The 56,392-nt window shown below is 59.8% G+C and carries 53 protein-coding genes, 3 tRNA genes and 1 riboswitch (2 of these 57 cut by a window edge); of the genes, 39 read left to right on the top strand and 17 right to left on the bottom strand.

The features are described 5' to 3' along the window. Together IP76_RS15240 and IP76_RS15235 are read right to left on the bottom strand one after the other, a co-directional pair. On the bottom strand, window positions 1-422 hold the 5' end (the start) of the coding sequence (locus tag IP76_RS15240) for a glycosyltransferase family 4 protein (RefSeq protein WP_054159075.1). Its footprint begins 718 nt before the window's first position; 422 of the gene's 1,140 nt are visible here — the first part of the coding sequence; its start codon is at window positions 420-422; its stop codon lies beyond the left edge, outside the window. A gap of 3 nt (window positions 423-425) precedes the next feature. Then, window positions 426-1,001, bottom strand: coding sequence for a polysaccharide biosynthesis/export family protein (locus IP76_RS15235; protein ID WP_054159074.1), 576 nt, complete (start codon window positions 999-1,001; stop codon window positions 426-428). Window positions 1,002-1,198: 197 nt separating this feature from the next. Here IP76_RS15235 and IP76_RS15230 point away from each other — a divergent pair, with 197 nt between their 5' ends. Next, window positions 1,199-3,370, top strand: coding sequence for an exopolysaccharide transport family protein (locus tag IP76_RS15230; protein ID WP_054159073.1), 2,172 nt, complete (start codon window positions 1,199-1,201; stop codon window positions 3,368-3,370). Window positions 3,371-3,376: 6 nt separating this feature from the next. On the opposite strand, the gene IP76_RS15225 is transcribed toward IP76_RS15230, so the two are convergent. Together IP76_RS15225 and IP76_RS15220 are read right to left on the bottom strand one after the other, a co-directional pair. Further along, window positions 3,377-4,483, bottom strand: coding sequence for a GNAT family N-acetyltransferase (locus IP76_RS15225; protein ID WP_245281476.1), 1,107 nt, complete (start codon window positions 4,481-4,483; stop codon window positions 3,377-3,379). A 248-nt stretch (window positions 4,484-4,731) separates the two neighbouring features. Continuing rightward, a complete protein-coding gene (locus IP76_RS15220; RefSeq protein WP_054159116.1) occupies window positions 4,732-4,956 on the bottom strand; it encodes a DUF2842 domain-containing protein in 225 nt (74 codons plus the stop codon). 121 nt (window positions 4,957-5,077) lie between these two features. Here IP76_RS15220 and IP76_RS15215 point away from each other — a divergent pair, with 121 nt between their 5' ends. Beyond that, the gene (locus IP76_RS15215; RefSeq protein WP_054159072.1) at window positions 5,078-6,181 is read left to right on the top strand and encodes a COX15/CtaA family protein; all 1,104 of its coding nucleotides are present in this window, start codon (window positions 5,078-5,080) and stop codon (window positions 6,179-6,181) included. A 109-nt stretch (window positions 6,182-6,290) separates the two neighbouring features. Here IP76_RS15215 and argC read toward each other — a convergent pair whose 3' ends face one another. The 6 genes from argC to rplM all read right to left on the bottom strand — a co-directional run bounded on the left by argC (window position 6,291) and on the right by rplM (window position 12,680). Next, entirely contained in the window at window positions 6,291-7,223 is a 933-nt protein-coding gene (gene argC / locus IP76_RS15210; protein WP_054159071.1) for an N-acetyl-gamma-glutamyl-phosphate reductase, read from the bottom strand. A gap of 69 nt (window positions 7,224-7,292) precedes the next feature. Next, window positions 7,293-8,246: an agmatinase gene (speB, locus tag IP76_RS15205; protein WP_054159070.1), complete on the bottom strand. Its 954-nt coding sequence runs from the start codon at window positions 8,244-8,246 to the stop codon at window positions 7,293-7,295. 86 nt (window positions 8,247-8,332) lie between these two features. Further along, entirely contained in the window at window positions 8,333-9,523 is a 1,191-nt protein-coding gene (locus IP76_RS15200; protein WP_054159069.1) for a hypothetical protein, read from the bottom strand. 80 nt (window positions 9,524-9,603) lie between these two features. Further along, entirely contained in the window at window positions 9,604-11,574 is a 1,971-nt protein-coding gene (locus IP76_RS15195) for an acyltransferase family protein (protein WP_197278354.1), read from the bottom strand. Between the two features lie 174 nt (window positions 11,575-11,748). Continuing rightward, window positions 11,749-12,213, bottom strand: coding sequence for a 30S ribosomal protein S9 (rpsI, locus tag IP76_RS15190; RefSeq protein WP_054159067.1), 465 nt, complete (start codon window positions 12,211-12,213; stop codon window positions 11,749-11,751). Window positions 12,214-12,215: 2 nt separating this feature from the next. Next, on the bottom strand, window positions 12,216-12,680 hold the full coding sequence (gene rplM / locus IP76_RS15185) for a 50S ribosomal protein L13 (protein WP_054159066.1): 465 nt from the start codon (window positions 12,678-12,680) through the stop codon (window positions 12,216-12,218). A gap of 498 nt (window positions 12,681-13,178) precedes the next feature. Between rplM and IP76_RS15180 the strand changes: the two genes are divergently transcribed. After that, on the top strand, window positions 13,179-13,610 hold the full coding sequence (locus IP76_RS15180) for a VOC family protein (protein WP_054159065.1): 432 nt from the start codon (window positions 13,179-13,181) through the stop codon (window positions 13,608-13,610). Window positions 13,611-13,719: 109 nt separating this feature from the next. Then, window positions 13,720-14,190, top strand: coding sequence for a CoA-binding protein (locus IP76_RS15175; protein WP_054159064.1), 471 nt, complete (start codon window positions 13,720-13,722; stop codon window positions 14,188-14,190). Window positions 14,191-14,195: 5 nt separating this feature from the next. Here the strand turns inward: IP76_RS15175 and IP76_RS15170 are convergent, their stop codons facing one another. After that, a complete protein-coding gene (locus IP76_RS15170) occupies window positions 14,196-14,531 on the bottom strand; it encodes a hypothetical protein (protein WP_054159063.1) in 336 nt (111 codons plus the stop codon). Window positions 14,532-14,673: 142 nt separating this feature from the next. On the opposite strand from IP76_RS15170, the gene IP76_RS15165 reads away from it, so the two are divergent. After that, window positions 14,674-15,105 (top strand): CoA-binding protein, encoded by a 432-nt coding sequence (locus IP76_RS15165; RefSeq protein WP_054159062.1) that lies wholly within the window; start codon window positions 14,674-14,676, stop codon window positions 15,103-15,105. Between the two features lie 6 nt (window positions 15,106-15,111). On the opposite strand, the gene IP76_RS15160 is transcribed toward IP76_RS15165, so the two are convergent. Then, window positions 15,112-15,543 carry a DUF6455 family protein gene (locus tag IP76_RS15160; RefSeq protein WP_054159115.1) on the bottom strand — a complete coding sequence of 144 codons (432 nt, stop codon included), beginning with the start codon at window positions 15,541-15,543 and terminating at the stop codon, window positions 15,112-15,114. Between the two features lie 172 nt (window positions 15,544-15,715). Here IP76_RS15160 and IP76_RS15155 point away from each other — a divergent pair, with 172 nt between their 5' ends. Continuing rightward, window positions 15,716-17,002 carry an O-acetylhomoserine aminocarboxypropyltransferase gene (locus tag IP76_RS15155; protein WP_054159061.1) on the top strand — a complete coding sequence of 429 codons (1,287 nt, stop codon included), beginning with the start codon at window positions 15,716-15,718 and terminating at the stop codon, window positions 17,000-17,002. A 59-nt stretch (window positions 17,003-17,061) separates the two neighbouring features. Next, window positions 17,062-17,406 (top strand): cupin domain-containing protein, encoded by a 345-nt coding sequence (locus IP76_RS15150; protein WP_054159060.1) that lies wholly within the window; start codon window positions 17,062-17,064, stop codon window positions 17,404-17,406. Here IP76_RS15150 and IP76_RS15145 read toward each other — a convergent pair. Continuing rightward, window positions 17,403-18,062 carry a glutathione S-transferase family protein gene (locus tag IP76_RS15145; RefSeq protein WP_054159059.1) on the bottom strand — a complete coding sequence of 220 codons (660 nt, stop codon included), beginning with the start codon at window positions 18,060-18,062 and terminating at the stop codon, window positions 17,403-17,405. The genes IP76_RS15150 and IP76_RS15145 overlap by 4 nt on opposite strands. A gap of 116 nt (window positions 18,063-18,178) precedes the next feature. On the opposite strand from IP76_RS15145, the gene IP76_RS15140 reads away from it, so the two are divergent. Beyond that, window positions 18,179-19,204 carry a YafY family protein gene (locus tag IP76_RS15140; RefSeq protein ID WP_054159058.1) on the top strand — a complete coding sequence of 342 codons (1,026 nt, stop codon included), beginning with the start codon at window positions 18,179-18,181 and terminating at the stop codon, window positions 19,202-19,204. Here the strand turns inward: IP76_RS15140 and IP76_RS15135 are convergent. After that, a complete protein-coding gene (locus tag IP76_RS15135) occupies window positions 19,152-20,396 on the bottom strand; it encodes a cytochrome P450 (RefSeq protein ID WP_054159057.1) in 1,245 nt (414 codons plus the stop codon). The two genes, IP76_RS15140 and IP76_RS15135, sit on opposite strands and share 53 nt — an antisense overlap. Window positions 20,397-20,473: 77 nt before the next feature. Next, window positions 20,474-21,718: a GGDEF domain-containing protein gene (locus IP76_RS15130; protein ID WP_054159114.1), complete on the bottom strand. Its 1,245-nt coding sequence runs from the start codon at window positions 21,716-21,718 to the stop codon at window positions 20,474-20,476. 355 nt (window positions 21,719-22,073) lie between these two features. Between IP76_RS15130 and IP76_RS15125 the strand changes: the two genes are divergently transcribed. The 6 genes from IP76_RS15125 (at window position 22,074) to IP76_RS15100 (ending at window position 31,229) form a co-directional block, all read left to right on the top strand. After that, window positions 22,074-22,709, top strand: a complete 636-nt coding sequence (locus IP76_RS15125) for an ATP-dependent Clp protease proteolytic subunit (protein ID WP_054159056.1) — start codon at window positions 22,074-22,076, stop codon at window positions 22,707-22,709. A gap of 288 nt (window positions 22,710-22,997) precedes the next feature. Beyond that, a complete protein-coding gene (clpX, locus tag IP76_RS15120; protein WP_054159055.1) occupies window positions 22,998-24,275 on the top strand; it encodes an ATP-dependent Clp protease ATP-binding subunit ClpX in 1,278 nt (425 codons plus the stop codon). Window positions 24,276-24,719: 444 nt separating this feature from the next. Next, a complete protein-coding gene (lon, locus tag IP76_RS15115) occupies window positions 24,720-27,137 on the top strand; it encodes an endopeptidase La (protein ID WP_054159054.1) in 2,418 nt (805 codons plus the stop codon). Window positions 27,138-27,343: 206 nt separating this feature from the next. After that, window positions 27,344-27,619: a DNA-binding protein HupB gene (gene hupB, locus IP76_RS15110; protein WP_006727558.1), complete on the top strand. Its 276-nt coding sequence runs from the start codon at window positions 27,344-27,346 to the stop codon at window positions 27,617-27,619. Window positions 27,620-27,757: 138 nt separating this feature from the next. Further along, window positions 27,758-27,909: riboswitch (FMN riboswitch) on the top strand. Between the two features lie 123 nt (window positions 27,910-28,032). Beyond that, window positions 28,033-28,932 carry a DMT family transporter gene (locus IP76_RS15105; RefSeq protein WP_054159053.1) on the top strand — a complete coding sequence of 300 codons (900 nt, stop codon included), beginning with the start codon at window positions 28,033-28,035 and terminating at the stop codon, window positions 28,930-28,932. Window positions 28,933-29,030: 98 nt separating this feature from the next. Beyond that, window positions 29,031-31,229, top strand: a complete 2,199-nt coding sequence (locus tag IP76_RS15100) for an esterase-like activity of phytase family protein (protein ID WP_054159052.1) — start codon at window positions 29,031-29,033, stop codon at window positions 31,227-31,229. Window positions 31,230-31,310: 81 nt separating this feature from the next. On the opposite strand, the gene IP76_RS15095 is transcribed toward IP76_RS15100, so the two are convergent. Continuing rightward, window positions 31,311-32,297 (bottom strand): aldo/keto reductase, encoded by a 987-nt coding sequence (locus tag IP76_RS15095; protein ID WP_054159051.1) that lies wholly within the window; start codon window positions 32,295-32,297, stop codon window positions 31,311-31,313. Between the two features lie 122 nt (window positions 32,298-32,419). Between IP76_RS15095 and IP76_RS22855 the strand changes: the two genes are divergently transcribed. The 7 genes from IP76_RS22855 to IP76_RS15065 all read left to right on the top strand — a co-directional run bounded on the left by IP76_RS22855 (window position 32,420) and on the right by IP76_RS15065 (window position 40,517). Further along, window positions 32,420-32,584 carry a DUF2256 domain-containing protein gene (locus tag IP76_RS22855; RefSeq protein WP_082352555.1) on the top strand — a complete coding sequence of 55 codons (165 nt, stop codon included), beginning with the start codon at window positions 32,420-32,422 and terminating at the stop codon, window positions 32,582-32,584. A gap of 40 nt (window positions 32,585-32,624) precedes the next feature. After that, window positions 32,625-33,944, top strand: a complete 1,320-nt coding sequence (locus tag IP76_RS15090; RefSeq protein WP_054159050.1) for an MFS transporter — start codon at window positions 32,625-32,627, stop codon at window positions 33,942-33,944. A gap of 189 nt (window positions 33,945-34,133) precedes the next feature. After that, window positions 34,134-35,450: a UDP-glucose/GDP-mannose dehydrogenase family protein gene (locus IP76_RS15085; protein WP_054159049.1), complete on the top strand. Its 1,317-nt coding sequence runs from the start codon at window positions 34,134-34,136 to the stop codon at window positions 35,448-35,450. Window positions 35,451-35,452: 2 nt separating this feature from the next. Further along, window positions 35,453-36,472: an NAD-dependent epimerase/dehydratase family protein gene (locus tag IP76_RS15080; RefSeq protein WP_054159048.1), complete on the top strand. Its 1,020-nt coding sequence runs from the start codon at window positions 35,453-35,455 to the stop codon at window positions 36,470-36,472. A gap of 118 nt (window positions 36,473-36,590) precedes the next feature. Continuing rightward, entirely contained in the window at window positions 36,591-37,358 is a 768-nt protein-coding gene (locus tag IP76_RS15075) for a GntR family transcriptional regulator (RefSeq protein ID WP_082352554.1), read from the top strand. A 121-nt stretch (window positions 37,359-37,479) separates the two neighbouring features. Continuing rightward, on the top strand, window positions 37,480-38,382 hold the full coding sequence (locus tag IP76_RS15070; RefSeq protein ID WP_054159047.1) for a dihydrodipicolinate synthase family protein: 903 nt from the start codon (window positions 37,480-37,482) through the stop codon (window positions 38,380-38,382). Window positions 38,383-38,615: 233 nt separating this feature from the next. Then, window positions 38,616-40,517 (top strand): hypothetical protein, encoded by a 1,902-nt coding sequence (locus tag IP76_RS15065; RefSeq protein ID WP_054159046.1) that lies wholly within the window; start codon window positions 38,616-38,618, stop codon window positions 40,515-40,517. A 150-nt stretch (window positions 40,518-40,667) separates the two neighbouring features. On the opposite strand, the gene IP76_RS15060 is transcribed toward IP76_RS15065, so the two are convergent. Continuing rightward, window positions 40,668-40,743, bottom strand: a tRNA-Val gene (locus IP76_RS15060). A 372-nt stretch (window positions 40,744-41,115) separates the two neighbouring features. On the opposite strand from IP76_RS15060, the gene IP76_RS15055 reads away from it, so the two are divergent. The 18 genes from IP76_RS15055 to nuoN all read left to right on the top strand — a co-directional run. Further along, window positions 41,116-41,192, top strand: a tRNA-Asp gene (locus IP76_RS15055). Between the two features lie 63 nt (window positions 41,193-41,255). Continuing rightward, a tRNA-Asp gene (locus IP76_RS15050) sits at window positions 41,256-41,332 on the top strand. A 231-nt stretch (window positions 41,333-41,563) separates the two neighbouring features. Further along, entirely contained in the window at window positions 41,564-41,929 is a 366-nt protein-coding gene (locus IP76_RS15045; RefSeq protein WP_054159112.1) for an NADH-quinone oxidoreductase subunit A, read from the top strand. Next, a complete protein-coding gene (locus IP76_RS15040) occupies window positions 41,920-42,501 on the top strand; it encodes an NADH-quinone oxidoreductase subunit B family protein (RefSeq protein WP_054159045.1) in 582 nt (193 codons plus the stop codon). The genes IP76_RS15045 and IP76_RS15040 overlap by 10 nt, the downstream gene beginning before the upstream one ends. A 15-nt stretch (window positions 42,502-42,516) precedes the next feature. After that, window positions 42,517-43,119 (top strand): NADH-quinone oxidoreductase subunit C, encoded by a 603-nt coding sequence (locus tag IP76_RS15035; protein ID WP_054159044.1) that lies wholly within the window; start codon window positions 42,517-42,519, stop codon window positions 43,117-43,119. 17 nt (window positions 43,120-43,136) lie between these two features. Further along, on the top strand, window positions 43,137-44,327 hold the full coding sequence (locus tag IP76_RS15030) for an NADH-quinone oxidoreductase subunit D (protein ID WP_054159043.1): 1,191 nt from the start codon (window positions 43,137-43,139) through the stop codon (window positions 44,325-44,327). Next, the gene (locus tag IP76_RS15025; protein WP_054159042.1) at window positions 44,327-44,572 is read left to right on the top strand and encodes a hypothetical protein; all 246 of its coding nucleotides are present in this window, start codon (window positions 44,327-44,329) and stop codon (window positions 44,570-44,572) included. Before IP76_RS15030 ends, IP76_RS15025 begins: the two co-directional genes overlap by 1 nt. Before the next feature lie 18 nt (window positions 44,573-44,590). After that, window positions 44,591-45,697 carry an NADH-quinone oxidoreductase subunit E gene (locus IP76_RS15020; RefSeq protein WP_054159041.1) on the top strand — a complete coding sequence of 369 codons (1,107 nt, stop codon included), beginning with the start codon at window positions 44,591-44,593 and terminating at the stop codon, window positions 45,695-45,697. Between the two features lie 13 nt (window positions 45,698-45,710). Then, window positions 45,711-47,015 carry an NADH-quinone oxidoreductase subunit NuoF gene (gene nuoF, locus IP76_RS15015; RefSeq protein ID WP_054159040.1) on the top strand — a complete coding sequence of 435 codons (1,305 nt, stop codon included), beginning with the start codon at window positions 45,711-45,713 and terminating at the stop codon, window positions 47,013-47,015. 13 nt (window positions 47,016-47,028) lie between these two features. Beyond that, window positions 47,029-47,739: a hypothetical protein gene (locus IP76_RS15010; protein WP_054159039.1), complete on the top strand. Its 711-nt coding sequence runs from the start codon at window positions 47,029-47,031 to the stop codon at window positions 47,737-47,739. Window positions 47,740-47,884: 145 nt separating this feature from the next. After that, window positions 47,885-49,966 (top strand): NADH-quinone oxidoreductase subunit NuoG, encoded by a 2,082-nt coding sequence (nuoG, locus tag IP76_RS15005; RefSeq protein ID WP_054159038.1) that lies wholly within the window; start codon window positions 47,885-47,887, stop codon window positions 49,964-49,966. Between the two features lie 12 nt (window positions 49,967-49,978). Then, a complete protein-coding gene (gene nuoH / locus IP76_RS15000; RefSeq protein ID WP_054159037.1) occupies window positions 49,979-51,022 on the top strand; it encodes an NADH-quinone oxidoreductase subunit NuoH in 1,044 nt (347 codons plus the stop codon). A gap of 36 nt (window positions 51,023-51,058) precedes the next feature. Further along, complete coding sequence (nuoI, locus tag IP76_RS14995; protein ID WP_054159036.1) at window positions 51,059-51,547, top strand: NADH-quinone oxidoreductase subunit NuoI; 489 nt, start codon at window positions 51,059-51,061, stop codon at window positions 51,545-51,547. A 147-nt stretch (window positions 51,548-51,694) separates the two neighbouring features. Further along, a complete protein-coding gene (locus tag IP76_RS14990) occupies window positions 51,695-52,309 on the top strand; it encodes an NADH-quinone oxidoreductase subunit J (protein ID WP_054159035.1) in 615 nt (204 codons plus the stop codon). Between the two features lie 29 nt (window positions 52,310-52,338). Next, window positions 52,339-52,647: an NADH-quinone oxidoreductase subunit NuoK gene (gene nuoK / locus IP76_RS14985; protein WP_054159034.1), complete on the top strand. Its 309-nt coding sequence runs from the start codon at window positions 52,339-52,341 to the stop codon at window positions 52,645-52,647. 7 nt (window positions 52,648-52,654) lie between these two features. Then, window positions 52,655-54,652, top strand: a complete 1,998-nt coding sequence (nuoL, locus tag IP76_RS14980) for an NADH-quinone oxidoreductase subunit L (protein WP_054159033.1) — start codon at window positions 52,655-52,657, stop codon at window positions 54,650-54,652. Beyond that, a complete protein-coding gene (locus IP76_RS14975; protein WP_054159032.1) occupies window positions 54,652-56,163 on the top strand; it encodes an NADH-quinone oxidoreductase subunit M in 1,512 nt (503 codons plus the stop codon). Before nuoL ends, IP76_RS14975 begins: the two co-directional genes overlap by 1 nt. Before the next feature lie 18 nt (window positions 56,164-56,181). Next, on the top strand, window positions 56,182-56,392 hold the 5' end (the start) of the coding sequence (gene nuoN, locus IP76_RS14970) for an NADH-quinone oxidoreductase subunit NuoN (RefSeq protein ID WP_054159031.1). Its footprint extends 1,235 nt past the window's final position; only the first 211 of its 1,446 coding nucleotides appear in the window; the start codon lies at window positions 56,182-56,184; the stop codon falls past the right edge of the window.

The following is a 56,392-nucleotide window of genomic DNA, read 5'->3' as shown; positions in this document are numbered from 1 at the left end:
GAAGCCGACCCTCTGGAGAAGTGCAGGCTGCCGCCATGCGGGGAATAAAAGCGGGCAACGCGATACCTTTTCGCCCGCAGAAGTGAGCCGATCACCCGCGCGACGACGCCACCTTTGGCGCCATGTCCATGCAGGATGTCCGGCTGCAATGCCTTGATTTGTTTGTAACTGTTGGAGAGAGCCACTAGGTCTCCGGGTGTCACGCCCCGGCGAATCGGTAGCCTTGTCAGGCCGAGCTCCAGATAGGGCATGATCTGTTCGAACAGCCTGTCTTCATGCGCGCTGCCCGTCGTGCTGTCACAGAGGATACCCACTTTGTGACCCGCCTTGCTGTGCTGTTCGGCAAGGTCGCGCACATGGCGGAAAATCCCGCCGATGGGCGACCGAAAGCAATGAACGATGCGCAAGGGGGGCTGGTTCATGGATCAGAACAGGCGCTCGCGGACATAAACCGTGTCGCCGGCAAGGATCGGATCGGTGATCGGCACGCGTCCGGTGATGATCTGCCCGTTGATCTTACGGGTCACGTCGACATCGCGCTGATTGGCGCGACCATTAAAGCCGCCCGAAACCGCAATGGCGTTGAGGATTGTCATGCCGGGCACATAGGCATACTGGCCGGGCTGGCCGACTTGGCCCATGACGAAGATCGAACGATAGCGATCGATTTCGATCGTGACGTCCGGATCGCGCAGATAACCTTGTTTGAGCTTCTGGGCGAGGGTGCCTTCAAGCTGCGTCAAGGTCGCGCCACGGGCAGCGACTTGTCCGACGAGCGGGAAAGCGATGTAGCCAGCCTGGTCGACGGTATAGGTATTGCTGAGATTGGTCTGGTCGAACACGGTAACGCGCAGACGGTCGCCGCTGTCGAGGCGATAGGGCTGGATCGTCGCCTCGTGAAAGACCTTGGGCGCCGGGCGATAGCTGGCGCAACCGGAGACCGTGATCGACATGATCGCCATTGCGATCAAGGTTATCGCGTTTTTGCCCGTCATTGCCATGCGCCAAAGCGCCCCCGAAAGAACTGAAGTTATGATCCCGTTATCATTCGGTTAGGGTTAATGCCGCGTAAACGGCGCGTGGCATCATTGGATATGCTTGGCATTCCTCTACGGAAACTGCGCCGGGGAGGGGGTTAACCTCTGAGTTACCATGCTGGTTTACGATTGCGCGGGCACACAGACCCCGGGAGTAGGCGATGCCGAGCTTGGACCGCGACCAAAACGATGTCGATATCGACCTGGCACAGCTTTTTCGCGCCATCTGGCAGCGAAAGGGCCTGGTGCTCGGCGCGACCGTGCTCGCCGGTGGATTGGCCTTCGTCGGCGCCAATGCGATTGCCCCCAGTTACAAGAGCGATGCGAAACTGCTGATCGAGTCCGGTCAGCCGAATTTCTCCGCTTCGGGCACGGCGTCGCTTGCCAGCGAACCCTTGCCGGATGAACTCAATATTGCAAGCCAGGTGCAGCTCCTGCAATCGACCGACCTGATGAAGCAGGTTGCCCGCGATCTGAAGCTTTATGAGCTTGCCGAATTCGATCCGGACTCGCGCGCCTCGGCGCTCACCGATTTCCTTGTGCTTTTCGGCCTGCAGAAGAACCCCTTGGAGCTCGCACCGGAAGAGCGCGTCCTGAAGACCTTTCGGCAGAACCTCGCCGTCTATCAGCTCGACAAATCCCGCGTGATCGCCGTGGAGTTTACCTCCAAGGACCCGAAGCTTGCGGCCGCCGTGCCCAATGCAATCATCGGCGTCTACAGGTCGCTGCAAAGCGGGGCCAAGCTCGACAGTAACAGCGAGGCGGTTCGCTGGATGGAGACGGAGATCGCCAACCTCAGAGGCAAGGTTCGGGAGGCGGAGCAATCCGTCGCCGAGTACCGGTCGTCGGTTGGCCTCATGCCGCTCGGTTCCGACCAGACATCCTTCACCAGCAAGCAGCTTGCCGATATTTCGACGGAGCTTGCCCGGGTGCGTGGTGAGCGCGCTGCCGCGGAAGCAACTGCGGAAAATCTGAGGGCCACGATTAAGGCCGGAAAGCCGACCGACACGCTCGAGGCCGTCGCCGGGTCGGAATCGATCCGCCGTCTCAATACGACGGAATCGCAGATCCGGGCGCAGATTGCCGATGCATCGACACGATTGCTTGACGGTCACCCGCAGATGAAAGCCCTGCGGTCCCAGCTGTCCGGCATCCGCCAGCAGATCCAAGCCGAACTCCTCAAGGTTGCCGCAGGTCTTGAAAACCAGGCAGCCGTCGCCCGCGAGCAGGAAACCCAGCTTGTCGCACAGCTCAACACCGTCAAGGCTGACACGGCCCGCGCCGGAGAAGACGAAGTCGAGCTGAAATCCCTCGAGCGGGAAGCCGCCGCCCAGCGCCAACTGCTGGAAACGTATCTCGCCCGATACCGTGAGGCCTCATCGCGTTTGGACAAGGATGCAAGCCCCGCCGATGCGCGCTTGATATCCGCTGCCATCGAACCGGCCGATCCGAGCTTCCCGAAAGTTCTGCCGATTACCATCGTGACGACCCTGGCCACTCTGATCCTGCTGTCGATCATCGTCATGCTGATTGAGCTTTTCAGCGGCCGCGCCGTTCGCCAGCGGGGCTACCACGTTGCCGGTCCGCTGGACGTCGAGGACGTGCCTGTTGCAGCCGAGCCGCGCAGCGTGGCGCGCGGCAATCTCGACGTTTCCGCCGGTCTCGTTGAGGAAGAGCCTGTTGCGCGCCATGCAGTCGATGACATGGCGGATCTCGTCGTCCCGGATGATCGCACGGAGGAAGACGACCAATTCTCGGCGGCGGCCGTTGCCGACTACCTTGTCGAGGAAGCAACCTCGATTGCCTTTGCCATCTCGCCATCTGGCGACGAGGGCTCCGAGGGCACGGTGGCGCTGACCCGCGAGCTGGCACGCAGAGGCCGGCGCGTCGTTCTCGTCGATATGACGGGTTCCGGTTGGCCAACCCAGTTGATGACACATGGATCAGAGCTCTCGGGTATCACCGATCTCCTGACTGGAGATGCAGCCTTTGCCGATTGCATCCACCCGGACCGCCTGTCCGCGGCCGATATCGTGCCGCAGGGCAATGCTGATATCCGTCAGGCGATGCGTGGTGCAGATCGGTTGACGATGATCGTCGACGCGCTGGCCGATGCCTATGACCTGGTCATTGTTGAATGTGGACCTGCCCAGGCCGAAGGTGTTGCGCGACTGAGCCGCAACGGGACGCACGAGATCATCCTCTCGGCACCGGAACCGGATGAGCGGGAGCTGGCAGAGATCATGGCGGCGTTCGAAGCGGTGGGATATTCCGACCTCGTCTTGATGTCGGCCCGGCTGCCACAGTCTGATCGCGATCGCGACGCGGCCTGAGGTCCTTTAGGTCGCGCTGCGGGCGCGCAGCCTCTGCAGGAATGCGTAGATCGCCGGACGCGCCTTGATCAATGCCTTGGCGCGGGTTGTGCCCGTGCCGGCGAGAGCAGCCAGTCGCCCGATCCCCGTCAGGGGCACCCGAATGTCGAAGTGCTCCGTTTCCTTCTTGCACCAGCGTCGCTTGTATTCCTGGTCGCCAATGCCGAAATCGAAAATGCTGGCTCCCGTGACGGCGCTGTGTTCGATCACCAGCCAGAACAGCAATTCTCCTGGGCTCGCCTCCGGAAAGAGCCGGTCGTCTATCGAGCCGAACTGGCAGATGACATGATCGCCCTTGCGTGAGAGCCCGGTGATCGAGGCTATCGCCCCTTCATGCTGGCCCTTCAGTCGGATGGCGTGAAGCTCCAGCGGGACATCGTTGCCACCCCTGTCGAGATCGAGCAGCATGCGGAAGAAGGCCTGCGTTTCAGGGGCGCGGAACACGTTCGGAAGCCCTGCGGCTTCGAAGCGCGTGGCCTTCTGGCGGAAAAAGCAGTCGAGCAGAGCGTGTTTTTCGTCCGATGTCAGGGCGCGTACATGCTCGAAACCGCCGACCTCGTCCAGGCGTCGGATCTGTGTCCTGTACTTCTTCCGGCGTGCCTTGGCATTGAGCGGCGCAAGTGTCGTTTCCATGTCGGGGCCGAGGGCCAGCTGAAACGCACTGTTCTGGTTTCGCACGGATGTCAGAGCGCTGAGTGGGTTCGTCTCGCCACGCCAGACGATCGGAATATTGCTCAGGCTGACTAGATCCACCTCAAGAGCAAGCGCCTCGCGAAAAAGATCGGACCACATGTCGTCGTGGAACTCGTGGCTCCGTTGGCGAAACGCAGCACTAAACAGACCACTGTTGAAATTGGTAAAGCTGGTAGCGATGAACCGGGCAACGCGCACAAGGCTGTGGCGCTCGATCTGCAGGGGCAGGATGAAAGCAGGCTCGCCATCAAGTCTAGCCTCGATGATGACAACCGAAACGTCATGGGTCTTGATCCAGGCGCTGCACCAGTCGAATCCCTGGTGAAGGGAATTCCAACGGTCCATCTCGAGACGGCGCCATTCTCGCTCGACGGTGTCCATCGACCTGTGCACACGGACTGAAATCGGTCCAACACTGAAGGTGCGCTTCAGAGAACTGGCCGGCGCAGTTGTTGGGAGAGCGCCCTCAGATCCAGAGCTTTCTGCTCTGTGTGATGTCATGCTGTGCATAGCCTTGCCGCCTCTCGTCCCAGGCTTTGGAACACAGCGAAGCTACCGGGGGCGCGACAACAAAGGGTTAGCAGGCCCCGATAGCTTGGGGCGGCGATCCGATTGCGGTTAGCACCGTGTTAACGGCCGCCGTCCTGCTTTTTTCGCGATCCCGCCATCCACTTGATCACCAGCATGGCCGGAACGACCCACAAGAGGCCGGTCAGCAGGAAGTAAAGGAGGTGGGCCCACCAGGGCGCGGTTGCCAGTGTTGCGGTGGCAATAGTGGTCGCCAGCAAGGCATAAAGCGAGACGATGACGATGATCAGGATCGTCCCGATGAAGGAGCGAAGGGTAGGGCGCATGTTGGGCCTCTCGTTTGCCATGGCCGATGGTCTCTCACGACGCGACCGCTTGCCGCAAAGCAGCGGGCTTGTTTTGCACGCGCGGCTGATGCAAATCAACGGTCCAGAAGAGGATTGACGAATGACAGCTGTGACAACCGGAACCGAATTTCAAGTCCGCAAGGAGATTGCGCGTCTGGATTCAGACAGGCGCGCCATCCGCATCTGGCTCGGCGTGGTGATTTTCACGCTGTTCTGTCTGGTTCTGGTGGGCGGCGCAACGCGGCTCACGGATTCAGGCCTGTCAATCACGCAATGGAAGCCGATCCATGGCGTCATTCCGCCGCTGAGCGTCGCGGAATGGGAAGAAGAGCTCCAACTCTATCGCCAGATCCCCGAATACCAGCAGATCAACAAGGGAATGACCCTGGACGAATTCAAGTTCATCTTCTGGTGGGAATGGGCGCATCGCCTGCTGGCGCGCATGATCGGCATGATCTTCGCTTTGCCGCTCCTTTATTTCTGGGTGCGGGGACGAATCGAGCCCAGCCTGCGCCTGCCGCTGGTCGGCCTCCTGTGTCTGGGCGGCCTGCAGGGTTTCATCGGCTGGTGGATGGTCTCCTCAGGCCTGAGCGAGCGTGTCGATGTCAGCCAGTATCGCCTGGCCGTGCATCTGATGATGGCTTGCTTCATCTTCGCCAGTTGCGTCTGGATCATGCGCAGCCTTTCGCCCCATAGCGAGGAAGCAGCGCCAAGCGCGCATTCACGGATGTTCGCTGGTATCCTGCTCGTGTTGACCTTCGTGCAGATCTATCTTGGAGCCCTCGTGGCCGGACTGGACGCCGGCTACAGCTACAACACCTGGCCGCTCATGGATGGCGCGCTCGTGCCCGGCGGTCTGTTTGTCCAGCAGCCGGCTTGGATCAATCTTTTCGAGAACCCGAAGACGGTTCAGTTCATCCACCGCATTGGCGCTTATGTGCTCTTCGCCGCGGTCTTCCTGCACATGGTCCAGTCCCTGCGCGGCAATGCGAACTCGACCCATGCGCGCCGCAGTATGGTGCTGTTCGGTCTTGTCACGATCCAGGCGGCAATCGGCGTTCTCACCCTCGTCACGCAGGTTCCGCTGCATGCAGGCCTGACCCATCAGGGCATGGCGCTGGTGCTGCTCGCCTTTACCGTTGCGCATCTGCGGGGGTTTTACGGCGAGCGGGCCCGCCCGGTGACGGTCGAAATCAGGGACTGATGGCGGCCTGCCGCGGATGGGTTTAACGACTTAGAACCAAGCGTCGAAGACAAACAAAAAGGCGGCTGCGAGATCTCGTAGCCGCCTTTCTGTTGGATAGGCCGCCGGTTCAAGCCGAGAGCATAAGGTCCATATTCTGCACGGCCGCTCCAGAAGCGCCCTTACCGAGATTGTCGAGCACGGCGACCAGATTGACATGCGGCATACCCGCTGTGCCAAAGACGTAAAGCTTCATCGTGTCCTTGCCGACCAGTTCTTCGGCATCGATGCGGCTAAGACCCGCACTCTCCGTCAGCGGGACGACCGAGACGATGTCCTGACCGGCATAGTGCTGCACCAGCGCGGCATGGACGCTATCGATCGTCGTACCGTCCGCCAGGTCCTCCAGGAACAGCGGCACCTGGACGATCATGCCTTGCGCGAACCGGCCAACGGATGGTGCAAACAGAGGCGCCCGGTCGAGCAGGCCGTGGGTCTTCATTTCCGGCACATGCTTATGCTTCATGTTCAGGCCATAGAGGAAGTTATTGGCCGAGATTGCGTCGTCACGTGTTGGGTCTTCCATCTGCGCGATCATCTGCTTGCCACCGCCGGAGTAACCGGAGACGGCATTGACCGAGACCGGATATCCATCCGGCAGGATGCCCGCGGCCCGCAGCGGCCGGATGAGGCCAATGGCGCCGGTTGGATAGCATCCGGGATTGGAGACATGCCGCGACGTGCGGATCTTTTCCCGCTGCGCCCTGTCCATCTCGGCAAAGCCATAGGCCCAATCAGGATGGATACGGAATGCAGTCGACGCATCGAGCAGCCGGACATTGTTGTTGGCCGCAGTCATCTCATAGGCCTGCTTCGACGCGTCGTCAGGCAGGCAGAGGATCGCGATATCGGCGGTGTTGAGCAGGTCTTCCCGCATCGCTTCATTGCGCCGCTCGGCTTCCGGAATGGAGAGAAGCTCGATGTCGCGGCGTTCGGCCAGACGCGTGCGGATCTGCAAGCCTGTCGTGCCGTGTTCGCCGTCGATAAAGATCTTCGCTGCCATTTCTCTATTCCTGTCAGTCGCTTGGAGCGGTTTCTGGATTCATCTTGATAAACGGTTCACGCATCGTGTTCATCGGTTTGCCGCGAGCTTCTCCGCTTTCAGCCCGAGCATATACATGGCGACGGTCGCACCGGCAATTGCGGTGATGTCGGCATGGTCATAGGCAGGTGCCACTTCGACGATATCGGATCCGCGGATATCGAGGGGGCCGAGCTTGCGCAGGACCGACAGGATTTTCGCAGAAGACGGTCCGCCGGCGACTGGCGTGCCCGTACCCGGCGCATAGGCGGGGTCAAGGCAGTCGATATCGAAGGTGAGATAACAGGGGCGGTTGCCGACATGGGCGAGGATCGCGTCTGCGATGGCCTGCGCATTCATGTCCTCGACCTCCCACCCATGCAGGATCCGGATGCCAAAATCTTCAGGCGCATGGGTGCGAATGCCGATCTGGATCGAATGCTCCGGGTCTATGACACCTTCGCGGACAGCGCGGCAGACGAAGGAGCCATGATCGATTCGCTGGCCGTCATCGTCCCATGTGTCCTGATGCGCATCGAAATGGACAAGCGCCAAGGGACCATGCTTCGCGGCATGCGCCTTCAAAAGCGGCCAGGTGACGAAGTGGTCGCCGCCGAGACCGAGCAGGTAGGCGCCGGATGCGATGATCGCCGCCGCCTGCGCTTCGATACGGGCGGGCGTCTCCTGGTGATTGCCATAGTCCAGCAGGACATCGCCGTAGTCGATCACCGACATCTGTTCGAACAGATCCCGCGAAAAGGGGTATTGCGGGTCATTGTCGAAGATCGCCGAGGCGCGCCGGATCGCCTGTGGTCCAAAACGCGCTCCAGGACGGTTTGACACGGCCGCATCGAAGGGAATGCCGAGCACGACTGCATCCACATCCGCCAGATCCTTGGAATAGAGGCGGCGCATGAAGGAGAGCGCGCCTGCATAGGTCGGGTCGGTAGCAGCCGCGCGCAATGCAGGCGCTGTAAACGCGTTGTCGATTGTCTTGCTGGCCATGTCCTGTTCGGTTCCTATTGTCTTTCGGCCCACCCTAACCAGCCTCTGTGGAGAGAGCAATTCTGTGGGGCTTTGGGGGTGGCGGATTATATTCCGAGCAGCCAGTAGGTCAGTGCAACAACCCGGCGCACGACACCGCCGATGACGAGGCCGGTCTCATGGTTCGGCGTCAGCAGGACTGCGGCGAGTGTGAAGATTATGATGCCAGCGTCAGATATCCGTTTTGTGATGGCAAGGCGCCCTGTCAGTCCGAGGGCAGTCAGGATGAAGACTGCGGACGTGATATGAAGGCTGATCCACCGTCCCCAATCGACCGCGACGATATAAAGAGGGAGGATGGGTAGGGCCGTGAGCATGAGTGCCAGCGCGGGCAATCCCGGACGCGCAAGGCGGCTGATGAAGAAGACGATCGGCAGCAATGCGGCAAGGTAGCCGGCTGCAAAGAAGCCGACGATAGATCCCGTCGACATCTTTTCAGATGCAAGCGCTGTCGCCGCGTCGGTACCCTGATTCAGAAACCCAATTGCGCCCTTGCAGATTTCTGCAGAAAGTCCGCGCTCCAGCAGTGGCGCACAGATTGTTGCAACGTCCGCGACGCGGGAGAAAGTGATCGCGTAACCAAGTGCAGCAACACTGCCGATGGACACAAGGAGACCGCAGACCACGAAGAACCGTCTGGATTTGGCTCCTGTCCCGATGATCGCCGTCACGGCAACAAAGGCTGGATATAGCAGAACATTGAGTTCGTGCCCGATGGCTGCGATGACAAACAGGAGACAGCCGAGCAACACCACCACCTTCGAGCGGTAGAGGGGATAGGTAAGGACCAGTCCCATAGCGCAGAAGGCCAGCAATTCCTTTCGCAGGCTGCCCTGGGGATCGGCTGCCCAGAAGACCAAATAGAAGCCGGGGGAGATGAGAAGAAGGAGATAGACCCTGTCACGCCTGACAAGCGCACGAAAAATCAGAGCCGTGACGATGAGCAACAATCCGAGGAGCAGCAGCTGCAAAACGAACGTCAATGTGAGCGGGCTGATCGCGAGCATATCCGAGACCGTAATCAGAGCGCTGCCGAAAGGGCCGCGTCGTATCGGTTCGTTCAGACTGCTGATCAACCAGTCGCCCTGCTTCCAGTTGTTGCCACCGGTGCGATAGTCATTCCAGAAGGGCACCAGCATCGTGAAGAAGAAAACGACCGTGGCGCATGCGACTGCGAGCGGTACTAAGAGCCCGGGGCGGCCGGTCTGTTGCGTTGTAGTGGTCGCGGTGTTGTCCATGCCGTCCCCTCGTGCTTGCCCCTGATCTCTTCCGCAACGACGACGATTTGACAAGATGCTTGGGCGCGACGCTCGCAAGCTCAGTTGAGGAAACTGGGAGGAAGATCGCGGCCAAACCGGATCTCGCCTGCTGCCGAGTAATGGTCCCCGTCGGCAAAGAACAATTCTTTGCAGTCGCTATAGTCCGTCGCCCAGTCGAAACGCATCATCTGGTTCTGCGAGACATAGGAAAATTGGCCGGACTTCGCGACCCTGCTGCCAATGAAAGCATCGAGGGCTTCAAACGCCTCGCCCTGTCCGGGGCGCAATGTAAAACGGGCGTCGCAGCCGACACGCGCAAAATGCTTGAATGGTATGTGGGGTTCGGTGCGTGGTCCCACCCATTTCACCTGGGTGAAGCGGCTGAGCCTGTTCAGGTAGGCAACCGTTGCATCAATGCGCCCGGCGTCGGGCAACGTCCTTGGCAAAGGCGTATTGATCGTCAGCTTGTCAAAGAAGCTGCGCCTCACTGGGCTGCCATCGGCCGTCTGCATCAGGTAGAACCCAGCCTGTGTATAGACGACGCGCTTGATGGGTTGCCCATTCCTCTGGCTCAAATAGTCCGCCACCTGATCAAACTGGCAGTCGGATTCAGGATCATGCGGCCGGCAGCCATCTTGTGTCATGCCGACGACGAAGGGTGAGGCGAACCGGGAAATGACCACGCCGAAGAAATCGATGGCGTGACTATCCCCAAGCACCATGATGCCTGGTCCATATTTGCGATGGCAATCGTCCAGCCTCTTCGCCACGGCCTCGTCGAGGTTGGGTGCCCTGAACCTGCATTCGGTCGGCTTTGGGTCTCCCATGGCGCCAGCCCTCAGATTGCGCTCTAGCTGGGCTTGCTCCAACAAAAGATAAGGGCCAGCGATGTCCGGGTTCGAGCGAAGCCATGTTGCGCGACTGTAGTCTTCGAAGGCGATTCCAAGTCCTGCGAGGCCGAGAAGCGTGACGATCGCCGCTGCGCTTGCACCAAGCATCTGCCGTCTGCCGGCCAGAAGGGTATGTTGCGGTTGTCGAAAAGGCTGCTCGATGCAGCGCCATGATATCCATCCGACCAGAATGGTGAGAGCCGACAGTCCGGCCATCTGCAGGGAAGAGGGGTGTTCGGCGCTGAGCAAGCGTGCAAACGCGAAGATCGGCTGATGCCAGAGGTAGACACTGTAGGAAATGAGCCCGAGCCCGACAAATGGTGGCGCCGAGAGCAGCCGACCGACGAGGGTCTTTTCCTGTGCGAAGAGGATGATCAGGCACGTCCCAATCAAGGGCGGGAGCGTGTAGACGCTGGGAAACGGAACCGTCCGATCATAGACGATGAGGCTGAAGACAATGAGGGCGAGGCCCGTCAGGCTGTACAGATTGCTGGCCCTGAATTCGCGTTTTCGGACAAGAGCTGCACAGACTGAGCCCATCCCCAGCTCCCAAGTGCGCGACAAGGTGAAGAAGAAGCTGCGCTCAGGATCAAAATGCCGCGCAACCTCTGCAAAGACAAAGCCGGCGACTGTCAGGCCGATAATGCCCTGTGTCCTCAAGCTCGGCTTGAACGCAGTCAGCCAAGCGAGCAACAAGGGGAAGGCGAAATAATATTGCTCCTCAATGCCCAGGCTCCAGGTGTGCAGAAGAGGCTGCAGATCGGCATCGGGCGCAAAATAGCCGACCTGGTCCATGAAGTAGAGGTTCGAAAGGCCGATGGCGCTTTGGAGAAAGCTGTCGAGAAACTCCTGGAAGGTGTGTGGATCCATCAGGATCTGCGACAGTGGCAGGCAGACGAGCATCATCACCACAAACGCCGGCAGAATGCGCCGCGCTCGTCGCTCGTAGAATTGGCCGAGAGAGAAGCTGCCCTGGTCGAGTTGTTCCAGGAGAATGCTGGTGATCAGATATCCACTGATGACGAAGAAGATATCGACGCCAACGAACCCGCCATCGAAAAAGGGCAATTGGGCGTGGAAGAGGACAACCGGCAGAACGGCCAAGGCGCGCAGTCCGTCGAGCTCTCTTCTATACTGCATCTGCATGTTTCCACGGAAGGCGAGCATCCACGGCGGGTCGCTCTCGGCAAATGAACCGGCGTTTTCCCCGGTTGATCGGCTGTCAGCACGCGCCTCGAAACCCTGTGGGTCTCAAAAAAGAAGGCACATGAAACCATGTGCCTTCTGTAGAGCATCGAACCGTTCGAGAAGCGATTAGCGCTTCGAGAACTGGAAGGAACGACGGGCCTTGGCCTTGCCGTACTTCTTACGCTCGACAACGCGGCTGTCGCGGGTCAGGAAGCCACCCTTCTTCAGGACCTGACGCAGGCCCGGCTCGAAGTAGGTGAGGGCCTTCGAGAGACCGTGACGAACAGCACCGGCCTGGCCGGACAGGCCGCCACCGGCGACAGTCGCGACGATGTCGAACTGGCCATCACGGGCAGCTGCGATGATCGGCTGCTGCAGGATCATCTGCAGGACCGGACGGGCGAAGTAGGTGCGGAATTCGCGGCCGTTGATGGTGATCTTGCCGGAGCCCGGCTTGACCCATACGCGGGCAACGGCATTCTTGCGCTTGCCGGTGGCGTAGGAGCGACCCAGCGAGTCGACCTTGCGGACGTGAGCCGGAGCTGCGTCCTGTGCCGGGGCAAGGTCCTTCAGGGAAGAAAGATCGGCCATGATTAGGCGCTCCTTGTGTTCTTGCTGTTCAGCTTTGCAACGTCGAGAGCGACGGGCTGCTGGGCTTCATGCGGGTGGTTTACGCCGGCGTAAACGCGCAGGTTCTTCATCTGGCGACGGCCGAGCGGGCCGCGCGGGATCATGCGTTCGACAGCCTTTTCAACGACGCGCTCCGGGAAGCGGCCTTCGATGATCTGGCGAGCCGTACGCTCCTTGATGCCGCCCGGATAGCCGGTGTGCCAGTAGTACTTCTTGTCGGCATACTTCTTGCCGGTGAAGACGACCTTTTCGGCGTTGATGACGATGACATTGTCGCCGTCGTCAACATGGGGGGTGTAGGTGGCCTTGTGCTTGCCGCGAAGATACGTGGCGATAATGGTGGCAAGGCGGCCGACAACGAGCCCTTCGGCATCGATGACGATCCACTTCTTCTCCACCTCTGCAGGCTTCTGAACGAAGGTAGACATTGAGGTCTCTTTCCGTGTGATCCTGCCAGTCCCCGAGAGGGCCGCAGGCGTTTCTTGTTGCTTGTTTCGCGCCGTTCTCGACGCAAAAGGGAACGTAGGCCGTGAGGCTTTCATTCCGGATCTGCATCTACGCGGACAGTGTAACCACGTCAAGATGCGTCTGTCTGGGTGGGGCGGAGAAATGCGTAATGATATCAATGGTTTGTTGTTGAGGTATTATTTTACCGCACTATTCGCCGCAAAAAGTGCCGCCAGTTGCGGCTTTGGCCGTGCAGTCGGATGGTGGACGGCGACCTTAAGAGCGTCGCCGGGTCGACAGAGACAATGGGCAACAAGTGCTCATACGCAAATCACTCGATTGGACAGATAGCGTTCCTTCAACAAGCCGAGGATTGAGAAATGGAGGGAACTTGCCATTCGAGGTTGCTAATATTCGTATGAACATAATGAAAACATAAACCGAACGTAACGGCAGACTTCAGTTTACGGAGGTCTTTTATGTCATTGGAGCGTCGCATTTCTCTGGTCACTCTGGGGGTGTCGGACCTGGAAGCCAGCACCGAATTTTATCGACGCCTTGGATGGTCGAGATCGCCGGCATCCACCGCGGGTGTGACCTTCATTCAGCTCAAGGGGACAGTTCTGGCCTTGTATGGCCGGGCTGCCCTCGCTGAAGATGTGGGCGTCGAGAACACGCCGGCGGGGTTTTCCGGCGTCACGCTGGCCTATAATGTGCCAAGTGAGATAGGCGTAGACGCCGTCGTAAAGTTTGCCGTGTCATGCGGCGCAACGCTGGTCAAGGCCCCGGAGAAAGTCTTCTGGGGCGGTTATTCCGGTTATGTGGCCGATCCGGACGGGCATCTTTGGGAAATCGCCTACAATCCATTTTTCCCGCAGGATGAGCAGGGACATATTGTTCTGCCCCAGTGATGGACTGAACTTTAGCGATTTCTCATGCGCTTCGTTAAGGGCGGCCCATTATTCTGTTCATCGTGACACAAGATGGTCGATGCGCCCAAAAGGGCCGGGAGAGACGTCCATGATGCATGATCACTATACCAATGCCTACCTCGCCGAGATCCTGTCGAAAGCCCACAATGTGGCAATCGTCGGGGCTTCAACCAATGACCGGCGGCCCAGCCAGTGGATCGCCGGTTTCCTGCTCGGAAAAGGCTATCATGTCTTTCCGGTCAATCCGCTGCACGCAGGGGAGACGATTCTCGGGCGAACGGTTTACGCCTCTCTGGCCGATATTCCGGAACCGATTGACCTGGTCGATGTGTTCCGTCGGTCCGAGTATCTCGATTCGGTCGTTGATGAGGTGCTGGCTATGACGCCGAGACCAGCCGCGATCTGGACGCAGCTTGGCGTCCGTGATGACAAGGCGGCGGCTCGGGCCGAGGCGGCAGGGATTTCGGTCGTGATGAATCGTGCACTCGTTTCCGAATATCCGCTGGTCTATGAGGCGACACACCGGCCCCATCGTGATGGTCCGGCTCACGCAGCCTGAGGTCGTCAGAACCGCAGATTGGGCTTGCCGAACCCACCGGGACGCGGCTCGTAATCCTGGCAGTTCAAGACGGGGCAGCGCGGATTGTCCTTCGTCGGCACATAAGAACGTGCGGCATATTCATGCTGTTCGCAGGCGGCATTCCGCGTGACATAGCGATCATACAGGGTCATGCCGGCGACCCGGGTCGATGGATAGCGTAAGATTGCAGCGCCCTCATTGATGACGCGTTCGCGAACGGCCTCGCAACTCATCTGGGTCGAATTGTAGCGCGATATTGCCAAGGCCGGTGATCCAAGCCCGCATGCAAGGGCAAGGGCAGTGATTGCTTGAAGGCGCATCGGCCATCCTCCTCGTTTGGAAATAGCTTTGCTGGACAAAGCTGTTCTCAGTGCCATGGGAAATAGGGCGGGTCGCTCTTGTTGTCGACTGGCAGCCAATCCATTTAGGGGTTGAGAACAAGCCGAAAGTGAGGATTGCCGAATGACCGGCCATGACAATTATCCGGATGACTATCTGAGAGCAGTCCTTGGTAAGGTCCAGACCATCGCGCTTGTCGGTGCATCACCCAAGCCGGACCGCCCAAGTTTCGGCGTGATGCGCTTCCTGTTGGCGCATGGTTACAGGGTTTTTCCGGTCAATCCGGGGCAGGCGGGCAAGGAAATCCTCGGGCAAACTGTGTACGCCACGCTTGCCGATCTGCCGGAAGCAGTGGACATGATCGATGTGTTTCGCGCGCCTGAGTATCTCGGCGCCGTGGTTGAGGAGGCGAAATCTCTCGCCATCCCGCCGAAGGTGATTTGGGGTCAGTTGTCCGTCAGGGATGACGAAGCGGCGAGTCGAGCGGAGGCGGCGGGCATGAGCGTGGTGATGGATCGCTGCCCGGCCATTGAGATCCCCCGCCTCGGGCTTTGAGCCTGCTCAACGCTCGACAAGAAGTTCCGGATCGACGCGCAGGCTGTTCATCAGATCGGCATTGCCGCAATAGCTGGCGAACGCTGTTTCCGCATGGCCATTGTCCAGATCGTGGCGACAGGATTGCTTGGCGCTGCAATTCGCGCAGGTGACCTGCATGCTTCGAAACAGCTTTCGCATGCGGAACTCAACCTCGGCAGGGTCAATATTGAGCGCGCGCATCAATCTCGGCATCTCGTCTGCGGCGTGCGGGCCCGCCTTTGCCAACGCCAGCATTTCATGGGGCGTCAGCCCGCAATCCTCTGCGAGTGCAGCAAGCTGGGTCTCATCGAGATTGGCCAGAAGGTCGGCTTCAGCCGTCGCCTCGAACCCTGTCCCGCACCAGGTGAGCAGATGGTGAAAGCCTTGGCGGATCGGATCTGTGAGGGAAATGGACATGGCAGCGCTCCGTGGTTGCTTCCCCATCATGCCAAAGCCCGGGCTGTGGTCATTGATATCGATCAAGGATCGATTTGCTCCGTTGTCCAAGAAGATTGGAACAAGCCAGGGCTGACAGACGACGTAAGCGCGTTATGATCCGCTCCGACAACCATGAGGGAGGATCGAAATCATGTCCGACAAGAATCCGGGCTTTGCCACACTCGCCATCCATGCCGGTGCCCAACCTGACCCGACCACTGGCGCGCGGATTACGCCGATTTACCAGACGACGGCCTATGTCTTCAACGACTCGGACCACGCTGCGAACCTTTTTGCGCTGAAGGAGTTCGGCAATATCTACACCCGCATCATGAACCCCACCCAGGGCGTTCTCGAGGAAAGAATTGCGGCGCTCGAAGGCGGCACGGCAGCCCTTGCCGTCGCCTCCGGGCATGCAGCCCAGCTCCTCATCTTTCACACACTGATGCAGCCCGGGGACAATTTTGTCGCCGCCCGCAAGCTCTATGGCGGCTCGATCAACCAGTTCGGCCATGCGTTCAAGAATTTTGGCTGGCAGGTGCGCTGGGCGGATCCCGCTGATCCGGAAAGCTTTGCCGCTCAGATCGACGACAAGACCAAGGCCGTCTTCATCGAGAGCCTCGCCAATCCGGGCGGTACCTTCGTCGACATTGCGGCCATTGCAGAAGTTGCTCATCGGCACGGTCTGCCGCTGATCGTCGACAACACTATGGCGAGCCCCTATCTCGTACGTCCGCTGGAGCATGGCGCCGACATCATCGTCCACTCGGTCACCAAATTTCTCGGCGGTCATGGAAATTCGATGGGGGGCGTGATCGTCGATGGCGGCACGTTCGACTGGTCGGCAAAGGCCGGCCAATACCCGATGCTGTCGGAGCCGCGCCCCGAATACAATGGTGTGGTGCTGCATCAGACCTTCGGCAATTTCGCCTTTGCCATCGCCTGCCGTGTCCTCGGCCTGCGCGATCTCGGACCCGCGATCGCACCGATGAACGCCTTTCTGCTCCTGACGGGCATCGAGACACTGCCGCTGCGCATGCAGCGCCACTGCGACAATGCGCTGAAGGTGGCCACCTGGCTGAAAAGCCATCCGAAGGTGGCCTGGGTCAACTATGCGGGACTTGCCGACGATCCGAACAATGCCCTTCAGAAGCGGTATTCGCCGAAGGGGGCAGGGGCCGTCTTCACCTTCGGCATCAAGGGTGGTCTGGAAGCCGGCAAGGCATTGGTCGGCGGTTTGCAGCTCTTCTCACATCTTGCCAATATTGGCGATACGCGCTCGCTCATCATTCACCCGGCCTCGACCACCCATGCTCAGCTCAGTGAAGCACAGCAGATTGCAGCCGGTGCCGGTCCTGATGTCGTGCGGCTGTCGGTCGGCATCGAGGATGCCGACGATATCATCGCCGATCTGGAACAGGCCCTCGCCAAGGCCTGAACCATCTTTCATAACGGCGGCACATGTGGTGCCGCCGTGTTATCTTCTGGAGACAGCTCATGAGCCTTTCCCTGGCCTTCGATCCCGCCAATGTCACGCCGGAGGAGGGCGCGCCAGCACCCGAAAGGCTGATTTCAGGCGACCCGCGTTTCACCACCTGGAATCTCGAAGAAGCCGATGGCGGCGTCTATGCAGGGGTCTGGCAGTCCACGCCGGGCAAGTGGCGGATCCTCTATGATGAATGGGAATACTTCAACATTCTCGAAGGCCGTTCGATCGTCACTGAGGACGGGGGCGAGCCGATCGGGCTTGTCGCCGGTGACCGTCTGATCCTCAGACCAGGCTTCAAGGGAACCTGGGAAGTCATTGAAACGACTCGCAAGGATTATGTGATCCGGCTTTAGTTCGCGCTCACAATCCGGTCTGCTGCCGCTTGATGTTCTGCGGCCAGGGCCGCGTCTTCTGCCGATACCCTCTGCACGGCCTCGCGGCTGCTGATGCGCTCCATATAGGCTTGGAACGCAGGGCGTGCCTCGACCAGGCCGAACATAGTTGTCCAACGCAACGCAATCCCCCAGAGCAGATCGGCTGCCGTGAAGCGCTCTCCCAGCAGGTAAGGCCCCTTCGTCAGGGAGGTCTCCAGCATATCGATCAGAGACGCGTAGCTGGCATAGGGCGTCTCGTTCATCGATCCCGGTTCGCGCTTCATGAAGCGATCGATGACCGCCGGTTCAAAGCAACTGCCGTAGATGAAGAGCCAACGGAGATAAGCGCCGCGATCCGGATCCGTAAGGTCAGGCGCAAGACCCGCCTCTGGAAAAAGATCCGCGAGGTACAGATAGATAGCGCCTTGCTCCGTGACCAGCGTGTCGCCCACGCGAACAGCCGGGACCTTGCCGAGTGGATTAATCGCGAGATAAGCCGGTTGCCGCTGTTCGCCCGCCTTCATGTTCAGCACATGCAATTCATAGGGCACCTTCAGTTCCTCAAGCAGGATTCGTGCCCCAGTGGCTCGCGTCTGGGGGGAATAGAAGAGGGTAATCGGACGGGTCTTGGTCATGGAAATCTCCCTTTGGAAAGCATCTCGCTCCGAGGCGATGCGGAGAGATTGCACCGTCATACCTGTCAGATTGTGTCAGGTTGGATTAGCATAATGCCCGAAAGGGAGATTTTTGGATGCGGGCGAGCCGGCTGATCAACATTTTGACGACCCTGCAGGCGAAAGGCCTTGTGACGGCCGAGGCCTTGGCCGATGAAAACGATGTTTCGGTGCGCACCATCTATCGCGACATCGATGCGCTGTCGCTCTCGGGCATCCCGGTCTACAGCGAGCGCGGCTCGGACGGCGGCTACCGATTGCTGGACGGTTACCGCGTGCGCTTGAACGGTCTGACCCCCGCCGAGGCCGAAGCCATGTTCCTGTCCGGTATTCCGGGTGCAGCAGCCGATCTCGGCCTGGAAACCCTGATGGCTGGCGCCCAGAAGAAGCTCACCGCCGCCTTGCCGGAGGATCTCCGCCAGAGCGCGCGCCGCATGCAGCAGAAATTTCATCTCGATGCGCCCACCTGGCTCGCGGAGGGGGAGCAGCCCATCTACCTGCAGGCCATCGCCGACGCGGTGTGGAACTCCAAGCGCATCCGCATGCGCTACCGCTCCTGGACGGCCGAGAAGAACAGGATCGCCGAACCGCTCGGCATCGTGATGAAGGGGGGTGCCTGGTATCTCGTGGCGCGTGTTAATGACACAGCGCGCACCTATCGCATTTCCCGTGTTCTCGACCTCATCGTCACAGAAGAGCGTTTCGACTGGCCGACGGATTTCAATCTCGCACAATACTGGAACGAAAACACGTGCCGGCTTGAACGTGAACTCTATCCGAATTGGGCAGTGATTCGTCTCTCGCCCTGGCGATTGAAGGAGATCGAGCACATGGCGGCGCCCTATGTCCGCGCCCATCTCGAATTTATCGGCGAACCCGACGAGCACGGTTGGCGCACGATCCGGCTGCCCGTGGCGCATGAGCGCATGGCCGTATCCGAAATGCTGAAGCTCGGAACGGAAGTCGATGTGGTTGACCCGCCGGAATTGCGCCTGGCCATGCGGCGGGCCGTCGAAACGCTGATGAATCGCTACGCTGACGCCGTCGACGTCACCAGGTCAGATCAAGCCGCTCCAACCCATGGAAATGATAGACGTCCTTGACCTTGGGCGTCTCTGCGAGCTTCAACCCTGGCAACCGCTTGAACAGCAGAGGCAGGACGATGTTCAGCTCCAGCCGCGCCAGCGGCGCCCCGATGCAGAAGTGGATGCCTGCGCCGAAAGAGAGGTTGGCGCCTTCGTTGCGCTCGGGCTTGAATGTCAACGGTTCGGGAAACTTCACGGGATCAAGATTGGCGGCAGCGAGGATCAGGCCGACCTTGTCACCGCGCCTGAGTGAGACGCCGTCGATCTCTGTCGGTTCGATGCACCAGCGCTCAAAAATATGCACCGGCGCACAGATACGAAGTGTTTCCTCAACAGTGCGCTCGGTCGCCTTCTCGTCGGCAAACATCTGCGCCGGGTCTAGCCCGCTTTCAAGGATCACGCGCACTGAATTGCCGATCTGGTGAACGGTTGCCTCGTGCCCGGCATTCAGCAGTACGATGGTCGTCGAAATCAGCTCGTCCTCGGTGAGGAACTGGCCCTTGTGTTCGGTATGGATCATGTGGCTGAGCAGATCGTCGCGCGGTTCAGCCCGGCGCTCGGCAATCACCGACCTCACATAATCGGCGAATTCTTTCGCCGAACGGTCCGCAGCCTCTTCATCGGCCCGCGTCCGCTTGAACATGTACATGCCGACATAGTCGTGGCTCCATTTGAGGAGCTGGGGGCCCATGTCTTCGGGAATGCCGATCATCCGCGCGATCATCGTCACCGGAATAATGTCGGCAAAACTCGTCAGAAGCTCTGTCTTTCCATCCGCTTCAAAGGCGTCAATCAGCCGGTTGGCAAGATCGGCGATCTCGCTCGTCATCTTCTCCACATGCCGGGAGACGAAGGCGCGATTGACCAGTGTGCGCAGTCGCGTGTGCTCTGGCGGCTCGATCTCCAGCAGGGAGTGCTCCTCGGCCTTGTCGAAATGCCGGGTATGGGCGGCCGGTTCCGGCAGGCCAATCTCCTCGCGGGTCGCGACATGCAGGATCTGTCGGCCAAAGCGACGGTCACGCAACAGCGCGTTCACGTGGTCGTAGCCGGTGAAATACCACTGCTTCTGCTCTTCCCAGTAGAAGGTCGGTGCGTCAGCATGAAGCGCCGCATACGCGCGGTTGGGATCGCTGTAGAATTGTGGGTCGCGGGCATTGAGCGACACGTGCCGGCTGGCGCTGTCGATGGAAAGAAAAGGAAGGTCAATCATGCCGTCTGTTTAGCCGAAGTGCGCGGTTGTGCAAGGGGGCGAACAACGGCTGCGCGCACTGAGCGAAGGACGCTCAGTCAGTCGTCGAATGCCGCGCCTGCCGCGGCAATTCTCCTCAAGATCGCCACCTGCTTGTCGGCCTCGGCATCGAGCGTGCGCGTCTTGGTCGGTGGCACGGTCACGATCCTGTCGCCGGCCTTCAACGACGTCCGGTTCCGTCCCTGCTTTTTCGCGGCATAGAGCGCCTCGTCGGCGCGCGACATCAGGCCATCCAGGGCTGACATTTCTCTGGGACCAACGGCAATGCCGACACTGGTTGTAATCTGAATTTCCTGGTCGCCGACCCGGATCTTTCGCTCAGCGATCGCAAGCCGTACGGTCTCCGCGAAAAGGGCAGCGTCGCGGGGTTCCCCGATCGTCAACACGGCAGCGAACTCCTCGCCGCCTGTTCGTCCAAATGCGGCGGTTTCCGGAAGCAGTGCCCCACAGAGATAAGCGAATTCCACCAGCGCCGCATCGCCGGCGGCATGGCCATGCCGATCATTGAGATGCTTGAAGTGGTCGAGATCGAAGAGAACAACGGCAATCAGTGGTGATGTCGTGGTTGATGTGAGCGCATCGAAGGCGGCTGAAAAGCCACGGCGGTTGAGGACACCGGTCAGCGAATCGGTTCGCGCCAGAAGCTTGAGGCGTTCCTCCGAGCGATCCATCAGCATCTTGGCGAGGATAACGAGGCTGGCAATAAAGCCGACGACGGCAGCGAGGCCCGCCCAGATGGTGGCCGGCGGATTGCTGAAATCGTCTGCGCCGAAAAAGCCGGCAGCGGCCGCAAACAGGAACGCGCAGACCGATTGGGCGAGCCAGATCGATGCAAGAAGGGCGCGGTATCGCACGGTGCTGAAGCGGACGGTCAGTGCGGCGAAGGAAAGGGCTGCGAATCCGAGCCCCGCAGCGACGTTGTAGGTGGCCACGCGAAAGGCGAAATCATCGCGTATGGCAGGGATAAGGTTGGCCGCAATCCACACGAGCGGTGGTGTGAGCGCAAAGAAGGGCACACGCTTTTTGTCGATCGCGCCCACGGCGGCAGTCCAGGCCGCGAAGGCAAGCAAAGACACCGGGTTCCCGAGATGGATCGACAGGGCATCGGGGATCAGTCCGCGAAGAGCGACGAGTGCGAGGCCGCTCGCATGCAGCGCAAAGCCTATTCCGAAATAGAGAAAATGTTTCTCTTTTCGAGCCTGCAGCCAGATGCCCAAGAGCAGCACGGCCAATGCGCCGGCTTGCGCGACCCAAAGAATGAAGGCCGTTTTCACGTCGATCACGTTGAAATTCCCAAACTGCAATTTTGCCCGATATCGCCGCACAATCGTGCAGAGACGGTAAACCTGAACACTATCTGGTACTGCCGCGGCGATCTGCCACTGGGGCGCGTACTGAAAAATTACCGGAACTTCACCATGTTAGCAGCTTCTTGTGCAAGGTGGGCGGGCACGCGTCTGTTCATTGGCATCATGCCCTGAAACCCTGTAGAGCCGACCAGGAGAGGGCAGCGGAGCATTAAGGATATCCCTTGCTCCAGTCTTGAATGTGGGGGTCCAGACACTCTATGTAGGGATTGACACAAGTTACGTGATTCCCGCCACCGGCGTGACGGGGAGAGGCTGATAAAGGACCGACATGAAAAACCCCGTTGATACCGCCCTGGCTCTGGTGCCGATGGTCGTGGAGCAGACCAACCGTGGCGAGCGTTCCTACGACATCTTCTCCCGACTGCTAAAAGAGCGGATCATCTTCCTGACGGGTCCGGTCGAGGATACGATGGCGTCGCTCGTTTGCGCCCAGCTCCTCTTCCTTGAGGCGGAGAATCCGAAGAAGGAAATCGCCCTTTACATCAACTCGCCGGGTGGCATCGTCACCGCGGGCATGGCGATCTACGATACGATGCAGTTCATTCGTCCGGCAGTCTCGACGCTTTGCGTCGGTCAGGCCGCGTCCATGGGCTCTCTTCTGTTGGCTGCTGGCGAAAAGGGCATGCGTTTTGCGACCCCGAACGCGCGCATCATGGTGCACCAGCCTTCCGGCGGCTTCCAGGGTCAGGCATCCGACATCGAGCGCCATGCTCGTGACATCATTAAGATGAAGCGTCGGTTGAACGAGATCTACGTGAAGCACACCGGCCGGACCTATGACGAAGTCGAAAACACGCTGGATCGTGATCACTTCATGGAATCGAGCGAAGCCAAGGACTGGGGTCTGATCGACCGCATTTTGACCTCGCGTGCAGAAATCGAAGGTGCGGCTCCGTCGGCTTGATGAGGCTCGGCCCGTGCCGGCAAAGGCAATGCGCCCTTGCTTGTGAACGGGTCGGGGCTTTAAAGTCGCCGGGAAAGCGCTATTACTAGGATTAAGGCTATGTTGAATCTTTATGACATAGTCTGCCGAGACTGGGAGTTTTCGTTGCCGCCGCTCTGGATCAGTCTGGATCGGCTAGTGGCTCCGGATCGGAAGAGGTTTCAGCCAACGGCGGCGGCTGGAATCCAACAGTGAGAGTGACCGCCCTGCCGCAATTGCGGTGGCGCGGCGTGCTGGAAGGATAAAGACATGAGCAAGGTCAGCGGAAGCAACGGCGGTGACTCCAAGAATACCCTTTATTGTTCCTTCTGCGGCAAGAGCCAGCACGAGGTCCGCAAGCTGATTGCCGGACCGACGGTGTTCATCTGTGATGAATGCGTCGAACTCTGCATGGACATCATCCGCGAGGAAAACAAATCTTCGATGGTCAAGTCCCGCGATGGCGTTCCCACGCCGCAGGACATCATCAAGATTCTCGACGAATACGTCATCGGCCAGAAGCAGGCAAAGAAGATCCTGTCTGTGGCTGTGCACAACCACTACAAGCGCCTGTCGCACGCCTCCAAGGGCGGCGATGTGGAGCTGGCGAAGTCGAACATCCTGCTCGTCGGTCCGACCGGTTGCGGCAAGACCTATCTTGCCCAGACGCTGGCCCGGATCATCGATGTTCCCTTCACCATGGCGGACGCGACGACCCTGACCGAAGCCGGTTACGTCGGCGAAGACGTCGAAAACATCATCCTGAAGCTTCTGCAGTCGGCCGATTATAACGTCGAGCGCGCTCAGCGCGGCATCGTCTATATCGACGAAGTCGACAAGATCAGCCGCAAGTCGGACAACCCTTCGATCACCCGCGACGTGTCGGGCGAGGGTGTTCAGCAGGCGCTTCTGAAAATCATGGAAGGCACGGTTGCCTCGGTTCCCCCGCAGGGTGGCCGCAAGCATCCGCAGCAGGAATTCCTGCAGGTCGACACGACGAACATCCTGTTCATCTGCGGCGGCGCCTTTGCAGGCCTCGACAAGATCATCTCGGCCCGTGGCGAAAAGACCTCGATCGGCTTTGGTGCGACGGTTACCTCGCCGGAAGATCGCCGCGTTGGCGAAGTCCTGCGAGAACTCGAGCCGGAAGATCTGGTCAAGTTCGGCCTGATCCCGGAATTCATCGGTCGTCTGCCGGTTTTGGCGACGCTTGAAGACCTGGATGAGGACGCTCTGATCCAGATCCTGTCGGAGCCGAAGAACGCACTCGTCAAGCAGTACCAGCGCCTGTTCGAGATGGAAGACGTCGAGCTGACGTTCCATGAGGATGCGCTGCGCGAGATTGCCCGCAAGGCGATCACCCGCAAGACCGGCGCCCGCGGCCTTCGTTCGATCATGGAAAAGATCCTGCTCGATACGATGTTCGAACTGCCGGAACTGGAAGGCGTTCGCGAAGTCGTCATTTCCGACGATGTCGTCAACGGCTCCTCGCGGCCGCTCTACATCTACTCGGATCGCCAGGAAGAAAAGGCCAACGCGTCGGCGTAACCTTGGCTCCCCAATTGTCTGTAAAGAGCCCGCCCACCGGCGGGCTCTTTTCGTTTCGGTGTGACCTCTGCAGCTTTCCCGCGACACACGACGAAATTAACCGTTTCGTCTGTTGCGACGCCGGATGATTGGGCTAAAACAGATAGGAATGGGTGATGCGCTGTATTGCGTTCGCAGCTGCCCGACGAGCCGATCCGGTTTTTGCCTTGATGCGCCTCGTCCCCGTCTTTCACGCGTAGACGCGCATGGTTCGGTTCAGCTTGGGCAGGTAGCATGTTGCGATGTGCCGTCCTTGGCTGCCTTTGCCGAATCGCCGGCATTTCGGCTGGCAGGGTTGAATTGCAGTGTTCGAAACGCCACTTGAGGGTGGAGCAAGAATATGCCTGACGCCTTTGAGGGTCGGCATCAAATCCCGGGAAGTCGGGATGTTCGAAAGGAAGTGAAATGTCGAATACGTCTGCAGCAAATGAGGTCGCCACCTATCCGGTGCTGCCTCTGCGCGACATCGTGGTGTTTCCGCACATGATCGTCCCACTGTTTGTCGGTCGTGAGAAGTCCATCCGCGCTCTGGAAGAGGTGATGGGCTCCGACAAGCAGATCATGCTGGCCACCCAGATCAATGCGAGCGACGATGACCCGGCGCCGAATGCCATCTATGAAGTCGGTACGGTGGCGAATGTTTTGCAACTGCTGAAGCTGCCCGATGGAACCGTCAAGGTTCTGATCGAAGGCCGTGCGCGCGCCCGCATCGACCAGTATACCGGTCGCGAGGACTACTATGAGGCCTCCGCCCGCATTCTCGACGAGCCGTCAGAAGACCCGGTCGAAATAGAGGCGCTGTCGCGCTCCGTGGTTTCGGAGTTCGAAAACTACGTCAAGCTGAACAAGAAGATCTCTCCGGAAGTCGTCGGCGCTGCAAGCCAGATCGAGGACTATTCCAAGCTTGCCGATACGGTTGCCTCGCATCTCTCCATCAAGATCACCGAAAAGCAGGAAATGCTGGAAACGGTGAGCGTGAAGACGCGCCTTGAAAAGGCGCTCGGCTTCATGGAGGGCGAGATCTCGGTTCTTCAGGTCGAAAAGCGCATCCGCTCGCGCGTCAAGCGCCAGATGGAGAAGACCCAGCGCGAATATTACCTCAACGAACAGATGAAGGCGATCCAGAAGGAACTCGGCGACGGCGAAGATGGCCGCGACGAGATGGCTGAGCTGGAAGAGCGCATTGCCAAGACCAAGCTTTCGAAGGAAGCCAAGGAAAAGGCCGATGCCGAGCTGAAGAAGCTGCGCCATATGAGCCCGATGTCGGCGGAAGCCACTGTCGTGCGCAACTATCTCGACTGGCTGCTCGGTCTGCCCTGGGGCAAGAAGTCCAAGGTCAAGATCGACCTGAACGCTGCCGAGAAGATTCTCGATGAGGACCACTTCGGCCTCGACAAGGTCAAGGAGCGCATCGTCGAATATCTCGCCGTCCAGGCGCGTGCGACCAAGATCAAGGGGCCGATCCTGTGCCTCGTCGGCCCTCCGGGCGTCGGCAAGACCTCGCTTGCAAAGTCGATCGCCAAGGCGACCGGCCGCGAATATGTTCGCATGGCGCTGGGTGGCGTTCGTGACGAAGCGGAAATCCGCGGTCACCGCCGGACCTATATCGGCTCTATGCCCGGCAAGATCGTGCAGTCGATGAAGAAGGCGAAGAAGTCCAACCCGCTCTTCCTGCTCGACGAGATCGACAAGCTGGGCCAGGACTATCGCGGCGATCCGTCCTCTGCGCTGCTCGAGGTGCTGGATCCGGAACAGAACTCGACCTTCATGGATCACTATCTTGAAGTCGAATATGACCTGTCCAACGTGATGTTCGTAACCACGGCCAATACGCTGAACATCCCGGGTCCGCTGATGGACCGCATGGAGATCATTCGCATCGCCGGTTACACCGAGGATGAGAAGCTCGAGATCGCCAAGCGCCATCTTCTGCCCAAGGCAATCAAGGAACATGCCCTGCGGCCCGAGGAATTCTCGGTCACCGACAAGGCGATCCTGATGGTCATTCAGCAGTACACCCGCGAAGCCGGTGTTCGCTCGTTCGAACGCGAACTGATGAAACTCGCCCGTAAGGCGGTCACCGAGATCATCAAGGGCAAGGTCAAGGCTGTCGAGGTCACGGAAAAGAATATTTCCGACTTCCTCGGCGTCCCGCGCTTCCGCCACGGTGAAGCCGAGGGCGAGGACCAGATCGGCGTTGTTACGGGCCTAGCCTGGACCGAAGTCGGTGGCGAGCTTCTGACCATCGAAGGCGTGATGATGCCGGGCAAGGGCCGCATGACGGTCACCGGCAACCTGAAGGAAGTGATGAAGGAATCGATCTCTGCGGCGGCATCCTATGTCCGCTCGCGTGCTGTCGATTTCGGCATCGAGCCTCCGCGCTTCGACAAGTCGGATATCCACGTACACGTGCCGGAAGGCGCTACGCCGAAGGATGGCCCGTCGGCTGGTGTAGCGATGGCCACCGCCATCGTGTCGATCATGACCGGCATTCCGGTCAACAAGGACGTTGCCATGACGGGTGAAATCACCCTGCGCGGCCGTGTCCTGCCCATCGGCGGCCTGAAGGAAAAACTGCTTGCAGCGCTTCGCGGCGGCATCAAGAAGGTTCTGATCCCGGAAGAGAACGCCAAAGATCTGGCGGACATTCCGGACAACGTGAAGAACAATCTTGAGATCGTCCCGGTGTCGCGAATGGGCGAGGTCATCCGCCACGCGCTGCAGCGAGTGCCGGATCCGATCGAGTGGGACGGTACTGTCGAGACGCCTGCCATCGGCACGGTGGAATCGGCAGACGAGAATGGCGTGACCATCGCGCATTGATGCTTTTTGGCACCGCCAAGGTGTCGAAGGGTTAAAAATCGAAAGAAGACTGGCAATTTTGCCAGTCTTTTTTTGTGAAAACACGCTTAAACGGCTTGTTTTCCGGGGCTTTCGAGTGCTTTTGAGTTGCGTAGGGCAGAAGCATTCGTATTCTCCGCCCGACTTAGTCATTGAGTCGTTTCATACCAATCAGAAAGGGTGGAAACATGAACAAGAACGAACTCGTATCCGCGGTCGCCGAGAAGGCTGGCCTGACCAAGGCCGATGCGGCCTCTGCCGTCGACGCCGTTTTTGAAACGGTCCAGGCCGAGCTGAAGAACGGCGGCGACATTCGCCTGGCCGGTTTCGGCGCCTTCACCGTCGCCCGTCGCGAAGCTTCCAAGGGCCGTAATCCTTCGACCGGCGCTGAAGTCGATATCCCCGCTCGTAACGTTCCGAAGTTCACGGCCGGCAAGGGCCTGAAGGACGCTGTCAACAGCTGATCGGTCGCGTTCGTCGCCACCCACGGTGCGACGCTCAGCTGACAACAGTTTAAGCCCGGCCTCGTGCCGGGCTTTCTTTTTGTCGATCTTGCGCTGCAGCAAAACCTGTCCTAGTCTTCTGCCTGCCGGCTTAGCGGCAATCGTTCTCAGGGCGGGGTGAAACTCCCCACCGGCGGTATGGGGTTTCTGCCTCGAGCCCGCGAGCGCCTGCTCCACCCAGTGGAGAAGGGTCAGCAGATCCGGTGTGATGCCGGAGCCGACGGTCATAGTCCGGATGAAAGAGAATGAGGTCAAAGCTGTTTGTCCTTTCCCAAGGGGAGGGGGCTTACGCTGCGCAAGAACCTGTGCCCCGCGGTCTGGTCTTGTCCTCATCTGTCCTGATTTATGTTGGTCCTTTGATGTAGGAAACACGCATGAATCAGAGCTCCGTTTCGCTCTTGCGCTCCCGGGCCGTTATTGGCGCCGGTTTCATGGTACTCGCGGGCATCGCCTTTGCCGGGCTCAATGTGGTCACTCAGTGGCTCGCGATGACCCTCGGCTTTCCGCCGGCTTCGACCGCTTTCTGGCAATATGGCTTTGCCCTCGTCCTTTCGCTGCCCTTGCTCTATCGTCTCGGCTTGCGCGCCATGCGCACCGCCTATCCTATGCGCCACCTGATCCGTGTCCTGCTGGCCGCTTTCGGCGTGCAGGCCTGGGTCATGGGGCTGGCGACCGTTCCGATCTGGCAAGCCATCGCCCTTGTCATGACCTCGCCCTTCTTCATCATTGTGGGTGCCCGTCTGTTTCTCGGAGAGACGGTCGGTCGCGACCGGTGGTTCGCCACGCTGACTGGCTTCATCGGGGCGATGATCATTCTCCAGCCCTGGTCCGACGCCTTCACGTATCAGGCCTTGCTGCCGGTTCTCTCGGCGCTTCTGTGGGGCGGCTCTTCGCTGATCATGAAGAACCTGACGCATTACGAGGCGCCGGAAACGGTAACCGTCTGGTTGCTTGTGCTCCTCACGCCGATCAATGCCGGACTGGCGGTGGCCGGCGGCTTTGAAGTGCCGCATGGTCTGGCGCTGTGGCTCCTGCTCACTGCCGGACTTCTGACGGCGATTGGCCAATATCTGCTGACGCTTGCCTATAATGCAGCGGATGCGGCTTACGTGCAGCCTTTCGACGACCTGAAGCTGCCGCTCAATGTTCTGGCTGGCTGGCTGGTCTTCGGCTATGCGCCAAGTGGGTATCTGTGGATCGGTGCACTGCTGATCCTCGGCGCCTCCTTGTTTCTGATGCTGCGGGAGGCCCGCAGGGAGACGGCGGCCGAATAATAAACGCTGTTTGGGGGGCGTTCGGGAAACTGTCATCCGACTGTCATCGGACTGCCTCAAAAGCCTCCTGTTCTATTTTGGATTTTGGAGGTTTTCAGATGACCCATGGTCTTTCTCGCGTCGCCCTGACGGCGGCGCTCTTCGCTTCGGTCTCCCTTCCTGCTGCCGCTGAACAGGTCTTCAACCGCATCGCCACGTTCCCGGTCGCCACCAATCTGCCAGCCGACAAGGACAAGCTGACGACGACATCCGCCGAGATCGTCACGGCTTCGGAAGATGGCAACACGCTGATCTATTCAGACAGCCCGCTCGGTGCCATCGGCTTCGTCGACATCACAGACGCCAAGGCGCCGAAGGCTGCCGGCGCTCTCATGATGGGCGGAGAGCCGACATCGGTTGCCGTCGCCGGCGGCAAGGCGCTGGTCGGCGTCAACACCTCCGAGAGCTTCACCAACCCGTCGGGCAAGCTTGCCATGGTCGATATCGCCACCAAGGCTGTCGACGCCACCTGCGATATTGGCGGCCAGCCGGACTCCGTGGCCGTCGCGAAGGACAAGTCTTTTGTCGCCATTGCTATCGAGAACGAACGCGATGAAGACGTCAACGACGGCGCCATTCCGCAGATGCCGGCCGGTGATCTCGTCATCCTGCCGCTCGCCGACGGCGTTGCCGACTGCGGATCGATGAAGCGTGTGGCACTCACGGGCATCGCTGAAGTCGGTGCGGATGATCCGGAGCCTGAATTCGTCGCAATCAACAGCCTCGGCGAAATCGCCGTGACGCTACAGGAAAACAACCACATTGCGATCATCGACGGCAAAACCGGCGAAGTGAAGTCGCATTTCTCCGCAGGCACGGTCGACCTCGCAGGCATCGACACCAAGTCCGAAGGTGCTCTGTCCTTTACCGGCAAGAAGGATGGCGTGCTGCGCGAGCCGGACGCCGTAAAGTGGCTGGATGACAACCGCCTGGTTGTTGCGAATGAGGGGGACTGGAACGGCGGTTCGCGCGGTTTCACCATCTTCGACAAGACCGGCAAGGTCTCGTACGAATCGGGCGCGTCTCTGGAACAGGAAATTGCCCGTATCGGCCATTTCCCTGACAAGCGCGCCAAGTCGAAGGGTATCGAGCCAGAAGGCCTGGAGGCCGCAACATTCGGCGACCAGCCGTATTTCTTCGTGCTTGCCGAACGGTCCTCGATCGCCGCTGTCTACAAGGATACAGGCGCTGAGCCCGTACTTTCGCAACTGTTGCCGTCGGGCATTTCGCCAGAAGGTGCGGTCGCCATCCCGTCGCGCAACCTGCTCGTCACCGCCAATGAGGTTGACCTCGGCGAAGATGGCGGCCCGCGGTCGCATATCATGCTCTATGAGCTGGGCGAGGGAACGCCGGCCTATCCGATGCTGCAGTCTGCCATGGTAGACGGCGCACCGATCGGTTGGGGCGCTCTGTCCGGTCTGGTCGGCGACGCCGAAAAGGCAGGCCAGCTCTACGCCGTCAACGACAGCTTCTATGCGATGCAGCCGACGATCTTCACGATCGATGCGACGCAGAAGCCGGCAGCGATCACATCTGCTCTCCCGATCCCCCGTGGCGGTGCTGCGGCTCAGAAACTCGACATCGAAGGCATCACGCTGGATGGCAAGGGCGGCTTCTGGCTCGCTTCGGAAGGCGATGCCGCAAAGCTCGTCGGCCATGGTCTCTACAACGTGGACGCCAAGGGTGAGATCAAGGCAGAGATCGGTTTCCCGACCGAGCTCCTGGCTGGCCAGACGCGCTTCGGCCTCGAAGGCATCACCTCGGTCGGCGAGGGCGATGACATGACGCTGTGGATGGCCGTGCAGCGCGAATGGGGTGATGATGAGAAGGGCTCGGTGAAGCTCCTTTCCTACAATCCGAAGTCCAAGGAATGGGGCGGCGTGCGCTATCCGCTCGAAAAGGCTGACGCGGGGTGGGTCGGTCTCTCCGAGATCACGGCCCATGGCGATCATGTCTACATCGTCGAGCGTGATAACCAGGTGGGCGACAATGCCAAGCTGAAGAAGCTCTACCGCGTCGCCATCGCAGACCTGAAGCCCGCCAAGATCGGCGAAGAGCTGCCGCTCGTTGCCAAGCAAGAGGTCCATGACTTCATTCCGGACCTGAAGGCCGCCACCAACGGTTATGTTGTCGATAAGCTCGAAGGCTTCGCCTTCGATGCAGGCGGCAAGGCCTTTGCCGTGACGGACAATGACGGTGTCGACGACAGTTCTGGCGAGACCCTCTTCTGGGAAGTGAACCTGAATGCCACCAACTGAGTGGCGTAGAGGTATCGTACACGAGAGAGGCCGGGTGAGGGATCACCCGGCCTCTTTTCTATCTCAATGCCTGTTCCAGACTTACCACCGGTGATGGACATGCGGTGCGATGAGGCGCTCGTAGACCTCGCGCGACGCTGCCATGACGTCTGCAGAGAGTGCCGCCATATCCGAAGCGGCGGCATTCGCCTTCGCCTGTTCGCCATTGCGGGCGCCGGGAATAACCACCGTGACGGCGTCATGCATCAGGATCCAGCGAAGCGCGAACTGCGCCATGGAGGCGCCTGATGGCACCAGCTTGCGGATTTCTTCGACGGCTGCGAGCCCCGTTTCGAAGGGCACGCCGGCAAAGGTCTCACCCACGTCGAAGGCCTCGCCATTGCGGTTGAAGTTCCGGTGGTCTTCGGCAGCAAACTGCGTCTGTGCCGTGATCTTGCCCGAGAGCAGGCCGCTTGCCAGGGGCACACGGGCAATCACCGCCACATTGCGGCGTTTGGCTTCCTGGAAGAACAGGGCCGCCGGGCGTTGGCGGAACATGTTGAAGATGATCTGGACGCTGGTAACGCCCGGATATTCGATGGCTTTGAGCGCTTCCTCGACCTTTTCGACCGACACGCCATAATACTTGATCTTGCCGGCCTTGCGGATCTCCTCCAACCCCTCGAACATCTCCTGACGGTAGTAGACATCGGTTGGCGGGCAATGCAGCTGAACGAGATCCAGGCTGTCGATCTCAAGGTTTTTCAGAGACCGATCGATGAAAGCCTCAATGTTGGCCTTGGTGTAGCCATCGACCACATGCGGGTTCAAGCGTCGACCGGCCTTGGAGGCGACCATTGGGCGCTCACCGCCCCGGGCCTTCAAAACGTCGGCGATGATCCGCTCGGATCGCCCGTCGCCATAGACGTCGGCCGTGTCGATGAAAGTCATGCCGGCGTCGAGCGCGGCATTGAGTGCTGCGCGGCCGTCGGCCTCCGACACTTCGCCCCACGAACCGCCGATCTGCCAGGCACCGAAGCCGATGTCGCTGACCGTGAACTCGGTTCGGCCAAAAGAATGTGTTCTCATCTCGTCTCTCCCTTGAAGTGGCTTTCGAGCTAGCAAGTGGAGCGCTGGGAAACAAGCTTCAACCGTTGTGATCCAGTCAGCCGGGTTTTGCGAAGAAGAAGGAAACATCTCGGAGCAACGCCATGGCCAAAATGATCCGCAAGGGGGATCTTCCGACGAAGACCTGTCCGACCTGTACTAGGCCGTTTGCCTGGCGCAAGAAGTGGGAACGGGATTGGGCGAATGTGATCTATTGCTCAGAGCGCTGCCGCCGAGAGGCGAAAACCGGGGCGACGCGCAAAGCGTAATGCTGATCAGTTCTTGTTCGGCTGACCCAATGGAAAATCCATGACCGATACCGCGCCCACCACCAGCCGTCTCCTGTTCTATGCCCTGCCGGCCCTGCCGCTGGCGGCGATCGCGCTGCCTTTCTACATCGTTGTTCCGACCTTTTATGCTGACAATTTCGGCATTTCGCTTGCGGCGATTGGCGGTCTGCTTCTCGCCATCCGGCTGCTGGATGCCGTCACCGATCCGCTGTTCGGCTGGCTGTCAGACCGGGTGCGGTCTGGCTTCGGGCGGCGGCGCTTCTTCTTTCTCATCTCAACGCCGCTGACGGCGCTGTCGGCCTTCATGCTGTTCTGGCCGCCCTCCGATGCCGGGATTGTCTATCTCGCCATCTGGGGTGTCGCCCTGTCGATCGGATCCACATGGTCGCTTTTGCCCTACACGGCCTGGGGCGCAGAAATGGCAACAGGCTATCAGGATCGCGTTCGGCTCTCTGGCTGGCGCGAGGGGGCGACGCTGGTGGGCTCGCTGCTCGCGATCACGCTGCCCTTTGCCGGCGGTATCGACACGGCCTCCGGTTTCCATGGTCTCGCCTGGCTCGCCGTCCTGATTGCGGTTGCATTGCCGGTGTCAGCACTTGTCGCCGTCTGGCGTGTCCCCGAACCCGTCGACCTCACCAAGCGTCAGCTCTCGATCGGCGAGGGCATCCGACATCTCGGTCGCAACAAGCCGTTCCTGCGGCTTGTGGCAGCCTTTCTGCTCAACAGTTTCGCCAATGCTGTTCCGGCGTCGCTCTTCCTTTATTTCGTCGGCCAGCGGCTCGGTCGTCCCGATTTGCAGGGGCTTTTGCTGTTCACCTATTTCCTCTGCGCCATCGCTGGTGTGCCACTCGCGGTTGCCATGGCCCGACGGGTCGGCAAGCATCGGGCCTGGTCCGTCGCCATGCTCGCCACCTGCCTCATCTTTTCCGTCGCTGGATTTCTCGGCGAGGGAGACGTGATCCCTTTTGCGATCGTCTGCGCGGCGACCGGCCTCCTGCTCGGATTTGACCTCACCTTGCCTGCCGCCATTCAGGCCGATGTGATCGACAATGATACGGCAACTTCGGGCGAGCAGCGGACCGGTCTCTATTTCGCGGCCTGGAGTTTCGTCACCAAGCTGTCAGTCGCACTTTCGGCGGGCATCGTCTTTCCCTTGCTGGACATCGCCGGCTTCGTCAGCAACCCGACGGCGGTGCAAACGCCGCAGGCCTTGACGGCTTTGTCCGGTCTTTATGCATGGTTGCCGATCCTGCCGAAGCTTGCCGCGGTTGCGATCATGTGGCGATTTTCGCTGGACGAGGCAGCCCATGCGCGGCTTCGCCAGGAACTCAGCCGTTGAGGACGCCGAATTCGCCTTTCACTTGACCTGAAAACGTCCCACAGCTAGCTGCTTCACCGGCGGTTTCAGTGAATTCTCTCGCTGGGACCTGCGCGAATTTAATCTTTGTCATGGCAGTGTCGTGGTTTGTGGTCCACGGATGAAGCGATGTGGCGCCCTTGGGCGCGCGTGAATTGAGATAGGTGTTGCATGCGCATTGTTATGATCGGCTCCGGCTATGTTGGCCTGGTTTCGGGAGCCTGCCTGGCGGATTTCGGCCATCAGGTGATCTGTGTGGACAAGTCGCAGGACAAGATCGACGCGCTGGAACGCGGCGAAGTGCCGATCTTCGAGCCGGGCCTGGACCAAATCATCGCGCATAACCGATCGGCCGGTCGCCTGAGCTTCTCACTCGACCTTCAGACGCCTGTCGCTGATGCCGATGTTGTCTTCATTGCCGTCGGCACGCCTTCGCGCCGCGGGGACGGTCATGCCGACCTTTCTTACGTATACGCGGCTGCCCGCGAGATAGCTGCAGCCGTCACGGGCTTTACTGTCGTCGTGACCAAATCCACCGTGCCTGTTGGCACCGGGGATGAGATCGAGCGCATCTTCCGCGAAGAGTTCCCGGACAAGGATATCGCCGTCGTCTCCAATCCGGAATTCCTCCGCGAGGGTGCCGCGATCACCGACTTCAAGCGCCCGGATCGCATTGTCATCGGCACCGATGAGGAGCGCGCCATATACATCATGCGCGAGGTCTACCGGCCGCTCTATCTCAACGAGGCACCGCTGTACTTCTGCGAACGCCGCACCTCCGAGCTGATCAAATATGCGGCCAATGCCTTCCTTGCCATGAAGATCACCTTCATCAACGAGGTCGCCGATCTCTGCGAGCAGCTTGGTGCCGACGTGCAGAAGGTCGCCAAGGGCATCGGCATGGACAAGCGCATCGGTGACAAGTTTCTGCACGCCGGTCCCGGCTATGGTGGCTCCTGCTTCCCGAAAGATACGCTGGCGCTGGTCAAGACCGCCCAGGATCACGACAGCCCGCTGCGCCTGATCGAGACCACGGTTGCGATCAACGACAACCGCAAGCGCGCCATGGGCCGCAAGGTCATCACGGCCTGCGGTGGGTCTGTGCGCGGCAAGAAGATCGCGCTTCTCGGGCTCACCTTCAAGCCGAACACCGACGACATGCGCGACGCGCCATCGATCACCATCGTCCAGGCCCTGCTCGATGGTGGCGCGGATGTGCATGTCTTCGACCCCGAGGGCATGGATGCGGCGAAGGCCGTGCTCGGCCCGGTCACCTACGGCGCTAACCCTTACGAGATTGCCACTGGCGCCGAAGCGATCGTCGTCATTACGGAATGGGACGAGTTCCGCGCACTCGACTTCCGCCGCCTGAAGGCCGACATGGCTGCGCCCGTGATCGTTGACCTGCGCAATATCTACAAGCCCGAGGAAATGGCCAAATACGGCTTTGAGCATTTCCCGATCGGCAAACGGAAGGTAGTAGCCTGACCATGCGTTACTTCGTCACCGGGACCGCTGGCTTCATTGGGTTTCACCTGGCTCGGCGGCTTCTCGCCGAGGGTCATGAGGTCACCGGTTTCGATGGTGTAACGCCGTATTATGACGTCAAGCTCAAGCATATGCGCCATGCGGCACTGTCACAGTATCCGGCTTTCCGGCCTGTCATTGCTATGCTGGAAGATCGGGCAGCGCTTGAAACGGCGATCGCCGAGTGCAAGCCTGACATTATCGTTCATCTCGCCGCCCAGGCCGGCGTGCGCTATAGCCTCGAAAACCCGCAATCCTATCTGAGCTCCAACGTGACGGGGTCGTGGAACATCATTGATCTGGCCGAGCGCCACAAGGTCAAGCATCTGATGCTCGCCTCGACCTCATCGATTTATGGCGCAAGTCCGACCGTTCCTTTTCGCGAGACGGACCGCACCGACGCGCCGTTGACGATCTATGCCGCGACCAAGAAGTCGATGGAGCTGATTGCCCACAGCCACGCCCATCTCTACAAGACGCCGACAACAGCCTTCCGTTTCTTCACGGTCTATGGCCCCTGGGGCCGGCCGGACATGGCGCTGTTCAAGTTCGTCGACCGGATGCTCAAGGACCAGCCAATCGAAATCTACGGCGAAGGCCAGATGAGCCGCGACTTCACCTATGTGGACGACCTTGTCGAAGCGATCCTTCGCTTGTCCGAGGTCATTCCCGGCGAGGATAACCGCGTGGCAGACGAGACGGTCGAGACGTTGTCGCACGAGGCTCCATTCCGCATCGTCAATATTGGCGGCGGTCAGCCAGAAAATCTGATGGACTTCGTCGAGATGGTGGAAAAGGTGCTCGGGCGGAAGGCAATCCGCCAGATGCTGCCGATGCAGAAGGGGGACGTGCCGCGCACCTTTGCAGCACCCGATCTGCTGCAGGCTTTGACCGGCTATGTGCCCGGGACCCGGCTGGAGGATGGTGTGAAGGCCTTCGTCGAGTGGTACTTAGAGGCGCGTGCGGAGTTGACGCCTAGCTGAGGTTCCAAATCCCAATTGCAACGAAGTCAGTTGCCGCCTTGACATTCCGGGTCTGACTTCGCTGTGTTGCCGCAGACTGGCGGCCGTGGCGGTCGCTCCAAAGACGAGGGATGACCGGATGACCGACGAGCGGCACGACAGCACAGGCGAGGCGAGCGGCGCGGATCACGCTCTGGGGGCAGGGGCCATCACGACCGAGGGTCCGCGGGTTCGCGGCTCCGGTGCCGAGACTGTCTACAAGGCGCTCCGTCAGGAAATCCTTGCCATGCAGCGTGCGCCCGGCAGTCCTTTGGATGAGACGAGGCTTTCGGATCATTTCGGCATGTCCCGCACGCCGATCAGGGAAGCCTTGCTGAGGCTCACTGCCGATGGTCTGGTCACCACCCTGCCCAATCGCAACACCATCGTGGCCACGATCGATTTTTCCACGCTGCCCACCTATTTCGAGGCGCTCTGCCTGATGTACCGTGTGACGACGCGCGGCGCCGCAAGCCGTCAGGGGGATGCCTTCATGGAGGCGATCACCGAGCGGCAGCGAGAGTTTTCCGATGCCGTTGAGGCGCAGGATGCCTTTGCCATGATCGAGGCCAATCGCGAGTTCCATGTTGCCATCGCCGAGCGCGCCGGTAATCCCTATTACATCAGCTTTTTTGCCCGCCTCCTCGACGAGGGACGGCGTATCCTACGGCTCTATTACTCGACATTCGACGACCGTCTGCCGCGCCGGTATGTCGAAGAGCATGAGGCAATGATCGCCGCCATCAGGGCTGGCGATGTGGCTGAGGCCGACCGGCTGGCGATTGCGCATGGCGAGCAGATCGTCCGCCAGATCCAGGATTACGTCGCACGCAATATCGAAAACGCCATCGCGTTTCCCGATCCCTGAAGCGGCGATCAGAACAAGCTTCGGAGGCGTTGCCCTGAGACTCACGGGCTAATCTGCCGCGCTCACTTGCTCTTGTCGACAAACTGTATATTATTCTTTTACCCAACAAGAGGAGCTTTCCATGACCACGGGCTGGCACGGCGTATTCCCCGCCGCAACAACACAATTTAACGAAGATCTCTCGATCGATTTTGACGCGACGCAGCGCGTGCTCGATGCCCTGGTCAATGACGGGGTAAACGGCCTGATCGTCATGGGTACCTGCGGTGAGAACAATTCGCTCGAGCCAGAAGAAAAGCGCAAGGTGCTGAAGGCAGCTGTCGAAGTCGTGAATGGCCGCGTGCCTGTCGTTACGGGCGTGTCGGAATTCGACACCCGCCGCGCCGCCGCTTATGCCCGCGACGCGGAAGAGATTGGTGCCGATGGCCTTATGGTTCTGCCGGCCATGGTCTATGTGCCGAAGCCGCATGAACTGGTTGCCCATTTCAAGACTGTGGCCGAGGCGACCGGTCTGCCAATCATGCTCTACAACAACCCGCCCGCCTACCGCGTCAACATCGGTTCGGACGTGCTCGAAGCGCTCGACGGCGTGAAGAACATCAAGGCGGTCAAGGAAAGTGCGCCCGATCCGCGTCGCTTCACCGACCTGATCAACGCCTTTGGCGATCGTTACGACCTCTTCGCCGGCCTCGATGACGTCGCGCTTGAAGGCATGATGCTCGGCGCCAAGGGCTGGGTCTCCGGCCTCACCAGTGCATTTCCGGCCGAATCGGTCGCACTGATCGCTGCCGCCGACCGTGGTGACTGGATCGAAGCGCGCCGCATTTATCGCTGGTTCATGCCGCTCCTGCATCTCGATGCCGAACACGACCTCGTTCAGTCAATCAAGCTGGCCGAGCAGATCATGGGCCGTGGCTCGGAGCGCGTCCGCATGCCGCGCATGCCGCTGGAAGGCGCCCGCCGCGCAGAAGTCACCGCCATGGTTGAGAAGGCCGCGGCAACCCGCCCGATCGGCCCGAAGTAAGCGGCGCCAACGAACCTGAAGTTCGGCCCGCGACCTCCCGGTCGTGGGCCTTTTCGTTTGTCGGATCGGCTGGAACAGGGGGAATCGTTCAGTGAGCGGCTCTCTGATCCATGGCTCCCCGACTTTTATAGGGTTCAAGCCTTCCGCCGCTTGCAATCGCATTGAGTGTTAACGGAAGCCTTGCCATGGAATGATCACAATTACGTTTCCTGCGAGCATCTGAGAGCATCCCGATGAAGACAAGCAATACCTGGCGAGCGCGGTTGCGCTATGAGTTCGACAAGAGCATGGCGGGCGGCGCAATCGCGCTGATCGGCTGGCTGGCGCTGATTTCCCTCGTGGTCATCAGCTTGGCCGGCGCCTTTCTCGCATTGACAGGCATTGCGCCTGAGGGCGGCGAGCCGGTGAGCTTCATCGAAGGCACCTGGGAATCGCTCATGCGCACCTTCGACGCCGGCACGATGGGCGGCGACCAGGGCTGGGGGTTCCGTCTTGTCGCGCTTGTGGTCACACTCGCCGGCATCTTCGTTTTCTCGGCCTTGATCGGTGTCATCAGCTCCGGCCTGGAAAACAAGCTCGACGAATTGCGTAAAGGTCGTTCCCGCGTGCTGGAAAGCGACCACACAATCATCCTGAACTGGTCCTCGTCGATCTTTGACGTCATTTCCGAACTGGTGATTGCCAACCAGAGCCGCAAGCGTCCGCGAATCGTCATCATGGCGAACAAGGACAAGGTGGAGATGGAAGACGAGATTGCCACCAAGGTGGGAGATCTGAAGAACACCAAGATCATCTGCCGCAGTGGCGATCCCACCGATCTCTACGACCTCGCCATCGTGAATCCGCACACCTCACGATCGATCATCGTCCTGTCGCCGGAGGACGAAGATCCCGATTCGCAAGTCATCAAGTCGGTACTGGCCCTGGTCAACGATCCGAGCCGCCGCCCAGAGCCGTACATGATCGCGGCCGAAATCCGCGAAGCGCAGAACACCGAAGTCGCCCGAATCGTGGGCGGCAAGGAAATGCAGCTCGTGCTCGCGGATGATTTGATTTCCCGAATCGTCGTCCACACCAGCCGCCAGTCGGGCCTGTCGGCGGTCTACACCGAACTTCTCGATTTCGATGGCTGCGAGATCTACACGCTGGCCCAGCCGCAGCTGGAGGGCAAACCTTTCGGCACGGCAGTCATGTCCTACGACTCAAGTACGCTGATTGGGCTTTGCGATGTCGAAGGTCGCATCCATCTCAATCCGTCGCCGAATCGTATCGTCGGCCCCGGCGAACGCCTCGTCATCATCGCGGAGGATGATGCCTCGATCCAGGTCTGGTCCGGCGCCCCGCAGATCGCGCAAAATGCTGTTCGCCCGCCGGTCAAGCGCGGTGCCCAGCCAGAAAGAACTCTCATCCTGGGCTGGAACCGCCGTGGGCCGGTTATTGCAACGGAACTCGGCCGCTATGTCGCCCCGGGCTCGCTTCTGACGATTGCTGCCAATACCCCGGAGTTTGAAGCGGAGGTGGCCGGCCTGTTGCTGCCCAACGACCACATGGCCGTCCAGCACCATGTGATCGACACGAGCAGCAAGGTGGCGCTGGAGGCGCTCGACATTCCTTCCTATGACCATGTGCTGGTGCTCGGTTACAGCGACCACATGAGCATGCAATCGGCTGACACGCGGACGCTGATTACGCTCCTGCATCTGCGCAAGATTGCCGAAAATGCCGGCCTGCATATCAATGTGGTCAGTGAAATGACCGATGTCCGCAACCGCGAACTGGCAGAAGTGACCCGAGCCGACGATTTCGTCGTCAGCAACAAGCTGGTCAGCCTGATGCTGGCCCAGGCTTCGGAAAACGAGTTCATGGCAGCGATCTTCGCCGAGCTTCTCGACGAGGAGGGATCGGAAATCTACATGCGCCCGATGAGCGACTATGTGGCAATTGACCAGCCGGTGAACTTTTTCACCGTGGCCCTCTCGGCGCTGCGCCGTGGCGAAATCGCCATCGGCTACCGCCGCCAGCGTGCCACTGACCAGGACCTGCGCAATCTCGGCGGCGTGACGGTCAATCCGAACCGCTCTGAGCTGCTGACCTATACGGCGGAAGACATGGTGATCGTGCTGGCGGCCGATTAAGAGCGGGCATTAAAATTGAAATCAGGGGACGGGCGGGGCCAAACGGTTCTGCCCGTTCTGCATTCTGGCGTATAAGACACACGCAGAGCGGATCAGTGGCAAACGCTACAAGCGAAGGACAACAGAACTGCCAACAATTTTCGAGAAAAATGGTGGGCGATGACGGACTCGAACCGCCGACATCCTCGGTGTAAACGAGGCGCTCTACCAACTGAGCTAATCGCCCGCTCGCTAGCCGGATCATGTCCGCCGCGTCGGTGGCCGTGATCTATGCGGATCGCGGAAAATCCGCAAGGGTTTTTCTTGAGATTTTTTCTTTTTTTGCAGAGCTCGTCCGTAGCGCATGTGGAAAACCTGCTGAATAACGCTGCAAAACCTGAGATCTCATCTGCGGCGTGGTGTCGCGAAGCGCGCGACTGGGGTTCATTTGCGGGATGGCGCCGGTGAGGGCGGTAAGGGGCAATGGGGATAAAATTCAGTCGGTCACTGTTTTGTCTTGAAACCTGCTTGACACCTCCGGACGAACCCCTTAGAGACCCGCTCATCGAACGGGTTAGCCCGCTCGGCGGGGTCGCCCTGACCCCTCAAATGGAAATGCGCGGGTGTAGCTCAGTTGGTTAGAGTGCCGGCCTGTCACGCCGGAGGTCGCGGGTTCGAGCCCCGTCACTCGCGCCATTCCCATTTAAAATCAAGGCATGCCGCTTCGGTGGCACCATGGACAACTGTTCATGAAAATGCGCGGGTGTAGCTCAGTCGGTTAGAGTGCCGGCCTGTCACGCCGGAGGTCGCGGGTTCGAGCCCCGTCACTCGCGCCACTTCATTGTGTACCTCCTCCTCAATATTTGATTTTTCTTGTGTGTTTCGCATTTGCGCAAGACAGGCTTTTTACCTGCTGGTAGTGTGACATTCGGTATCGGGTGAAAAGGCTTCTGCCGGACTTGCACTGGCAGTCCGGCTGCGCTAACCACGGCTCGTTGCAACTCTCTTTCGGCTTGTCGGCTCCGCCCTATATGCCATTCGGCATGTGAGACAAGCAGGGTGATATGATGACTGATCTGCTCAGTTCCTACCTTCCGATCGCCATCTTCATCGGTATATCCCTCGTCATCGGCATAGCGCTTCTCGTTGCGCCTTTTGCCGTTGCGTATCAGGCACCCGATTCGGAAAAGCTGTCGGCCTATGAGTGCGGCTTCAACGCTTTCGACGATGCGCGCATGAAATTCGATATCCGTTTCTATCTGGTGTCGATTCTCTTCATCATCTTCGATCTTGAAGTCGCTTTCCTGTTCCCCTGGGCAGTGTCCTTCAGCGAAATTGGCTGGTTCGGTTTCTGGTCGATGATGGTCTTCCTCGGTGTGCTCACCGTTGGCTTTATCTATGAATGGAAGAAGGGGGCGCTCGAATGGGAGTGATCCAATCCGACGCCACGCTGGTGGCACCGCAGGCCAAGGGCATTATTGACCCCAACACGGGCAAGCCCATCGGCAGCGACGACCGGTTCTTTGGCGAGATCAACAACGAGCTGGCGGACAAGGGCTTCCTTGTCACGTCAACCGATGAGCTGATCAACTGGGCCCGTACAGGTTCGCTGATGTGGATGACCTTCGGTCTGGCGTGCTGCGCCGTCGAAATGATGCAGCTGTCGATGCCGCGTTACGACGCCGAGCGCTTCGGCTTTGCGCCGCGCGCCTCACCGCGCCAGTCTGACGTGATGATTGTTGCCGGCACGCTGACCAACAAGATGGCGCCCGCACTCCGCAAGGTCTATGACCAGATGCCGGAGCCGCGTTACGTCATTTCCATGGGCTCCTGCGCCAATGGCGGCGGTTATTATCACTATTCCTATTCCGTCGTGCGCGGTTGCGACCGTGTCGTGCCGGTCGACATCTATGTGCCAGGCTGTCCCCCCACGGCAGAGGCGCTGCTGTATGGCGTGCTCCTGCTGCAGAAGAAGATCCGGCGCACCGGAACGATCGAGCGGTAAGGAAGGGACGAGACAATGAGTGAAGCCCTGAACGAGCTGGCATCCTACCTGCAGGAAACGCGCGGCGCGCTGATTGCATCCAGCGAGATCGCCTTTGGTGAACTGACTCTGGCCGCGAAGTCGGAAAACATCATCTCGCTGCTGACCTTCTTGCGCGACGATGTCCAGTGCGGGTTCGTCAACCTGATCGATATCTGCGGCGTCGACTATCCGGCGCGCGAAGATCGGTTCGATGTCGTTTATCATCTGCTGTCCCCGCGCCAGAACCTGCGTATCCGCATCAAGGTCGCAACCGGCGAATTCAAGCCTGTGCCGTCAGCCTGCCCGGTATTCCCCGGCGCCGACTGGTTCGAGCGCGAGGCTTGGGACATGTACGGCATCCTGTTTACCGACCATCCGGATCTGCGCCGCATTCTGACCGACTACGGTTTCGAAGGGCATCCGCTGCGCAAGGACTTCCCCACGACGGGCTTCGTCGAGGTTCGTTATGACGATAGCGCCAAGCGCGTCGTTTACGAGCCGGTCGAGCTGAAGCAGGAATTCCGCAACTTCGACTTCCTCTCGCCCTGGGAAGGCACGGACTACGTGCTGCCCGGTGATGAAAAAGCGGCAAAGTGAGCGGAAGGGCAGGGACCATGACAGAACACAACGTCCGCAACTTCAATATCAACTTCGGCCCGCAGCATCCGGCGGCGCACGGCGTTCTTCGCCTCGTCCTGGAGCTTGACGGCGAAATCGTCGAGCGCGTTGATCCGCATATCGGTCTGCTTCACCGCGGCACCGAGAAGCTGATCGAGACCAAGACCTATCTTCAGGCGCTGCCTTATTTCGATCGCCTCGACTATGTCGCGCCGATGAACCAGGAACACGCCTATTCGCTGGGCGTTGAAAAGCTGCTCGGTCTGGAAATTCCGATCCGTGGCCAGCTGATCCGTGTTCTCTACTCGGAAATCGGCCGTATCCTTTCGCACCTTCTCAACGTCACAACTCAAGCCATGGACGTTGGCGCATTGACGCCGCCGCTCTGGGGCTTTGAAGAACGCGAAAAGCTGATGGTTTTCTATGAGCGCGCGTCCGGCGCGCGCATGCACGCAGCCTTTGTCCGTCCGGGCGGCGTTCACCAGGATCTGCCGCATCAGCTGGTCGAAGATATCGGCAAGTGGTGCGACCAGTTCCCGGAAAAGCTCAACGATATCGACGACCTCCTGACGGGCAACCGCATTTTCAAGCAGCGTAACGTCGATATCGGCGTCGTCAGCTTGGAAGATTGCTGGGCCTGGGGCTTCTCCGGCGTCATGGTCCGTGGGTCCGGCGCTGCCTGGGATCTGCGCAAGTCGCAGCCTTACGAGTGCTATGCCGACATGGACTTCGATATCATGGTCGGCAAGAACGGTGACTGCTACGATCGCTACCTGATCCGCATGTTCGAAATGCGTGAGTCGGTGAGGATCATGAAGCAGTGCGTCAATCGCCTGCTGGGTGATGCCAAGACCGGACCGGTTTCATCGCTGGACGGCAAGGTCGTTCCGCCGAAGCGTGGCGAGATGAAGCGCTCGATGGAAGGTCTGATTCACCACTTCAAGCTCTACACGGAAGGTTATCACGTGCCGGCCGGTGAGGTTTATGCCGCCGTTGAAGCGCCGAAGGGCGAGTTTGGCGTCTATCTGGTCTCCGACGGCACCAATAAGCCTTATCGCTGCAAGATCCGCGCTCCGGGGTATGCGCATCTGCAGGCGATGGATTTCCTGTGCCGCGGTCATCAGCTGGCCGACGTTTCGGCGATCCTCGGATCGCTCGACATCGTGTTCGGGGAAGTTGACCGCTGATGCTGAAGCTTGTCGCCGCCACTGTCATCTGTCTCATGGCCACCCAGGCGGTGGCCGAGGATCAGACCGCTCTGACGTCGACAACATCGTCATCCACGATGGAAAAGCTCATCGCGCAGGGATATGAGATCAAGAGTTCGACCTGGACTGGGTCCAAGCTCTTCGTGTTCCTGCAGAAAGACAATTCGGCCTATGCCTGCGAATTCGCCAATGTGACGAATACGCGGTGTGGTTCCATAAACTGAGACAAGGCGTGAGGAAGTATGTCCGTTCGTCGACTAGCCGAAGAGCAATTCCAGCCGGCAGGCTTTTCCTTCAATGCGGAAAATGCCGCCTGGGCTGAAGCCACCATTCGCAAGTATCCGGCGGGCCGCCAGCAATCGGCGGTCATTCCGCTGTTGATGCGTGCACAGGAGCAGGATGGCTGGGTGACCAAGGCGGCGATAGAATTCGTCGCCGAAATGCTCGACATGGCCTATATCCGTGTCCTCGAGGTCGCGACCTTCTACACCCAGTTCCAGCTGCGTCCGATCGGCACGCGCGCGCATATTCAGGTCTGTGGCACCACCCCCTGCATGCTGCGCGGCGCGGAAGATCTGATCCATGTGTGCAAGTCCAAGATTCATGCCGAGCCCTTCGAGCGCAATGCTGAGGGCACTTTGTCCTGGGAAGAGGTCGAATGTCAGGGCGCCTGCGTCAACGCGCCGATGGTCATGATCTTCAAGGACGCCTATGAAGATCTGACGCCGACCCAGCTCGAGCACATCATCGACCGTTTCGCCGCAGGCAAAGGCTCCGACATCAAGCCGGGTCCGCAGATCGACCGTATCCATTCTGCACCCGTCGGTGGCCCGATCGCGCTGACGGATGAAATCCAGCCGATTCGCTTTAGCGACCACGCTGACGCGGCTCGGGCTGCAGCACCTTCAGTGCCGCCGGCTAACGCTGCAAAGCCCGTGACGGATGCGCCTGAGACTGACAAGAGGCTGAAGACGCCGGCAACAGCCAAAAAGGCTGCGGCGGAAAATGCCAAGGTTGAAGGTGGCAATGCCGATACGGCTCGTCCCGTTGAGACCGCCTCGGTTGCTGACGAAAAGAACCGTCCTGCTGGGATCGAGCGCCCCGCAACGCCGGACGATCTAAAAATGATCTCGGGCGTCGGTCCGAAGATCGAGGCAACGCTGAACGGTCTTGGAATCTACACGTTCGAGCAGGTCGCCAAGTGGAAGAAGGCGGAACGCGAGTGGGTGGATACCTACCTGAAGTTCGCCGGCCGCATTGAGCGGGACGACTGGGTCAAGCAGGCCAAGGCGCTCGCCAAGGGTGGCGAAGCTGAATACATCAAAGTCTTCGGCAAGAAGCCGCGCTAAGGGGTAGAGAGACATGTTGAAGGATCAGGATCGCATCTTTACCAACATCTATGGCCTCAAGGACAAGTCCCTGAAGGGTGCCATGGCGCGCGGCCACTGGGATGGTACCAAGCAGATCCTCGAAAAGGGTCGCGACTGGATCATCAACGAGGTCAAGAATTCGGGTCTGCGCGGCCGCGGCGGCGCCGGCTTCCCGACGGGCTTGAAGTGGTCCTTCATGCCGAAGGAATCAGATGGCCGTCCGCATTACCTCGTGGTCAATGCCGATGAATCCGAACCCGGTACTTGCAAGGACCGCGACATTCTGCGCCACGATCCGCACACGCTGATTGAAGGCTGCGTAATCGCGTCCTTCGCCATGGGCGCGCATGCAGCCTATATCTATGTGCGTGGCGAGTTCATGCGCGAGCGTGAGGCTCTGCAGGCGGCAATCGACGAGTGCTATGACGCAGGCCTCCTCGGCAAGAACAACAAGCTCGGCTACGACATCGACATCTATGTCCACCATGGTGCCGGCGCTTATATCTGCGGTGAAGAAACAGCATTGCTCGAAAGTCTGGAGGGCAAGAAGGGCCAGCCGCGCCTGAAGCCGCCATTCCCGGCGAACATGGGTCTCTATGGCTGCCCGACGACGGTCAACAACGTCGAATCGATTGCTGTGACGCCGACCATCCTGCGCCGTGGCGCCGGCTGGTTCTCGTCCTTCGGTCGCCCGAACAATGTCGGCACGAAGCTGTTCATGATCTCCGGCCACGTCAACCGTCCCTGCACGGTTGAGGAAAGCATGGGCATCACCTTCCGCGAAATGATCGAAAAGCATGCCGGTGGTATCCGCGGGGGATGGGACAATCTGCTCGCCGTCATCCCGGGTGGTGCATCCTGCCCGGTCGTCAAGGCAGAGGACATGATGGATGTCGTGCTCGACTTCGACGGTCTGCGCGAAGTGAAGTCGTCCTTCGGCACCGGCGGCATGATCGTCATGGACAAGTCCACGGACATCATCAAGGCGATCTGGCGCATTTCAGCCTTCTTCAAGCATGAGAGCTGCGGCCAGTGCACGCCATGCCGTGAAGGCACGGGCTGGATGATGCGTGTCATGGAGCGCATGGTGAAGGGCAATGCCCAGAAGCGTGAAATCGACATGCTGTTCCAGGTGACCAAGCAGATCGAGGGCCACACGATCTGTGCGCTCGGCGATGCGGCTGCCTGGCCAATCCAGGGCCTTATCCGCAATTTCCGTCCGGAGATCGAGGCGCGCATCGACCAGTATACGCGCAATGCGATCGCCCACGGCGTCGTCATGGAAGCGGCAGAGTAAGGGATCGGGGGCAATGGCAGGCTCTTCGGACAAGAGCGGGGACAAGGGGCCGGATAGACCGGCTGAACCCGCTCGGCCGCCCGAAGGTCTTGATGCGCTGATGAACAACCCGGCGGCAACGATTGCCGCCGCAACCGCCTTCGGCCTTTCCATGGCAACGCAGATGAGCCGGTTTTGGCTGGGCTCGCTGCAGGGGGCGATGGAAGTGACTGGCCAGCTGGCACGCCAGCTTGAGGAAGAGCGGAAGGCCGCTGATGCCGTTGGGCGTTCCCCGGCAGAGGTTGAGAAGGAGACGCAGGTTCCGGCGACCGCTGTGAAGTCGGCGACGGAGCCCAAGGCTGAGAAAGCGGTCACGGTGAAGCCAAAGGCAGCGCCAGCAAAGGCGAAGCCGAAGGTCCGGCAGGGAGATGCTATGGCATCTGTGCCGGATCGATCGCCGAACGAGGCATCGGCACCGAAGAAGGTGTCGACGTCGAAGAAGACGGGTGGCAAGGCTGACGATCTGAAGAAGATCGATGGGATCGGGCCAAAGATTGAACAGCTTCTGAAGGGCAGGGGGATTGCCCGCTTTCAGGATCTGGTCGACCTGGATGACAAGGCGCTGGCGGCGCTGGACGCGGAGCTGGGCCTTGATGGCCGGGCCCTGCGGGATGATTGGACAGGACAGGCGCGTCGGCTGGTTATCGGCTCGGCCAAGTCACGTAAGGTCCGCTCAGGCAGTTGAGTTTAGGGTCTGGCTGCGCGGGATGCGGTAAGCCGGACTTGATGGGATAAAACGGGCGGATTGTGGTCGGGCTCGACCACAATTGGCCAACCGGGGCGGAAGTGCCACGGGGATATACGCGGAAGCGTGAGGCAGGAAGGCGAATATGGCAAAGCTGAAGGTCGACGGCAAAGAGATCGAGGTTCCGGATCATTTCACGCTGCTGCAGGCGTGCGAGGAAGCCGGCGCTGAAGTTCCGCGCTTTTGTTTCCACGAACGGCTGTCGGTCGCCGGCAATTGCCGCATGTGCCTTGTCGAGGTGAAGGGCGGCCCGCCAAAGCCGGCAGCATCCTGCGCCATGGGCGTGCGCGATATCCGCGGCGGCCCGAACGGTGAACTGGCTGAAGTCTTCACCAACACGCCGATGGTCAAGAAGGCCCGCGAAGGCGTGATGGAATTCCTGCTGATCAACCATCCGCTGGATTGCCCGATCTGCGACCAGGGCGGCGAATGCGACCTGCAGGACCAGGCCATGGCCTTCGGTATCGACAGCTCGCGCTACACGGAAAACAAGCGCGCCGTCGAAGACAAGTATATCGGACCGCTGGTCAAGACCGTGATGAACCGCTGCATCCACTGCACGCGCTGCGTCCGCTTTACCACCGAAGTTGCCGGTATTGCCGAACTCGGCCTGATCGGCCGTGGCGAAGACGCCGAGATCACCACCTATCTCGAGCAGGCGATGACGTCGGAGCTCCAGGGCAATGTCGTTGACCTCTGCCCGGTCGGCGCGCTGACCTCCAAGCCCTTCGCCTTCACCGCCCGTCCGTGGGAACTCAACAAGACCGAATCGATTGACGTGATGGACGCGCTCGGCTCTGCGATCCGCGTCGACACGCGTGGCCGCGAAGTCATGCGCATCATGCCGCGCGTCAACGAGGAGATCAACGAAGAGTGGATCTCCGACAAGACCCGCTTCATCTGGGATGGCCTGAAGACCCAGCGTCTCGACCGTCCATACGTGAAGAAGGATGGCCGCCTGCAGGCAGCCTCCTGGGCTGAAGCCTTTGCCGCAATCAAGTCCGCTGTTGCTGCCACCTCTGCTGACAAGATCGGTGCCGTCGCCGGTGACCTCGCTTCGGTCGAAGAAATCTTTGCGCTGAAGTCACTCGTCAATGCACTCGGTTCGTCGAATACCGACTGTCGCCAGGATGGGACGGCACTTGATCCGTCGCTCGGCCGCTCGACATACCTGTTTAACGCTGGCATCGAAGGCATTGAATCGGCTGACGCAATTCTCATCGTCGGTGCGAACCCACGCTATGAGGCGGCCGTGCTGAACGCCCGCATCCGCAAGCGCTGGCGCCGCGGCGGTTTGCCGATCGGTGTAATCGGTGAAGGCGGCGAGCTGCGTTACCCCTATGACTATCTCGGCGCCGGGGCTGATACGCTTTCGGATCTCGTATCCGGCAAGAACAACTTTGCCGAGACGCTGAGGGCAGCCAAGAACCCGCTGATTATCGTCGGCCAGGGCGCGTTGACGGGTGCTGACGGCAAGGCTGTTCTTTCCAATGTTGCAAAGCTTGCAGCAGATGTCGGGGCCGTGTCCGAAGAGTGGAACGGCTTCTGCGTCCTGCACACGGCAGCATCCCGCGTTGGCGGTCTTGACCTTGGCTTCGTGCCGGGCGAGGGCGCGGTCGCTGCAGGTGATATGCTGTCGTCGCTTGACGTCGTCTTCCTGCTCGGCGCTGACGAACTGGACTTCTCTGCCAAAACCGCCAAGTGCGTCGTCTATATCGGCAGCCATGGTGACAACGGGGCGCATCACGCCGACGTCATCCTGCCGGGTGCGACCTATACCGAAAAGTCGGGCACCTGGGTCAATACAGAAGGCCGCGTCCAGATGGGCAATCGCGCCGGTTTTGCGCCGGGTGAAGCTCGTGAAGACTGGGCGATCCTGCGTGCGCTTTCCGACGTGCTCGGCAAGAAGCTACCCTTCGATTCGCTGTCGCAACTGCGCGCCGCGCTCTATGAGCAGCAGCCACATTTTGCTGCAGTCGACCAGATCGCTACGTCTCCGGCAGCCGACATTGTCGCACTGGCGAAAAAACCCGGTAAGATCGGCAAGTCTCTGTTTGCGTCGCCGATCAAAGACTTCTATTTGACGAACCCGATCGCACGTGCTTCGGCCGTCATGGCCGAGTGCTCGGCATTGGCCCGCAACAATTTCAAGGCTGCGGCAGAGTAAGGGCAGGGGACCATGGATAATTTCGTTTCCACCTATGTATGGCCTGCGGCCATCATGATCGGGCAGTCGCTGCTGCTGCTCGTCTGCCTGCTGGTGTTCATCGCTTACATCCTGTTGGCAGACCGCAAGATCTGGGCAGCTGTCCAGCTGCGCCGCGGCCCGAATGTCGTGGGTCCCTGGGGTCTGTTCCAGTCCTTCGCCGACCTGTTGAAGTTTGTCTTCAAGGAGCCGGTCATCCCGGCTGGCGCCAACAAGGGCGTCTTCCTGCTGGCGCCGCTCGTCGCCGTGACTTTGGCGCTTGCGACCTGGGCCGTCATTCCGCTGAATGCGGGTTGGGTGATCGCCAACATCAATGTCGGCATCCTCTTCGTCTTTGCCGTCTCGTCGCTCGAAGTCTACGGCATCATCATGGGTGGCTGGGCTTCGAACTCGAAGTACCCGTTCCTCGGTGCGCTGCGTTCCGCAGCCCAGATGGTGTCCTACGAAGTCTCGATGGGCTTCGTGATCGTCACCGTTCTGCTGTGCGTGGGTTCGCTAAACCTCACCGACATCGTCGTTGCCCAAAACAATGGCCTCGGCACAATGATGGGCCTTCCGGCCTCCTTCCTCGACTGGCACTGGCTGGCACTCTTCCCGATGTTCGTGATCTTCTTCATCTCGGCACTGGCAGAAACCAACCGTCCGCCCTTCGACCTTCCGGAAGCCGAATCCGAACTCGTTGCCGGCTTCATGGTCGAATACGGCTCGACGCCCTACATGATGTTCATGCTTGGCGAATATGCGGCCATCGTTCTCATGTGCTCGCTGACCACGATCCTCTTCCTTGGAGGGTGGTTGCCGCCGGTCGATATCGCGATCCTGAACTGGGTCCCGGGTATCATCTGGTTCGTTCTCAAGGCGGGCCTGGTCTTCTTCATGTTCGCCATGGTGAAGGCATTCGTTCCGCGCTACCGCTATGACCAGTTGATGCGTCTTGGCTGGAAGGTCTTCCTTCCGATCTCGCTCGCCATGGTCATCATCACCGCATTCGTGCTGAAGCTGATGGGTTGGGCGTGATGCCCTCCCGGAAGTTTCGGTGATTTGGAGAATAAGATGGCGATTGCACAGGCTATCAATTCACTCTTCCTGAAGGAGTTCGTCGGCGCCTTCTTCCTGTCGATGCGTTACTTCTTCAAGCAGAAAGCGACGATCAACTATCCGTTCGAAAAGGGCCCGGTTTCGCCGCGTTTCCGCGGCGAGCATGCGCTGCGCCGCTATCCGAACGGCGAAGAGCGCTGCATCGCCTGCAAGCTCTGCGAGGCGATCTGTCCTGCCCAGGCCATCACCATCGAGGCCGGCCCGCGCCGCAACGACGGCACCCGCCGGACGGTGCGTTACGACATCGACATGGTGAAGTGCATCTATTGCGGCTTCTGCCAGGAAGCTTGCCCGGTTGACGCGATCGTCGAAGGTCCGAACTTCGAGTTCGCCACCGAGACCCGCGAAGAACTCTATTTCGACAAGGCGCGGTTGCTGGACAATGGCGACCGCTGGGAACGCGAAATCGCACGCAACATTGCGATGGACGCTCCTTACCGCTGATCCCTCGGGATCGTTTCCGCTTCAGCGAGGCGTAATGCCTCGCCGCAGCATCTGTATTCGTAAACGGCATGTCGGTGGGGATACCGCCATGCCTTATCGGGCGACGGGGCAGGGCCCTCGTCCGGGGGAAGATGAAAAGGCACCAACATGGGTCTTCAGGCTCTCTTTTTCTATCTCTTCGCCTTTGTCGCAGTGGCTTCGGCCTTCATGGTGATATCGGCTCGGAACCCGGTCCATTCGGTCCTGTTCCTCATTCTGACCTTCATCAATGCGGCTGGTCTTCTGCTCCTCACGGGTGCTGAATTCCTGGCGATGATTCTTCTCGTCGTCTATGTCGGCGCGGTTGCGGTTCTCTTCCTCTTCGTCGTGATGATGCTCGACATCGACTTCACCGAGCTTCGCGCAGGGGCTGCGAAATATGCACCGATCGGCGCATTGATCGGCCTGATCGTTGCGGTCGAGCTGATCGTCGTGATCGGCGGCAGCGCGATCAGCCCGGAAGCGAAGAACGCGATCACCCAGCCGATCCCGGCGGTTGCCGAGCGTCAGAACACGCAGGCCCTCGGTGACGTGCTCTACACGGACTACGTCTTCTTCTTCCAGATCGCGGGCCTCGTCCTGTTCGTTGCCATGATTGGCGCGATCGTGCTGACGTTGCGCCATCGCACCAATATCAAGCGCCAGGACATCTCCGCCCAGGTCGCCCGCACGCCGGAAACTGCCGTCAAGGTGGTCAAGGTCAAGCCGGGCCAGGGCGTCTGAGCCGAGCACGAGGTCAAGGAACGTATATTATGGAAATCGGTCTTTCCCACTACCTGACGGTCAGTGCCATGCTCTTCACCCTGGGTGTTTTTGGCATCTTCCTGAACCGCAAGAACGTCATCGTCATTCTGATGTCGATCGAGCTCATCCTTTTGGCCGTGAACATCAACATGGTCGCCTTCTCGACCTTCCTCGGCGACCTTGTCGGCCAGGTCTTTGCCCTGTTCATCCTGACAGTGGCGGCGGCGGAAGCGGCAATCGGCCTCGCGATCCTGGTGGTCTTCTATCGTAATCGCGGCTCCATCGCCGTCGAAGACGTCAACGTGATGAAGGGCTGATACGGCTATGCTGATCTACAAAGCTATCGTCTTTCTCCCGCTGATCGGTTTCCTGATTGCTGGCCTGTTCGGCCGCCAGATCGGCGCCAAGGCGTCGGAATATGTCACAACCGGTCTGATGGTCGTGGTCGCGATCCTCTCCTGGATTGTCTTCTTCCAGGTCGCCATGGCGCATGAAGCGCATGAGATGATCAAGGTCCCGGTCCTGCGCTGGATCCAATCCGGCGGCATCGACGTCGAATGGGCACTGCGCATCGATACGCTGACAGCGGTTATGCTGGTCGTCGTCAATTCGGTCTCGACCCTCGTCCATCTCTATTCGATCGGCTACATGCATCACGATCCGCATCGGCCGCGCTTCTTTGCCTATCTGTCGCTCTTCACCTTCGCGATGCTCATGCTCGTCACGTCGGACAATCTGCTGCAGATGTTCTTCGGCTGGGAAGGTGTTGGTCTTGCGTCCTACCTGCTGATCGGTTTCTGGTTCAAGAAGCCGTCCGCGTCTGCCGCTGCCATGAAGGCCTTCATTGTCAACCGCGTTGGTGACTTCGGCTTCATCCTCGGCATTTCCGCCCTCTTCGTGATGTTCGGTTCGATCAACTTCGAAACGATCTTCGCGTCTGCACAGTCCTACCTGCCAGCCGATCCTTCTGCGGCACCTGAAGTGGTTCTGAACCTTTTCGGCATGCAGCTGGACCGCAGCCACGCGCTGACCGGCGCCTGCCTGCTGCTGTTCATGGGCGCCATGGGTAAGTCGGCGCAGTTCCTGCTGCACACCTGGCTCCCGGACGCCATGGAAGGCCCGACCCCGGTCTCCGCTCTTATCCATGCGGCGACCATGGTCACCGCCGGCGTCTTCCTCGTCGCGCGCATGTCGCCCATTTTTGAACTGTCGCCGGATGCCCTGACGGTGGTCACGGTTGTCGGTGCCATCACCGCCTTCTTTGCGGCAACCGTCGGTCTGGTGCAGAACGACATCAAGCGCGTCATCGCCTATTCGACCTGCTCGCAGCTCGGCTACATGTTCGTGGCGCTCGGCGTCGGTGCTTATGGTGCGGCCGTCTTCCACCTCTTCACACACGCCTTCTTCAAGGCGCTTCTGTTCCTCTGCGCCGGCTCGGTCATCCATGCGGTCGACGGTGAACAGGACATGCGCTACATGGGCGGCCTGCGCCCGCACATCAAGTGGACCTTCCGCATGATGCTGCTCGGCACGCTCGCCATTACCGGCGTCGGCATTCCGTTCACGTCCGTCGGCTTTGCCGGCTTCTTCTCAAAAGACGTGATCATCGAAGCGACATTCGCCTCGCATTCGGCTGTTTCAGGTTTCGCCTTCACGCTCCTTGTAATCGCTGCTCTATTCACGAGCTTCTATTCCTGGCGCCTGATGTTCCTGACCTTCTTCGGCAAGCCGCGTGCCTCCGCCGATGTCATGCATCACGTTCATGAATCCCCGATGGTCATGCTGATCCCGCTCTTCATGCTGGCTGTTGGGGCAGTCTTCGCCGGTGTTGTGTTTGAAGGCTATTTCTACGGCCATCACTACGCAGAATTCTGGAAGGGCGCGCTGTTCACCCTGCCAGGGAACGAGCTGCTCGAAGAGTTCCATCACGTTCCGGCCTGGGTTGCGCTCAGCCCCTTCGTGGCAATGCTCCTCGGTTTCGTCACGGCTTGGTACATGTACATCAAGAACCCGTCGGCGCCGAAGAAGCTGGCTGAGCAGCAGTGGATGCTCTACCAGTTCCTGCTCAACAAGTGGTACTTCGACGAGCTCTATGACTTCCTCTTCGTTCGTTCGTCCAAGGCCCTCGGCCGCTTCCTGTGGAAGAAGTCGGACGTCGCCGTCATCGACGCCTATGGTCCGAATGGCGTTGCCGCCGCCGTGGGCGGTCTGACACAGAAGGTTGTCCGCCTGCAGTCGGGTTACCTCTATCACTATGCCTTCGCGATGCTGATCGGCATTGCGGCCCTCGTTACCTGGATGATGCTCGGGAGCTCCCTCTGATGACCGATTGGCCCATTCTCTCGACGGTCACCTTCCTTCCTCTGGTCGGCGTGGCTCTGCTCCTGCTGACCCGTGGTGACACCTCTCTTGGCCGCCGCAACATCCTGAATGTCTCGCTGATGACGACGGTCTTTACCTTTGTCGTCTCGCTCTTCATCTGGATCAATTTCGACAATTCCAATGTCGGCTTCCAGATGGTTGAGAAGCACAGCTGGCTCGGCACCGGAATTTCCTATCACGTCGGTGTCGACGGCATTTCCATGCTGTTCGTCATTCTGACGACCCTTCTCATGCCCTTCTGCATTCTCGCGAGCTGGACCTCGGTGGAGAAGCGCCTGAAGGAATACATGATCGCCTTCCTGGTCCTCGAAACACTGATGATCGGCGTCTTCGTGTCGCTCGATATCGTGCTTTTCTACGTGTTCTTCGAGGCGGGCCTCATTCCGATGTTCATCATCATCGGCGTTTGGGGTGGCAAGGACCGCGTCTACGCGTCCTACAAGTTCTTCCTCTATACGCTGCTCGGCTCCGTCCTGATGCTTCTTGCCATTATGGCGATGTACTGGCAGGCCGGTACTACCGATGTCGTACAGCTTCTGGACTATGATTTCCCGGCGTCGATGCAGACATGGCTGTGGCTCGCCTTCTTCGCATCCTTTGCGGTGAAGATGCCGATGTGGCCAGTGCATACCTGGCTCCCGGATGCGCACGTACAGGCGCCGACAGCGGGCTCAGTCATTCTGGCCGGGATCATGCTGAAGCTCGGTGGCTATGGCTTCCTGCGCTTCTCGCTGCCAATGTTCCCGCTGGCCTCCGACCTCTTCGCACCGATGGTCTTTGCGCTCTCCGTGATCGCGATCGTCTACACGTCGTTGGTTGCGATGATGCAGGAAGACATCAAGAAGCTGATCGCCTATTCCTCGGTTGCTCATATGGGCTACGTGACCATGGGCATCTTCGCTGCCAACCAGCAGGGTGTTCAGGGCGCGATCTTCCAGATGATCAGCCACGGCTTCGTGTCCGGCGCGCTGTTCCTTTGCGTCGGTGTGATCTACGACCGTCTGCATACCCGCGAGATTGCGGCCTATGGCGGTCTGGTCAATAACATGCCGAAATATGCGGTCGCGTTCATGATCTTCACCATGGCCAATGTCGGTCTTCCCGGCACGTCTGGCTTCATTGGCGAGTTCCTGACACTGATCGGCGTGTTCCGCGTCAACACCTGGGTCGCGCTCATCGCCGCAACGGGTGTGATCCTGTCGGCAGCCTATGCCCTTTGGCTCTATCGCCGCGTCGTCTTCGGTGCGCTCGAAAAGGACAGCCTGAAGGCCTTGCTCGATCTCTCTGCACGCGAAAAGCTCGTGCTCTACCCGCTGGTCGCTCTCACCATCTTCTTCGGCGTCTACCCGGCTCCGATCCTTGATGCCACGGCTGCGTCCGTCGACCATCTGGTGAACAACTACACCGCAGCCTTGCAGGCAGCCCAGTCTCTGGCGCTGATTGCGAACTGACGACAGGATCCTTTGGACATGACCGCTGAAACTCTCATCACTAGTCTGCATCTGGTCACGCCGGAACTGATCCTGGCCGTGGGCGCCATGGTGCTGCTCATGATCGGCGTCTTTTCCGGCAACCGCTCGACCAACCTCGTCACCGGCCTTGCCGTGGCGCTTTTGATCTTCGCGGGCGCCTGGCTCGTCTTTTCGGGCGGCGAGGGCCAAGCCTTCAACGGCGCCTATA

It is taken from the genome of Rhizobium sp. AAP43, from assembly GCF_001296045.1.
Lineage (GTDB): Bacteria > Pseudomonadota > Alphaproteobacteria > Rhizobiales > Rhizobiaceae > Allorhizobium.
Note: the sequence above shows the minus strand (reverse complement) of the source record. Positions and strands in the feature narration are given on the sequence as shown.

Excerpts from the sequence above, each read along its gene's own strand:
- nuoI (WP_054159036.1), top strand. The coding sequence starts at position 51,059 with ATGGCGATTGCACAGGCTATCAATTCACTCTTCCTGAAGGAGTTCGTC.
- argC (WP_054159071.1), bottom strand. The coding sequence starts at position 7,223 with ATGGCAGCGAAGATCTTTATCGACGGCGAACACGGCACGACAGGCTTG.
- IP76_RS15235 (WP_054159074.1), bottom strand. The coding sequence starts at position 1,001 with ATGGCAATGACGGGCAAAAACGCGATAACCTTGATCGCAATGGCGATC.
- IP76_RS15175 (WP_054159064.1), top strand. The coding sequence starts at position 13,720 with ATGATGCATGATCACTATACCAATGCCTACCTCGCCGAGATCCTGTCG.
- IP76_RS15165 (WP_054159062.1), top strand. The coding sequence starts at position 14,674 with ATGACCGGCCATGACAATTATCCGGATGACTATCTGAGAGCAGTCCTT.
- IP76_RS15080 (WP_054159048.1), top strand. The coding sequence starts at position 35,453 with ATGCGTTACTTCGTCACCGGGACCGCTGGCTTCATTGGGTTTCACCTG.
- nuoG (WP_054159038.1), top strand. The coding sequence starts at position 47,885 with ATGGCAAAGCTGAAGGTCGACGGCAAAGAGATCGAGGTTCCGGATCAT.
- IP76_RS15125 (WP_054159056.1), top strand. The coding sequence starts at position 22,074 with ATGAAAAACCCCGTTGATACCGCCCTGGCTCTGGTGCCGATGGTCGTG.
- IP76_RS15065 (WP_054159046.1), top strand. The coding sequence starts at position 38,616 with ATGAAGACAAGCAATACCTGGCGAGCGCGGTTGCGCTATGAGTTCGAC.
- IP76_RS15195 (WP_197278354.1), bottom strand. The coding sequence starts at position 11,574 with ATGCAGTATAGAAGAGAGCTCGACGGACTGCGCGCCTTGGCCGTTCTG.
- nuoK (WP_054159034.1), top strand. The coding sequence starts at position 52,339 with ATGGAAATCGGTCTTTCCCACTACCTGACGGTCAGTGCCATGCTCTTC.
- IP76_RS15085 (WP_054159049.1), top strand. The coding sequence starts at position 34,134 with ATGCGCATTGTTATGATCGGCTCCGGCTATGTTGGCCTGGTTTCGGGA.
- IP76_RS15170 (WP_054159063.1), bottom strand. The coding sequence starts at position 14,531 with ATGCGCCTTCAAGCAATCACTGCCCTTGCCCTTGCATGCGGGCTTGGA.
- IP76_RS15045 (WP_054159112.1), top strand. The coding sequence starts at position 41,564 with ATGACTGATCTGCTCAGTTCCTACCTTCCGATCGCCATCTTCATCGGT.
- hupB (WP_006727558.1), top strand. The coding sequence starts at position 27,344 with ATGAACAAGAACGAACTCGTATCCGCGGTCGCCGAGAAGGCTGGCCTG.
- IP76_RS15070 (WP_054159047.1), top strand. The coding sequence starts at position 37,480 with ATGACCACGGGCTGGCACGGCGTATTCCCCGCCGCAACAACACAATTT.
- IP76_RS15135 (WP_054159057.1), bottom strand. The coding sequence starts at position 20,396 with ATGATTGACCTTCCTTTTCTTTCCATCGACAGCGCCAGCCGGCACGTG.
- IP76_RS15035 (WP_054159044.1), top strand. The coding sequence starts at position 42,517 with ATGAGTGAAGCCCTGAACGAGCTGGCATCCTACCTGCAGGAAACGCGC.
- IP76_RS15230 (WP_054159073.1), top strand. The coding sequence starts at position 1,199 with ATGCCGAGCTTGGACCGCGACCAAAACGATGTCGATATCGACCTGGCA.
- IP76_RS15200 (WP_054159069.1), bottom strand. The coding sequence starts at position 9,523 with ATGGACAACACCGCGACCACTACAACGCAACAGACCGGCCGCCCCGGG.
- IP76_RS15225 (WP_245281476.1), bottom strand. The coding sequence starts at position 4,483 with ATGGACACCGTCGAGCGAGAATGGCGCCGTCTCGAGATGGACCGTTGG.
- IP76_RS15010 (WP_054159039.1), top strand. The coding sequence starts at position 47,029 with ATGGCAGGCTCTTCGGACAAGAGCGGGGACAAGGGGCCGGATAGACCG.
- speB (WP_054159070.1), bottom strand. The coding sequence starts at position 8,246 with ATGGCCAGCAAGACAATCGACAACGCGTTTACAGCGCCTGCATTGCGC.
- IP76_RS15075 (WP_082352554.1), top strand. The coding sequence starts at position 36,591 with ATGACCGACGAGCGGCACGACAGCACAGGCGAGGCGAGCGGCGCGGAT.
- IP76_RS15100 (WP_054159052.1), top strand. The coding sequence starts at position 29,031 with ATGACCCATGGTCTTTCTCGCGTCGCCCTGACGGCGGCGCTCTTCGCT.
- IP76_RS22855 (WP_082352555.1), top strand. The coding sequence starts at position 32,420 with ATGGCCAAAATGATCCGCAAGGGGGATCTTCCGACGAAGACCTGTCCG.
- IP76_RS15095 (WP_054159051.1), bottom strand. The coding sequence starts at position 32,297 with ATGAGAACACATTCTTTTGGCCGAACCGAGTTCACGGTCAGCGACATC.
- IP76_RS15150 (WP_054159060.1), top strand. The coding sequence starts at position 17,062 with ATGAGCCTTTCCCTGGCCTTCGATCCCGCCAATGTCACGCCGGAGGAG.
- IP76_RS15030 (WP_054159043.1), top strand. The coding sequence starts at position 43,137 with ATGACAGAACACAACGTCCGCAACTTCAATATCAACTTCGGCCCGCAG.
- nuoF (WP_054159040.1), top strand. The coding sequence starts at position 45,711 with ATGTTGAAGGATCAGGATCGCATCTTTACCAACATCTATGGCCTCAAG.
- IP76_RS14975 (WP_054159032.1), top strand. The coding sequence starts at position 54,652 with ATGACCGATTGGCCCATTCTCTCGACGGTCACCTTCCTTCCTCTGGTC.
- rplM (WP_054159066.1), bottom strand. The coding sequence starts at position 12,680 with ATGTCTACCTTCGTTCAGAAGCCTGCAGAGGTGGAGAAGAAGTGGATC.
- IP76_RS15180 (WP_054159065.1), top strand. The coding sequence starts at position 13,179 with ATGTCATTGGAGCGTCGCATTTCTCTGGTCACTCTGGGGGTGTCGGAC.
- clpX (WP_054159055.1), top strand. The coding sequence starts at position 22,998 with ATGAGCAAGGTCAGCGGAAGCAACGGCGGTGACTCCAAGAATACCCTT.
- IP76_RS15220 (WP_054159116.1), bottom strand. The coding sequence starts at position 4,956 with ATGCGCCCTACCCTTCGCTCCTTCATCGGGACGATCCTGATCATCGTC.
- rpsI (WP_054159067.1), bottom strand. The coding sequence starts at position 12,213 with ATGGCCGATCTTTCTTCCCTGAAGGACCTTGCCCCGGCACAGGACGCA.
- nuoH (WP_054159037.1), top strand. The coding sequence starts at position 49,979 with ATGGATAATTTCGTTTCCACCTATGTATGGCCTGCGGCCATCATGATC.
- IP76_RS15155 (WP_054159061.1), top strand. The coding sequence starts at position 15,716 with ATGTCCGACAAGAATCCGGGCTTTGCCACACTCGCCATCCATGCCGGT.
- IP76_RS15145 (WP_054159059.1), bottom strand. The coding sequence starts at position 18,062 with ATGACCAAGACCCGTCCGATTACCCTCTTCTATTCCCCCCAGACGCGA.
- IP76_RS15020 (WP_054159041.1), top strand. The coding sequence starts at position 44,591 with ATGTCCGTTCGTCGACTAGCCGAAGAGCAATTCCAGCCGGCAGGCTTT.
- nuoL (WP_054159033.1), top strand. The coding sequence starts at position 52,655 with ATGCTGATCTACAAAGCTATCGTCTTTCTCCCGCTGATCGGTTTCCTG.
- IP76_RS15090 (WP_054159050.1), top strand. The coding sequence starts at position 32,625 with ATGACCGATACCGCGCCCACCACCAGCCGTCTCCTGTTCTATGCCCTG.
- IP76_RS15105 (WP_054159053.1), top strand. The coding sequence starts at position 28,033 with ATGAATCAGAGCTCCGTTTCGCTCTTGCGCTCCCGGGCCGTTATTGGC.
- IP76_RS15160 (WP_054159115.1), bottom strand. The coding sequence starts at position 15,543 with ATGTCCATTTCCCTCACAGATCCGATCCGCCAAGGCTTTCACCATCTG.
- IP76_RS15140 (WP_054159058.1), top strand. The coding sequence starts at position 18,179 with ATGCGGGCGAGCCGGCTGATCAACATTTTGACGACCCTGCAGGCGAAA.
- lon (WP_054159054.1), top strand. The coding sequence starts at position 24,720 with ATGTCGAATACGTCTGCAGCAAATGAGGTCGCCACCTATCCGGTGCTG.
- IP76_RS15215 (WP_054159072.1), top strand. The coding sequence starts at position 5,078 with ATGACAGCTGTGACAACCGGAACCGAATTTCAAGTCCGCAAGGAGATT.
- IP76_RS15040 (WP_054159045.1), top strand. The coding sequence starts at position 41,920 with ATGGGAGTGATCCAATCCGACGCCACGCTGGTGGCACCGCAGGCCAAG.
- IP76_RS14990 (WP_054159035.1), top strand. The coding sequence starts at position 51,695 with ATGGGTCTTCAGGCTCTCTTTTTCTATCTCTTCGCCTTTGTCGCAGTG.
- IP76_RS15025 (WP_054159042.1), top strand. The coding sequence starts at position 44,327 with ATGCTGAAGCTTGTCGCCGCCACTGTCATCTGTCTCATGGCCACCCAG.